Below are 57671 nucleotides of genomic sequence, written 5' to 3'. Positions count from 1 at the left end.
TGGCTGCTTCTAAGCCAACCTCCTGGTTGTCTAAGCAACTCCACATCCTTTCCCACTTAGCACGCGCTTAGGGACCTTAGATGGTGGTCTGGGTTGTTTCCCTCTCGACTATGAAGCTTATCCCCCACAGTCTCACTGCTGCGCTCTCACTTACCGGCATTCGGAGTTTGGCTGACGTCAGTAACCTTGTAGGGCCCATCGGCCATCCAGTAGCTCTACCTCCGGCAAGAAACACGCAACGCTGCACCTAAATGCATTTCGGAGAGAACCAGCTATCACGAAGTTTGATTGGCCTTTCACCCCTATCCACAGCTCATCCCCTCAGTTTTCAACCTAAGTGGGTTCGGCCCTCCACGACGTCTTACCGTCGCTTCAGCCTGGCCATGGATAGATCACTTCGCTTCGGGTCTAGGACATGCGACTGAATCGCCCTATTCAGACTCGCTTTCGCTACGGCTACCCCACCCGGGTTAACCTCGCCACATATCGCTAACTCGCAGGCTCATTCTTCAAAAGGCACGCTGTCACCCCTACCAAGGAGGCTCCAACGGTTTGTAAGCAAACGGTTTCAGGTACTATTTCACTCCCCTCCCGGGGTACTTTTCACCTTTCCCTCACGGTACTTGTCCGCTATCGGTCATCTGGGAGTATTTAGGCTTATCAGGTGGTCCTGACAGATTCACACGGGATTTCTCGGGCCCCGTGCTACTTGGGATACTCTCCACGCCAGAACACGCATTTCGACTACGGGGCTGGCACCCACTCTGGCCCGCCTTTCAAGACGGTTCGTCTATACGCTTCTGTCACGTCGACCACTCGGCAGAATGATCAAGAAAGTCCCACAACCCCCAACATGCAACGCCTGCCGGCTCTCACACACGCTAGGTTTAGCCTCATCCGATTTCGCTCGCCACTACTCACGGAATCACGGTTGTTTTCTCTTCCTGCGGGTACTGAGATGTTTCACTTCCCCGCGTTCCCTCTACCCGCCCTATATATTCAGGCGGGAGTCACTAGGTCGGCACGCCGCCCAGCGGGGTTTCCCCATTCGGACACCCTCGGATCAAAACTTGCTTATCAGTTCCCCGAGGCTTATCGCAGATTGCTACGTCCTTCTTCGGCTCCAGATGCCAAGGCATCCACCGTTTGCTCTTAAAGACTTGAAAACATGAGAATCAAAACTCGGGCCACACCAAAAAGTGCGACCAGAAATTGACTAATGATCTTTAAGATCATCAACACAAGACAACCCCGAAAGGTCATCTCGCAAAGATGCTCGCGTCCACTGTGTAGTTCTCAAAGTACGGGCGGCACCCGACCCACCCACCAACCCACGGCCGGCAGCAGATCGAGCCCAGAAGAAATCGCACACCACCCACGGCGGCGTCCGGTCCCTCAGGACCCAACAGCGTGCAGGCACCCCGCTCCCCAACCCCCACCTTCCAACCACACCCCGAAGGATCTGGCGTACTAGCAGGAATCAGCCGCGCTGATGCCATGTCAAATGTTCCACCCACGAGCCCCCGCAGAGACGTTCGCTCTGCTGAGGTTCCTACAACCCCGAAGGGCTGAGGTGCTCCTTAGAAAGGAGGTGATCCAGCCGCACCTTCCGGTACGGCTACCTTGTTACGACTTAGTCCTAATTACCGATCCCACCTTCGACGGCTCCCTCCACAAGGGTTAGGCCACCGGCTTCAGGTGTTACCGACTTTCATGACTTGACGGGCGGTGTGTACAAGACCCGGGAACGTATTCACCGCAGCGTTGCTGATCTGCGATTACTAGCGACTCCGACTTCATGAGGTCGAGTTGCAGACCTCAATCCGAACTGGGACCGGCTTTTTGGGATTCGCTCCACCTCACGGTATTGCAGCCCTTTGTACCGGCCATTGTAGCATGCGTGAAGCCCAAGACATAAGGGGCATGATGATTTGACGTCATCCCCACCTTCCTCCGAGTTGACCCCGGCAGTATCCCATGAGTTCCCACCATTACGTGCTGGCAACATAGAACGAGGGTTGCGCTCGTTGCGGGACTTAACCCAACATCTCACGACACGAGCTGACGACAACCATGCACCACCTGTTCACCAGTGTCCAAAGAGTTGACCATTTCTGGCCCGTTCTGGTGTATGTCAAGCCTTGGTAAGGTTCTTCGCGTTGCATCGAATTAATCCGCATGCTCCGCCGCTTGTGCGGGTCCCCGTCAATTCCTTTGAGTTTTAGCCTTGCGGCCGTACTCCCCAGGCGGGGAACTTAATGCGTTAGCTGCGTCACGGAATCCGTGGAAAGGACCCCACAACTAGTTCCCAACGTTTACGGGGTGGACTACCAGGGTATCTAAGCCTGTTTGCTCCCCACCCTTTCGCTCCTCAGCGTCAGTTACGGCCCAGAGATCTGCCTTCGCCATCGGTGTTCCTCCTGATATCTGCGCATTCCACCGCTACACCAGGAATTCCAATCTCCCCTACCGCACTCTAGTCTGCCCGTACCCACTGCAGGCCCGAGGTTGAGCCTCGGGATTTCACAGCAGACGCGACAAACCGCCTACGAGCTCTTTACGCCCAATAATTCCGGATAACGCTTGCGCCCTACGTATTACCGCGGCTGCTGGCACGTAGTTAGCCGGCGCTTTTTCTGCAGGTACCGTCACTCACGCTTCTTCCCTGCTAAAAGAGGTTTACAACCCGAAGGCCGTCATCCCTCACGCGGCGTTGCTGCATCAGGCTTCCGCCCATTGTGCAATATTCCCCACTGCTGCCTCCCGTAGGAGTCTGGGCCGTGTCTCAGTCCCAGTGTGGCCGGTCACCCTCTCAGGCCGGCTACCCGTCGACGCCTTGGTGAGCCATTACCTCACCAACAAGCTGATAGGCCGCGAGCCCATCCCAGACCGAAAAATCTTTCCAACCCCCACCATGCGGCAGAAGCTCATATCCAGTATTAGACACCGTTTCCAGCGCTTATCCCAGAGTCCAGGGCAGGTTGCTCACGTGTTACTCACCCGTTCGCCACTAATCCACCCCACAAGTGAGGCTTCATCGTTCGACTTGCATGTGTTAAGCACGCCGCCAGCGTTCATCCTGAGCCAGGATCAAACTCTCCATAAAAAAATGATGCCAACCAGGATCGGGAAAAACGACCACCAGCCAGCGAGTTCAACCATGACCAAAAACGAATATCAAACTGACATCCATGAATTGATCCAAAAAAGACCCCCACCAACCGGAAAACCGGTCGACAGAGAAAAAAATTGGCATTTGACAAGTGCACGCTGTTGAGTTCTCAAAGATCAGACGCACCAACCCGCAACAGACCACAAGGCCCGCTACCCCGGCTGGGCAACTTCACTATCCTACACCCTCTGTGCCCGACTGTCGCATCAGCGACTTGCGGATCAGGGAGTGAGGTTGTTCGCAACTTGAGGGGAGCCCGACCAGCTGGCCCTTCGCTCTACCCTTTGGGGCGAACAACAAGAACATTACGCCGATCCGTCCACCACGTCGAATCGACGCTGCATCCCGGGCGTGTTCGCGGCCGCCCGGGATGCAGCTACCGCCCGTCAGGCCTTCTGCGGCACGGCGTAGGCGATGTGCACGCGCGAGATCTCGCCTTCGAAGGCGAACGGCATGCGGTCCACGTATGAGCGCGAGACCGCGCCGCCGTACGCGCGCCCGATGTCGAGGCAGTCGTTCGCCGAGAACAGCAGCGGTGCGCTCACCGGGACGGTGCCCGACCCGACCTCGTCGCCGTTCACGCGGAGCGTCACCGACAGCGGCCCGCCGGGGCGCGGCTCGACGTACGACGTCTCGATCTCGATCTTCACGTCGCCCGCCGGCACCGCCGTCGCCGCGGCGATCTTGGTGCGCTGGACGAGGAACAGGTTGTACTCGTAGTTGAGGACCCCGTCGACGAAGAACGCGGTCAGTCCCCCACCCGCGCCGCCCAGTTTGTACAGCACCCCGCTCGCCTTGTCGGGCAGCGTCGCCTCGATCGTGACGACATTCGGCTTGTTGCCGAGCGCCGGCGCACAGAACTCCGGCACGCGGACGGTGTCGCCCGTCATCTCCCACTGCGTGTAGGGGACCGAGATGCGGTCCTCGGGGTGGTAGACCGGCACCCACAGGCCACCGCCGACGGGAAGCACGTCGTTGCGGGCAGCCTCGATGGCGAAGAGCTCTTTGAGCTCGGCGAGCTTCTCGGGCTGCGCGGCCGCGAGGTCGTTCGCCTGGCTCCAGTCCTCGTCGAGGTGGTACAGCTCCCATGTGTCGGCATCCGGGGTCCACGTCGCGATCCCGGGAGGTGCTCCGGGCACCCACGGCAGCCGCGGCCCGGTCGTCGAGGCCATCCAGCCGTCGGAATAGATCGAGCGGCTCGCCATGATCTCGAAGTACTGGGTGCGGTGACGCCCCTCCGCTGCGGCGTCGTCGACCGCGTAGGCGAAGCTCGTCCCGTCGATCGGATCCTGGTGGATGCCGTTGACCGACTCGGGGTGCGAGATCCCCAGAATCTCGTAGATCGTCGGCGCGAGATCGATCACGTGGTGGAACTGGGTGCGCGGCACCGGATCGTGCTCGATGCGCCCCGGCCAGCGCAGGAACATCGGGTTGCGCGTGCCCCCGAGGTGCGACGCCATCAGCTTCATGCCCTGGTAGGGGGCGGAACCCGCCCAGGCCCACGCGGCGTGGTACTGGTTGTCGGTGGCGGGCGTGCCGAGCGCATCCAGGCCGCCGAGCTCGTCCAGCGCCGCGATGTGCTGATCGATCGTCGTGGGGATCATGTTCTGCGCGAGCAGTTCGCTGATCGTGCCGTTCTGGCCCTCCCCCGATGACCCGTTGTCGCCCCAGATGTACACGACGAGGGTGTCGTCCGCGTAGCCGAGCTCTTCGAGCGCGTCGACGAGGCGTCCCGCCTGCACGTCGGCGTGCTCGCCGAACCCCGCGCACACCTCCATGAGCCGCGCCTGGAACGGCTTCTGGTGATCGGGGATGTCGTCCCAGCCCTGCAGGCTCTCCGGCCGGGGCGTCAGCTCGGCGTCCTGCGGCACCCAGCCCGCGGCCTTCGCGCCTTCGAGCGCGCGTTCGCGATAGACGTCCCAGCCGTCGTCGAACTTTCCCGCGTACTTGTCCGACCACTCCTTCATGATGTGGTGCGGCCCATGGATGGCGCCGGTGGCCCAGTACATGAAGAACGGCTTGTCGGGCGTGAGCGCCTTGTGGTTGCGCAGCCACCCGATCGCATCGTCCGCGATGTCCTCGCTCAGGTGGTAGCCCTCTTCGGGCGTCTTCGGCGGCAGCACCGAGGTGGTGTTGCGAACAAGGTTGGGCTCGTACTGCGAGGCCTCGCCGGCCAGGAACCCGTAGAAGTACTCGAAGCCGTAGCCGGTGGGCCAGCGGTCGAACGGGCCGGCGACCGTCGTCTCTTCGGCCGGCGTGTTGTGCCACTTGCCCCACGCCGCCGTCGAGTAGCCGTAGTTGCGCAGCACCTCGGCGATCGTCGCGCTGCTCTTGGGGATGTGGCCCGAGTAGCCGTCCCAGTCGTTCGCGAGCTCGGCGATCTGGCCCGACCCGATGCGGTGGTGGTTGCGCCCGGTCAGCAGCGCGCCGCGCGTCGGCGAGCACATCGCGGTCGTGTGGAACCGGTTGAACCCGATGCCCTCGTCGCGCAGCCGGCCGAGCGTCGGAGTGTTCACCGCGCCACCCAGCGGGGCCGGCAGCGCGGGACCCGCATCGTCGATGAGGATCACGAGCACGTTGGGAGCGCCGTCGTTGAGCCGCCGCACCGGTGGCAGGGGCGAGTACGTCGACTCGGCCAGAGTGCGCCCGGCGAAGCTGCCCGACGGCTTCGGCGGGAACGGCAGCGTCCGGGCCGGGGGGAGCGGCTCCCCCACGATGGATCTCCGCGTGTCGTCGGTCATGTCCGTCCTGCCCCTTTCGCGCGAGTGCACGGGAACGGCCTTCACAGCCACCCCCGGACGTCACGCTACCGACGGCGGCCTACGCGCTCCATCACGCGTTTCGCGTGAAGTGCCCCGCCGCCTCGCATCATGAGGACAGCGAGCACCCCGGCCGCGTCAGCGGCTCAGACGGCGGACGACGTCGAGGTTGCGCGCGACGGTCGCGACCACGTCGGCGGCCTTGCGGTCGGCGGGAAGCCGGCTCACCTTGACGCCCCACGCCGGGATGCCCGGCGCCGCGGCGATGGCGGCGGCGACGTGGGCGTCGTCCAGGAGCGACTTCGAGCCGGGGTCGGTCGACAGCAGCGGCGGATGCGTGTCGGTCCACGCGGTGCCATAGGGGCCGTTCTCTGCGGCGGCGCCCGAGAACGTCAGCCCGACGAGGCGGCCGGAGGCGGCGGCATCCCGGATCTGCGCGGTCACCGCGTCGGCGTCCCGCAGCTCGATCGCGGAGCGTCCCCAGTTCAGCCACAGGCCGACGTCGGTGCCCTCGAGCACTGCGAGCTCGTCGGCGAGGGCGAGGAACCCCTTCTCGAAGGGCCGGCCGGGGCGCACCGCATCGCAGTGCTCGAGGACCAGCCGCGCGCCGCCCCAGTCCCACGATCGCAGCTCGCCGAGCGAGGCCGCCAGCGCGGCAGGGTCGGCTGCCCCGCGCGGGGCGGTGTGCAGGGCGACGAACTCGACAGCGCCGGGGAGTCTGCGGACGTCGTCCCGGACGCGCCGCAGATCGTCGATCGCGGCGGCCCGGCCGCCGGCATCCTCCGACGCGATTCCGTAGGCCGGGGTCCGGGCCGTGCGCCGCATGATCCACGGCAGCGGCGTCACGGCGAGCCGCGCCGCAGGCGGCACGTGGCGGACGAACCACTCCGGATCGTGCGGATGCAGCGCGCCGAGCCACGGCACCTCGAGTCCCACCACCCCGGGGAGCGCGCACAGCGCGGGAAGCAGCTCGGCCTCGAGCACGGGATCCCACCGGCTGTGAGCGGGCGACGCCGCGTAGGCGCTGATGAAGACGGGGGTCACGACGCGGCGCCGGCCACGGCCTCCGCGAACCACGACGTGATCGTCGAGGGATGCGTGATCGCGGTGCCGACGCACACGGCGAAGGCACCGGCACGGCGGGCGGCCGTGGCGGAGCCGGTCGAGTGGATGCGCCCCTCGGCGACGACGGGCCGCTCGCACCGTGCGGCGATCAGCGCGATGAGCTCGAGGTCGGGCCCCGTCGTCTTCGGCCGCTCGGGCGTGTAGCCAGACAGCGTGGTGCCGAGCAGGTCGGCGCCGGCGGCCTCGGCCGCGACCGCGTCGTCGAGCGAGCCGCAGTCGGCCATCACGAGGACGTCGTGCTCCGCGCGCAGCCGCGCGATGGTGTCGGCGAGGCTCAGGCCGTCCGGTCGCGGACGCCGCGTGCCGTCGAGGGCGACGATGTCGGCGCCGGCGACGGCGACGGCGACGGCGTGCTCGAGCGTGGGCGTGATGAACACCTCGGACTCCCCCGCCTTGACGAGCCCGACGACGGGCACGTCGAGGTCGGCGCCCGCGCGGATGTCGTCGAGCCCCTGCAGACGGATGCCCGCAGCGCCGCCGGCGACCGCGGCGCGGGCGATCTGCGCCATCGTCCGCGGGTCTCGCATCGGCTCGCCCGGATACGCCTGGCACGACACGATCAGCCCGCCGTCGAGCCGGCTCATGGTCTGTGTCTTCGAGAACCTCACGCGTTGACCCGTGCGTCCCTCTCAGATCGGTGCCGCGGCCGCCCGGACACGAGACGAGCGGGCGCGCATCGCGCGGCACTCGTGCTGAGCGAGGAACGAGACGAAGCGCCGCTCGTCGGACAGGCTCCGCCTGCACTTCCAGGATAACGGTGGGAGGGGGCCTTGCGGCAAGGGCCCCTCCAGGGCGCATACTTGTCGGTCGCGACGCGTGCGCCGCCCGATCCTCGCCTGGAGTCGATGCCGTGAATTCCCCCTCTGCCAGCGCTTTCCACCTCTCTGAACGCCTGTCCGCCAAGTCCGACCCCGCCCTGATCGGCGCCGACGAACGCTGGTTCGCCGCGATCGCCGACACCCTCGCCCGCCAGACCGCCGGACTGGAGGCGAGGCTCGAAGAGGTTCGCCTGCGCCCGGGCGGCCACGGCCAACCGGCGCTGGAGCGCGACCTCGAGATCCACCAGCTCACGGCGCGTCTGCGCATGCTGCGCCGCTTCACGCTCGACGCGTGCCTCGGCCGCATGGTGCCCGACGACGGCTCGGACCCGGTGTACATCGGCCGGTTCGGACTCACGGATGCCGGCGGCCGGCGCCTGCTGGTCGACTGGCGCACTCCGGCGGCCGAGCCGTTCTTCGCCGCGAGCTTCGCGAGCCCGCACGGCCTCGTGAGCCGTCGCCGCTACCGCTGGACCGGCGGGCGCATCACGGACTACTGGGACGAGGTGTTCACCACGGAGGGGCTCGACGAGACGGCCGCCCTCGACGACCAGTCGGCGTTCATCGCGAGCCTCGGCGTGAGCCGGTCGCCGCACATGCGGGACGTGCTCGGCACCATCCAGGCCGACCAGGACGCCATCATCCGTGCCGGCTCGCGCGGCGCGCTCGTGGTCGACGGCGGTCCCGGGACCGGCAAGACGGTGGTGGCACTGCACCGTGCCGCGTATCTCGTGTACTCCGACCCACTGCTCGGCCCCGGCCACGGCGGCGTGCTGTTCGTCGGCCCGAGTCCCGCCTACCTCTCGTACGTCGAGGACGTGCTCCCCTCGCTCGGTGAGGAGAGCGTGCAGACGTGCACGCTGCGCGACCTCGTGAGCGAGGGCGCGGCGGCCCTGCCCGAAGACGACGCCCGTGTCGCGCGCCTCAAGGCGGACGCCCGCCTGGTCGACGCGATCGAGCCCGCCGTGGCCCTGTACGAGGAGCCGCCGACGCAGGGCATCGTCATCGGCACGCACTGGGGCGAGGTCTCGCTCACACCCGACGACTGGGCCGAGGCGTTCACCTCCGCCGAGGCCGACCTGCCGCACAACGAGGCGCGCGACCAGGTCTGGGAGACGGTCCTCGACATCCTCACCGATCAGGTCGACGGCGAGGAGGTGCCGCTGCACCTGCTGCGCCGCTCGCTCGCACGCAACGAGGCCCTCACACGCATGTTCGGCCGGGCGTGGCCGCTCGTCGAGGCATCCGTCCTCGTCGCGGATCTGTGGACGGTCCCCGCCTACCTCCGCCGCTGCGCGCCGTGGCTCACGCCTGACGAGGTCGAGCTGCTGCAGCGAAGGCATGACTCGGCCTGGACCGTCTCGGATCTGCCGCTGCTCGACGCCGCTCGCCGGCGGCTCGGCGACCCGGGCGCCTCCCGCCGGCGCCGCGAGCGCGAGGCGCGGCTCGCTCAGGAGCGCGAGTACATGGCGCAGGTCGTCGAGCGCTTCAAAGAGGCGGGCGATGAGATGATCACGTGGCTCGACGGCGACGACCTGCGCAACAGCCTCGTCGACGAGTCGGTGCTGGACGTGATCGATCCGGACCTGCTCGCCGGTCCGTTCGCGCACGTCGTCGTCGACGAGGCGCAGGAGCTCACCGACGCGGAGTGGCGCATGCTCATCGCGCGGTGCCCGTCGCGCAGCTTCACCGTGGTCGGCGACCGCGCGCAGGCTCGTCACGGCTTCCGCGAGTCGTGGCAGGAGCGCCTCGAGCGGGCGGGGCTCACCCAGGTCGAGATCGCCTCGCTCACCGTGAACTACCGCACGCCGAGCGAGGTGATGGCCGAGGCCGAGCCGGTGATCCGCGCCGCCATCCCCGATGCGAACGTGCCCACCTCGATCCGCACGAGCGGCGTCCCCGTGCTGCACGCGGCGGTGTCGCGACGCGACGCGATCGTCGACGAGTGGCTGGCGGAGCACCCCGACGGCGTCGCCTGCGTCATCGGCGATCCCGCGTTCGCGCCCCGGGAACGTGTGCGTTCGCTGACGCCCGAGCTCGCGAAGGGACTGGAGTTCGACCTCGTGGTCCTCGTCGAGCCCGCCGCGTTCGGCGACGGCATCGAAGGCGCCGTGGACCGTTACGTCGCCATGACCCGCGCGACCCAGCGGCTGGCGGTCCTGGAGGGCTGAGCGGATGCCGGCGGCCCCGGCCGCCGGCATCCACCTCACAGACTTCGCAGAAAGCGACCGATCTCGCACGGAATCGCCCCGAGCCTGCGAAGTTCGCGCGATTCTGCGCAGTCTGTGAGCCCCCGGGGAGGGGTCGCGTGCTGGCCGTTGACTTAATAACACTCTTGGTTTTATAGTCGTCGGCGTTGGCGAATCGCTCGTCCACAGCACGATCACCATCTGCAATCCCCCGAGGAGTTTCGATGAGGAAACCAGCACTTCGCGCAGCCATCGCGCTCGGCACGATCGGCGCATTGACCGCACTCGCAGCCTGCAGCGCCGGTGGAGGGAACGCCCCCGCATCCGGTGAGGCCGACCCCGACGCGGATGTCACGATCACCGTCGGCGACTATCCCACCGCCGACAAGCCGGAGGACCGCAAGGCCTTCGACAAGCAGATCGAGAAGTTCCAGTCGCAGTACCCGAACATCACCGTGAAGACCTCGACCGAGGCCTGGGACGCTCAGACGTTCCAGGCGAAGCTCGCCGGCGGCACTCTTCCGACCGTCATGAACGTCTCGCTGACGTACAGCCACGAGCTGATCGACAACGGCCAGCTGCCGAACATGACGCCGTACCTCGAAGAGCTCGACATGGTCGACGACCTGAACCCGCTGGCGCTCGCCAACGTCCAGGACGACGACGGCAACATCTACTCGGTGCCGACCGGACTGTTCTCGGTGGGCCTCGCATACAACCGCGCGATCTTCGAGCAGGCCGGACTCGACCCCGACAAGGCACCCACGACGTGGGACGAGGTGCGCGAGGACGCCAAGATCATCAGCGAGAAGGTGCCCGGCGTCGCCGGCTACGCCCAGCTGACCACCAACAACACCGGCGGCTGGATGCTGACCACCCTGACGTACAGCATGGGCGGCACGATCCAGGACGAGGGCGGCAAGAAGGCGGTCATGGGCGACGCCACCTCCGAGGCCCTCCAGCTGCTGCACGACATGCGCTGGGAGGACGACTCCATGGGCAGCCAGTTCCTGTACGACCAGGAGGCCGCCCGTCAGGACTTCGCCGCCGGCAAGATCGGCATCATCATGCAGGCCCCCGACCTCTACGGCATGGTCGTGAAGGACTTCGGCATGGACCCCGACGCCGTCGGGGTCGGCGCGCTGCCGCAGGCGAACGGCGACAACGGCACCCTCACCGGCGGCTCGCTCAAGCTCTTCAACGCGAAGGCGACGCCTGATGAGCTGCTCGCCGCCGCCCGCTGGGTGAAGTTCTACGACTTCGAGAAGTACTTCGACGAGGACAAGGCCGTCGAGCTGGCCAGCGCCGACGCCGAGGCAGGCAACCCCGTCGGCATCCCCGGACTGCCCCCCGTCTCTCCCGACATCGACGAGCGGTACCTCGGCTGGATCAAGGACTACATCAACGTGCCCCGCGAGCACTTCACGGGCTACGTGGACTCCACGCTCCCGCTGATCCCCGAGCCGCCCACCGCGACGCAGCAGACCTACGCCGCGCTCGACTCGGTCGTGCAGAAGATCCTCACCGACGAGAACGCCGACATCGCCGCCACCATCAAGGAGGCCAACGGCGTGGTCGACGGGATCATCGCGCAGGCATCGCGCTGATCTCCGAGGTGGATGCCGGCGGCCCCGGCCGCCGGCATCCATCCGGAGATTCGAGGCAATCATGACCCGAGTCCTAGAGAAGACCGCACCGTCGCGGCCGGCGGAGACTCCCCCTCCCGCCCGCCGTCCGCGCACCCTCCGAACCTGGTACCTCGGCGGCGGCCTGCACTCCGTGCTGTTCGCCATCCCCGTCGTCCTCGTGTTCGCCTACTTCAGCTGGGGCCCCATCATCCAGGGGCTGACGCTGAGCTTCCAGAAGACGAACCTGATCCTGCCCGCGCAATGGGTCGGGCTCAGCAACTTCGAGTACGTGCTGAGCGACCCCGGCCTCGCGCAGGCGGTCGGCAACACGGCGTACTTCGCGCTGCTGGCGCTCGTCTTCGGCTTCCCCATCCCGATCATCCTGGCCGTGCTCATCAACGAGCTGCGCAAGTACGACGGCGTCTACAACGCCCTCGCGTACCTGCCGGCGATCGTCCCGCCCGTCGCGGCGATCCTGCTGTGGAAGTTCTTCTACGACCCGTCCGCCAGCGGCATGTTCAACACGATGCTGGGATGGATCGGCCTCGGCCCGTTCCCGTGGCTCAACTCCGAGGCGATGGCGATGCCGTCGATCGTCCTCTACGCCACGTGGGCAGGCGCGGGGTCCACCGCGATCATCTACATCGCCGCGCTGCGCTCGGTGAGCACCGAGCTGTACGAGGCCGCCGAGATCGACGGCGCGAGCATCTGGCAGCGCATGTGGTACGTGACCGTCCCGCAGCTGCGCGGCGTGATCCTCGTCATGATGCTGCTCCAGCTCATCGGCACGTTCCAGATCTTCACCGAGCCGTTCCTGTTCACCGGAGGCGGTCCCAACAACGCGACCCAGACCGTCCTGCTCAAGATCTACAACTACGCGTTCGTCTACGGCGACTTCGGAGCGGCCACCGCATTGAGCGTCATGCTCGCGGCGTTCCTGTGCGTCCTGTCGGGCGTCTACCTGTGGGCGACCCGCAGATGGAGCACCTCATGACCTATCAGGACATGCCGCTCGACGAGGCCACGCGCACCCTCGTCGTGAACCGCCCCGGCAAGCGCCGCCGGCGCCGTGCCCCCGAGGCGCCCAAGGAACGCGGCGCGATCTCATTCGCGGACCGCAAGCGCCGCAGCGTCCGCATCTGGCTGTGGATCATCCAGGGTCTCGCACTGGTGGGGCTCGTGTTCGCCGGGCTCGGGCCGCTGCTGTGGTCCGCGAAGGCCTCCGTCAGCGACACGCAGGCGATCATCACCGACCCCATGGGCATCTGGTTCACCCCCAACGAGTGGAGCAACCTCGTCCGGGCGTGGAACGGCGCCGAGATCGGCTCGTCGCTGCGCAACACGGTGATCGTAGCGCTCGGCTCGACGCTCGCGACGCTCGTCATCAGCATCCTCGCCGCCTACATCCTGAGCGTCCTGAAGCCGAAGTGGGCGCCGGTGCTCAGCGGTGCGATCCTCGCGACGCTCTTCCTCCCCGGTGTCATCTCGCTCGTGCCGCTGTATCTCACGGTGCTCGACCTGCCGGTGTTCCACATCAGCCTGCTCAATACCTTCTGGGCGGTGTGGCTGCCGTCCGCGGCGAGCGCGTTCAACGTCGTGGTGCTCAAGAGGTTCTTCGACTCGGTGCCGCGCGAGATCCTCGAGGCCGCGAAGATCGACGGCGCGGGCCCGCTGCGGGTGCTCTGGACGATCGTGCTGCCCCTGTCGCGCCCGATCATCGGCGTCGTCGCGCTGCTGGCGGCGATCGGCTCGTGGAAGGACTACCTGTGGCCGATGCTGGTGCTGCCGAGCCCCGGCCTGCAGCCCGTGTCGGTGATGCTGCCGACGCTCGCGAGCGGGCCGACGCCGCTGGCCGTGAAGATGGCCGCCGTGTTCCTGAGCCTCATCATCCCCGTGGTGCTGTTCCTCATCTTCCAGAAGCAGTTCCTGCGCGGAGTGGGCACGGCGGGAGGGATCAAGGGATGAGCGGCATCAACGGCGCACGCGTGCTGGTGACCGGCGCGTCCGGCCGGATCGGCGTCGTCACCAGCGCACGACTGCAGCGGGCCGGGGCATCCGTCACGGCGCTCTCGCGGGAGGAGAACCCGGCGCTGGAGGCCGACCGGATCATCGTGGGCGACACCCGCTCGCAGGAGGACGTCGCACGGGCGCTGGAGGGCGCCGACCTGGTCGTGCACCTCGCGGCGCTCGCCCACCGTGACATCGCGCCGGCCTACGACGTGTACACGACCAACGTGGTGTCGACCTTCAACGTGCTGGCGCAGGCGGGGGCGCGCGGGCTGCCGCGCGCCGTCGTCGCCGGCAGCATCAACTCATACGGGCTGCCGCAGAACATCCATGAGGTGACGCCGGCGTACTTCCCGCTCGACACCGACATCCCCACCGACATCGCCGACTGGTACTCGCTGTCCAAGCGCAACGACGAGAACACCGCGCGCATGGCCTGGCGGCACTGGGGCATCGACGTCGTGACGCTGCGGTTCCCCCACGTGAACGGCGCAGACAACCTGGCCGCGATCGCGGAGGAGCTGGCGGCGGCCCCGCGCGACGGCATGCGCGAGGCGTGGTCGTATCTCGTGACGGAGGATGCCGCGCGCGCCGTCGAACTGTCGCTGACGGCATCCACCACCGGCGCCCACGCGTTCTTCCTCGCGGCGAACTCCACCCTCGCGCCGTACCGCACCGAGGACCTGCTGCAGCGGTACGCGCCCGGGGCGCCGCGTCTGCGACGGTTCGTGGAGCGCGAGGTGCCCATCGATCTGACCCCCGCCCGCGAGCTGATCGGGTTCGAGGCGCACCACGAGATCCCGCTTGAGACCCTCGACCTTCCCGACGACCTGTAGAAACGACCTGGAGCCCACCGATGCCCTTCGACACCTTCGCCAACCCGTGGCCGCCGCGGGAGGACCTGCGCATCACCTCGGTGCGCGCGATCACCACCGCCCCCGAGGGGACGCCGCTCGTGGTCGTGCGGATCGACACGAGCGAGCCCGGCCTCTACGGACTCGGGTGCGCGACCTTCACGCAGCGGTACCGCGCGGTGGTGACCTTCGTCGAGGAGCACCTGGCGCGGCTGCTGATCGGCCGCTATCCGGGTGACATCGGCGACCTCACGCGCCTCGCCGGGTTCTCGGGATACTGGCGCGGCGGCCCCGTCACCAACAACGCGATCTCGGGCATCGACCAGGCCCTGTGGGACATCGCCGGCAAGCGGGCCGGGATGCCGGTGCACGAGCTGCTCGGCGGCAAGGTGCGCGGCGCCGCCGAGACGTACCTGCACGCGTCGGGCCGGACGATCGCCGAGACGCTCGACCACGCGCAGGAGCTCATCGCGCAGGGCTGGCGCCACGTACGGCTGCAGCTGTCGACGGCGGGCGGCGGCGGGTACGGCGCGCCGTACGTCGAGAGCGAGTACCCGAACGCGCCCTACGGCAACGGCTGGAGCGCGCGCGACTACCTGCGCCGCACGCCGGCGCTGTTCGAGGCGGCCCGCGAGACGCTGCCCGAGAACACCGAGCTGTTGCACGACGTCCACTCGCGGCTGACGCCCTCCGAGGCGATGTGGCTCGCACGCACTCTGGAGCCGTACGGCCTCTTCTTCCTGGAGGACGTGCTGCCGCCGGAGCACTGGGACCGCCTGCCCGAGGTGCGCGCCGCCTCGGGCACGCCGATCGCCGTCGGTGAGCTGACGACCTCGCTCGCCGACGCCGTTCGCCTGGTGCGCGACGGCGGCGTGGACTACATCCGCAGCCACGTGTCCGACATCGGCGGGCTGACCCCTGCGCGCAAGATCGCCGACCTGGCCGAGCTCAGCGGCGTGCGCACCGCCTGGCACGGTCCCGGCGACACGTCGCCGATCGGCGCCGCGGCCAACGTCGCGCTCGATGTGACCTCTGCGGCCTTCGGGATCCAGGAGGGTCACGTCTACAACGACGCCACGCACGAGGTGTTTCCGGGTACTCTGCGCATCGAGGACGGCTGGCTTCGACCGAACGAGGCGCCGGGCTGGGGGATCGATATCGACGAGGATGCCGCCGCCCGGTACCCCGCGGAGCTGTCGGGCCATGACGCATGGGCTGCCGGTGTACGACGCCCCGATGGAGCACTGGAGGCACCGTGACCGACACCACCGATCGCAGCGGCCGTCGGACGGCGACGGCGCCGAACTCGCGCCGCAACCCGCGGGCCGTCAACGACCGCGACCGCCCCGGCGCCAACCAGCACGACCTCGGGTCGTTCAACGAGGTCGCCATCATCGAGACCATCCGTCAGGCCGGCACCATCAGCCGCACCGAGATCGCCGAGCGCACCGGCCTCACCCAGCAGTCGGTGTCGCGCATCCTGCGCGTGCTGCTGGAGCGGCAGCTGCTGGCCGAAGGAGAGCAGACCCGATCCGAGCGGCTGGGCAAGCCCCGCACCCCCGTGCGGCTGCGCGCCGAGGCGGCGCACGCCGTCGGCATCCTCGTCGATCCCGACGTGGTGTCGGTCGTGCTCGTCGACCTCGACGCCCGCGAACTGGAGCAGCGCAGCATCCATCTCGATCCGGGGGTGTCGCCCGCCGACCTCGTGGAGCTCATCGGGGTCAACGTCGAGGACGTGCTGTCGGCGTCGGGGATCGACCGCGGCACCTTCCTGGGTGTCGGCGTCGCGGTGCCGGGACCCATCACGGCAGACGGCGACCTGCTCGACCTTCCGCTGTCGCGAGCCTGGCGCAACGTGCCGCTGCACCGGATGCTCGACGAGCGCCTGCCGTATCCGGTCGTCGTCGAGAAGGACGGCACGGCCGCGGCCGTGGGCGAACGATGGGTGGGGCGCACCGCGCGTGCGCACGACTTCGTCTACCTCTACTTCGGCACCGGCATGGGCTCGGGCCTCGTCCTCAACGGCGAGGCCTACCGGGGCATCAGCAGCAACGCCGGCGAGTTCGGCCAGCTGTGCGCGATCCGGCTGGGCCGCATCGACGGCTCGGGTCGGCCGGAGCTGGTCCGGGAATGCAATCCGCCCGTCGCGATCCCCGAGATCGCCCGCGAGCTCGGCTACGCCGGCACGGCGATCACCTACCGGGAGTTCTGCGCCGAGGTGGCCGCCGGCGATGCGGCCGTCATCGCGGCGGTGCAGCAGGTGGCCGACGTGATCGCCCTCGGCGCGGCCGCCCTGGTGGACGTGCTCGACCTGTCGACGATCGTCGTCGGCGGCCCGGCGTTCGAGCCCGAGCTGCACGAGATCGTGGTGTCGACCATCGAGCGCGCCGTCAACACCATGCCGACGGCGCACCGCGCACGCACGGTCGCCGTCGAGCGCTCGGTGGTGACCGGCGAGGCCGGCGCCATCGGCGCGGCGTCGACGATCTTCCACGCCTCGTTCGCCCCGATGGTCCGGCGCACACAGCCGTACGACCTGCGATGACCGCCGGGAACCCCGGCCGCCGGCACGCGTTGCGCTCGCCCGGCGGCGGCTTCGCCGTGTCGGTCGACGAGACCGGCGCGCGCATCACGTCGGTCGTCGAGACGTCCACCGGCACCGAGTTCCTGCTGCAGCTCGCCGGCCGCGACCACGAGGAGCCCGAGGCGCCGCCCGCGGCGGATTCGAACCGCCGGTGGCACGAGCGCTACGCCGGGGGGTGGCATCCGCTCCTCCCCCACGCCGGCGACGACCGCACGGTCGACGGCGTGTCGCACCCGTTCCACGGCGAGGCCGCCTGGCGTCACTGGTGCACCGTGGCCGCGGACGAGGCGTCCTGCACGCTGGAGGTCACGCTCGACACGGTGCCGCTGGTGCTGCGCCGGCGCACCGAGGCGACCGATGCCGGCGTGCGGGTGCGGCAGTGCGTCGAGAACCCGTCCGACGCCGCCGTCGCGATCACCTGGACCGAGCACCCCGCCTTCGCGGAGGTGCTCGCAGGCCCCGGCGCAGCGCTGACGGTGGACGGCGAGCGGGTGGACGTGCACTTCCCCCGGCCGGGCGAGCGGCACGGTGCGTTCCGGTCCGTGCCGTCGGGCACGCGCGGCGTCGCCCGGCTGCGCGGCGGCGGATGGGATGCCGTCCTGCGGTGGGACCCCGCGCTCTTCCCGCAGCTGCACGTGTGGCAGGAGCATCGGTTCACGCCCGGATTCCCGTGGTGGGGGGCGACCAGCACGATCGCCCTGGAACCCGCCTCGCGCCCGTACGACGTCACCGACGAGACCCTCGGCCCCATCCTCGTCCCCGCCCGTGGCGCCGTCACGGCCGACTTCTCGCTGTCGCTCGCGCGGACCGGGCCCTGACCCGCCGCACGCCGCTCGGGGCCGGGGTGACCCACTTCCCCGGCCGCCGGCATCCAGCCGCCCTCGTTCAACAGGTCAACCGCGGTTCATCAGGACACGATCGCGGGATCCGCCCTGATGAACCGCGGTTGACCTGTTGAACGGATGCCGGGCAGCGGGCGGCCCGCCTAGAACAGGTGCTCGTACCCGAGGGCGACGAGGTTGCGGCGCGAGATCGCGAGCGACTCCCACACGGTGCGGCCGTACAGCTCGTCCTGCTCGACGAGCAGGTGCTCGGCACTGGCGCCCAGGCTGTGGGCGATGATCGCGGGCCAGTCCAGGTTGCCCTCGCCGACCTCGGCGAACTGCACGAGCCCCTTCCAGCCGTCCTGGAACGCCGTGTGGTCGCCGCGCTCGAGGGCGTCGATCGTCGATGCCTCGGGCCAGCCGATCCGGTAGTCCTTGAGGTGCACGAGCTTCACGCGGCCGGCGTACTGGTCGATGACCCGGACGGGGTCGAGGCCGCCGCGCTGGATCCAGTGGACGTCGAGCTCGATGCCGACGTGGGGTGAGGCATCCGCGATGACGTCGAGGAGGAAGCGGCCGTCCTGCTTCGCGAACTCGACGTGGTGGTTGTGGTAGTACAGCGCGATGCCCTCGTCGGCCAGGCGCACGGCGGCGGCGTCCGCGATGCGGCAGAACTCCAGGACGCCGTCGAGCGACCGCAGCATCGGGATGGGCAGCATGCCGATGCGCACCATCGTCGCGCCGAGAGCACGGGTGTCTGACACGACCTTGTCGAACTCGGTCTCCAGTGAGGGGTTGGCCGCTCCCTCGGGACCGACCCCCGCCGACGTCGAGCACACCTGGAACCCGAAGTCGTCCTGTGCCCGCCGCAGGTCGGCGAGCACCTCGGGCGTCAGCCGGGTGGCCGACAGCTCCGCGACGCGGTAGCCCACGTCGGCCGTCCGCCGGATCGCCTCGTACGCGCCGAGCTCTTCGATCGCGCCCCGCAGCATCATCGCCTGTACGCCGATGCGTGCCATGTCGTCTCCTACCAGTCGTGGACGGTGCCGTCGGACAGCCGGTTGTACGGCAGATAGGCCTGCTCGTACGGGTACTTCCCGGCCTCGTCGAGGTCGAGTTCGACGCCGAGTCCCGGCTGATCGCCCGGGTGCAGCAGGCCGTCCTGCCACGTGAAGGACTGCTGGAACACCTCGTCGGTGCGCGCGCCGTGCTTCATGTACTCCTGGATGCCGAAGTTGTGGATCGCCAGGCCCAGGTGCATCGCGGCCGCCATGCCGACCGGAGAGATGTCGGTCGGCCCGTGCATGCCCGACTTGATCTGGTACAGCGCCGCGTAGTCGAGCGTCTTCTTGAGCGCCGTGATGCCGCCCATGTGGGTGACGGCGCCGCGCACGTAGTCGATCAGCTGGTCGCGGATGATGTCCTTGAAGTCCCACACCGTGTTGAAGATCTCGCCGATGGCGAGGGGCGTCGTGGTGTGCTGGCGGACGAGCCGCAGCGCCTCCTGGTTCTCGGCCGGCGTGCAGTCCTCGAGCCAGAACAGGTCGTACGGCTCGAGGTCCTTGCCCAGGCGCGCGGCCTGGATCGGCGTCATGCGGTGGTGACCGTCGTGCAGCAGCGGGATCTCGGGCCCGAACTCGTTGCGCACGGCTTCGAACACCTTCGGCAGGTGCAGCAGGTAGGGCCGGGTCTCCCAGTCCTCCTCGACGGGCTTCGCGCCGCGGCGGGCGGGCTCGTGGTCGTACCGCTCTTCGCCGCCGCCGGTGAACGCGGCCTGCGCGGCGATGCCGTAGATCGCCTTCAGCCCGGGCACGGCCGTCTGGATGCGGATGGCCTTGAATCCCTGCTCGAGGTGGTCGCGCACCGAGTCGAACAGCGAAGGCAGGTCGGTCCCCGACGCGTGGCCGTAGGCGAGCAGCCCGTTGCGTGAGGCACCGCCGAGCAGCTGGTACACGGGCATGCCCGCGGCCTTGCCCTTGATGTCCCACAGCGCCATGTCGACCGCGGCGATCGCGGCCATCGTAACCGGTCCCCGCCGCCAGTACGCCGACCGGTACAGGAACTGCCACGTGTCTTCGATGCGGTGCGCGTCGCGGCCGAGCAGCAGCGGCACCACATGTTCGGTGAGGTACGCCACGACCGCGAGCTCCCGGCCGTTGAGCGTCGCATCGCCCAGTCCCGTGAGGCCGTCGTCGGTCGTGAGCTTGAGCGTGACGAAGTTGCGGTTGGGGCTGGTGACGATCACCTCAGCCTTGTCGATGATCACGATGCGGTCCCTTCGAGTGTGCGGATGAGCAGAGCCGTGGATGCCGTCACTCCGGCGCCGTGCGGCCCTGCGGCAAGGTCGGGGGCGAGGCTGTGCACGATCGCAGCGGCGGCGGCATCCTCCCCCACGCCGGGCTCGCCGAGGTCGGGGCCCTCGAGCACGCCGGCGCGGACTGCGGCGCCCCAGGCGGCGAGCGCGGTCAGCTCTCCGTCACCCGCCGCGAGTCCGCGCCGCAGGCGCTCGGCCACGACCGGGACGACGCGCTCGCGCAGCTTGAGCTCGCTGTCGCGCGCGATCTGGCGCAGCTCGTGACGGATGCGCGGGTTCTCGAAGCGCTCGGCGATCGCCGCGCGCACCAGGGCGAGCTCGCCGGGCGGGAAGGGCAGGACGTCGCCGGCGTCGGTCCACAGCTCGTCGAGCGCCGTGCGGCAGGCCCGGTCGCCCATCGCCTCGGCGACGGTGCTGTGACCGCGCAGCAGGCCCAGCGACGCCAGGAGGGTGTGGCCGGCGTTGAGCAGCCAGAGCTTGCGCAGCTCGTACGGCGCGATGTCGTCGACGAACTGCGCGCCGGCTGCCTCCCATGACGGGCGCCCTGCCGGAAACGCGCCCGCGAGGATCCACGAGCCGTACTCCTCCGCGACGAGCGCGGTCGGGTCGTCGCGCAGCTGCACGGGCAGCATCTCGGGATCCGGTGCCGGCGTGATGCGGTCGACCGCGGTCGACACGAACGACACGTTCGCGTCGATCCAGTCGGCCAGCGGCGGGTCGACGTCCCGGGCGACACCGCCCACCGCCCGCGCGAGGACTCCCCCGTTGTCGCGCAGGTTGTCGCAGCTGACGACCGCCACGGGTCCGCCTGCCGCGGCGCGGCGCGCGCGCAGCCCGTCTACGAGGCGTGCGGGAGCCGTGGCCGGCAGCACTCCGGCCCGCAGGGCCGCGCGGTCGGCGGCGGCCTGCTCGTCGCTCGGGTGATAGCCGGCCTCTGTGATGGTGACCGTGATGACGGCGACGGATGCCGCCGCCTCGCGCCATCGTTCCGCGTCGGCGCCGTCGTGGGCCTCGACGATCGCCTCGATCGTCTCGACGCGCTCGGAGTCCCGCCCGAGCAGCACGAGCGGATAGCGGCAGTCCCGTGCGGCGAGCACCTCGGCCGCGCGTGGTGAGCGCACCGTGAACGCCGCGATGCCCCATACCTCGCCGCCGTCCGCCGCGGCGGCGCGGTTGGCGAGCTCGGTGTACCAGGCCTGATGCGAGCGGACGAAGGCGCCGAGACCGACGTGCGCGATCCGCACCGGCGGGGCGCTCATGCGAACTGGGGCGCCGGGACGACGAGCTCGACGTCGTCGTACGCGCCGGCGAGCACGTCGTCGATGCGAACCTTCGAGCCGGTCGCCGCCGACGCGTAGACCGCGCGCACGGTCGCAAGGGTGAACAGCGCCTCGTCGACGGTGACGATCGGGTCGCGGCCGTCCGCCACCGCGTCGAGCAGGTCGCGGTACTGCCGCTCATGACCGGTCGCCGACTGCGTGGCGTCGACCGGCGCATCGCCGTTCGCGGCGTCGAGGCCGTAGCGGTCGCGCTGGTTTCCGCCGCCCTGCAGCCCCATGTCGTTGCCGCCGGTGGCGTCGGCGACGTGGATGTACTCCAGCTCGTCGGAGTCGATGACGGCGGATCCTGCCGAGCCCTGCACCTGCAGGCGCACCGCGAGTCCGGGGTATCCGGCGGTCGTCGCGTGCAGCACGGCGAGCGCGCCCGAGGCGAACGTGATGGTGGCCACGACGGTGTCTTCGACCTCGACGCCGTCGTGGGCGAGCAGCGCGAACTCGGCGCTCACCGACACCGGCCGGCCGAGGAACCACAGCAGCAGGTCGAGCGTGTGCACGCCCTGGTTCATGAGCGCGCCGCCGCCGTCGAGCGCCCACGTCCCGCGCCAATCGCCCGAGTCGTAGTAGCCCTGCGAGCGCCACCACGGCACGGTCGCCACGGCAGAGGTCAGCCGGCCGAAGCCGCCCGCCTCGATCGCGGCGTGCACGACCTGGCTCGCCGGGTCGAAGCGGTGCTGGCTGATGATCGTGCACACCTGGCCGGCGTGCGCGCGTGCCGCGTCGGCGAGACGCCGCGCCCGCACCAGATCCACGTCGAGCGGCTTCTCGATGATCACGTGCGCCCCGGCTTCGAGGGCGGCGATGCCCTGCTCGACGTGCAGGCCGCTCGGCGTGCCGATCACGACGAGCCCGACCTGCACCCCGGCACGCACCAGGTCCTCGATCGAGGCGAACACGCGCGGCCGCGCGCCGGTGCGCGCCTCGACCTCATCGGCGAGGGCGTCGGCGCGCTCGCGGACGGGGTCGATCAGGGCGACCAGCTCGAGCTCGGCGAAGGCGAGCACGGACTCCACGTGGGTGCGGCCGATGACGCCGCAGCCGACGATCGCGGTGGCAAGGGGGGCGGTGGCGGTGGTCATGCGAGTGTCACTCCTGCGTGGTCGGTGAGGGAACGGAACGCCCGGGCAGCGCGACCGAAGGCGGCGGCGCCCGAGAAGCCGCCGGTGGCGGTGAAATCGGTGAGATGGGGTTCGAGTGACGCGAAGCCCGAGAATCCGGCATCCCGCAGGTTAGCGATCGTCTCGCGCAGCTCGCCGTCGCCCTCGCCTGCGGGCACGACCTCGCCGTCCGCGAGACGGGCGTCCTTGACCTGCAGGTACTCGACGTACGGGGCGAGCTGCGCCCACCCGTCGGCGACCGGACGCACGCCGACCTGCACGAAGTTGGCGTTGTCCCAGGCGAGGCGGAGGGACGGCGAGCCGACCGTCCGCACGATGTCGAGCACACGCTCGGGCACGTCGCCGTAGATGTGCTTCTCGTTCTCGTGCACGAGGGTCACGCCCGCGGCGGCCGCACGCTCGGCCCACGTGCCCATGCGGCGGAGGATCTCGTCGCGTCCGCGCGCAGCGGCACTTGTGCTGAGCGAGGAACGAGACGAAGCATCCGGCTCATGGCACCAGAACGAGAAGAGCCGGATGTAGCGCGACCCGAGGACGTCGGCGGCGCGCAGCGCGCGATCGAGGCGTCCGAGCTCGTACTCCGCGGGCTCGCTCAGCTCGCTCTTGCCGATCGGCGAGGCGATCGCCGAGACCCCCATGCCCGCGTCGCGGATCGTCGCGGCGAGCGCATCGAGTCCGTCGTCGTCGAGGTCGACGATGTTGGTGCCCCACGCCGAGCGCACCTCGACGTGCCGCGCACCGAGCGCCGACAGCACGGCGCACTGGATGCGAGGGTCGGGGTCGATCTCGTCGCCGAAACCGGACAGCTGCCAGGTCGTGTCGTTCGTCATCGCGATTCTCGTTCGGGGACGGGGGCGCGATCAGGCTAGCCCGGCCGCCCTCATCCGTGCAATCGTTTGCCAAAAGTTGCCATGGTGGTTAGGCTCGCACCGACCGCCGGCATCCACTTCTCCAGAACAGGAGATCTCGCCTACGCAGGACGATTGCGCGACGATCGTCCTGTCTTCGCCGGATCTCCTGATCTCGCAACGGTGTGACGGCGGCTCTGAGAGGTGGGACGACGCCCCGGATGGACGCAGCGATGAGCGAAGAAGTGGATGCCGCAAGCCGGCGACCCGCCACCATCGGCGACGTGGCGCGCCTGGCAGGCGTCGCGACCTCCACGGTCTCGCGCGCGCTCAGCATGCCCGGCCGGGTGAGCGAGGCGACACGCCAGCGCGTCGTCGCGGCCGCCGCCGAGCTGTCGTACGTGCCGAGCTCGCACGCGCGCTCGCTGGTGTCGGGAGCGACGAGGACCGTGGCGCTGCTCGTGCCCGACATCGCCAACCCCTTCTACTTCGGTCTCATCCGCGGTGCCCAGCGCCAGCTCCGCGCGGCCGGCTATGCGCAGCTGCTCGTCGACACCGAGGAGTCCGGCGAGATCGAGGCCGAGACCATCGATCTGATGCGCAAGTCGGCCGACGGCGTGATCCTGGCCGCATCCCGCCTGGACGAGCGCCAGCTCGCGGCCCTCGCCCAGCGGCAGCCGATCGTGACCGTCAACCGCGACGTCCCCGGGGTGCCGAGCGTCATCCTCGACACTCCCGACGGCGCCCGGCAGGCGCTGCTGCATCTGCGTTCGCTCGGCCATCGCCGCATCGCGTACGTGGCCGGGCCGGCCGACTCGTGGTCGAACGCCCGGCGGTGGCAGGCGCTGCAGGAGGCCGCCCCCGGGCTCGGCGTCGAGCTGCAGCACAGCGGACCGTGGATGCCGCACGCCGAGGCCGGCGCGACGGCCGCGGACGCCGTCGTCGGAACGGCGACCGCGTGCATCGTGTTCAACGACGTGATCGCCTTCGGCATGCTGCGCCGCCTGCGCGAACGCGGCGTGCGCGTACCCGACGACCTGTCGATCGTGGGCTGCGACGACGTCTTCGGTGCCGACTTCTGCGACCCGCCGCTCACCACGATCGCCGCCCCGATCGAGGAGGCCGGCCGGGTGGCGGTCACGATGCTCCTCGACACGATCGCCGGCACCGGGTCAGGCCGCACGCGCGCGGTCCTGCCCACCTACCTGCGCGCACGCCGCAGCAGCGGGCCGGCGACCGACGCACAGCCCGCTCCCGTGTCACAGTCCGCGCCGTCGGGCAGCGGTTCGTGACCCGGGAGCACCCTCACCGACCCGCACCGATCGAGAACGGAAGCCCGTGGAGCTGAAAGCCGCCGCCGACCGCCTGTTCCCCGCCGACGCCGGGGTCCGGCGCCTCGCAGCCGAGCTGTACGCCGCGGTGGCCGACGCGCCCATCGTGTCGCCGCACGGTCACGTGGACCCTCGGCTGCTGCTCGACGACGACCCGTTCGCCGACCCGGCCGCGCTGCTGGTGACGCCCGATCACTACGTGCTGCGCCTGCTGCACGCCCACGGGGTGCCGCTCGACGCTCTCGGCCGCGGTCCCGCCGGCTCGTCCGCACCCCGCGACGTGTGGCGGGCCTTCGCGTCGCACTGGCACGCGTTCGCCGCGACCCCGGTACGGGTCTGGCTCGAAGACACGCTGCAGAACGTGGTCGGGCTCGATCGGCATCCTTCCGCGGGCAACGCCGACGAGCAGTTCGACGCGATCGCCGCATGGATCGCCGACCCGGCGTCGCGGCCGCGCCGGCTGTACGAGCGCTTCCGCATCGAGGTGCTCGCCACCACCGACGACCCGGCCGACGACCTCGCGGCGCACCGCGCGCTGGCCGCCGATCCCTCCTGGCACGGGCGCGTCATCCCGACTTTCCGCCCCGACCGGTACCTCGACCCGTCGGCTCCGGGCTGGCGTCAGGCGCTCGACGACCTCACCGCCGCGAGCGGCATCGAGACCGGAACCCACGCCGGGCTCATCGCCGCTCTCGAGGACCGCCGCGCGTTCTTCCGCGCCTGCGGTGCCACCTCGACCGACACGGGCGTGGTCGAGGCGTGGGCGGTGCGGGCCGAGCCCGCCGAGCTCGAGCGCATCCACGCCGCGGCACGCGCGGGAGACGTGCCGGCATCCGACGCCGCCGCCTACCGTGCGCACATGCTGTGGGAGCTGGCGCGGATGTCGAGCGAGGACGGCCTCGTCATGCAGCTGCACCCGGGCGTGCTGCGCAACCACCACGCGCCGACGCTGCAGCGCTTCGGCCCCGACACGGGTCACGACCTGCCCCTGCCGACCGCGTACTCGGTGCCGCTGCGCGAGCTGCTGCGCGACTTCGGCACGCACCCCAGCTTCCGCATGGTGCTGTTCACCGTGGACGAGACCGCGTTCAGCCGCGAGATCGCGCCGCTGGCCGGGTTCTATCCCTCGGTCTTCGCCGGGGCGCCGTGGTGGTTCCTGGACTCGCCCGACGGCATCCGCCGCTACCGCGAGGCCGTCACCGACTCCGCGGGCTTCGGCAAGACGAGCGGCTTCATCGACGACACCCGCGCCTTCCTCTCGATCCCGGCCCGTCACGACGTCGCGAGGAGGATGGATGCCGGCTGGCTCGCCACCCTCGTCGCCACTGGCCGACTCCCCGAGGCCGAGGCGCACGCGATCGCCGCCGATCTCGTCGGCCCGCTCCCCCGCCGCGTCTTCCGCCTGGACGCCTGAGCGCGCGGCCGGGCGCACGGCCCGTGCGTCCCCGCCGCCCGCATCCCGAGACCGGGGATTCCGTCGTCGAGACCGGGGTCTGCCGCCGAGGCCGAGGACGCAGGCCCCGGTCTCCGGCGCAAACCCCGGTCTCGACGAGACACGGACCCTAGCGCCGAGCGTGAGGTGCCCGGCGGGGTGGGTCGTCAGGAGACACGGAGCTCCTGGGGTTCGACGACGACGTCGACCAGCGCGCCGCCGCGCCACAGGGTCATCTCCAGGCGGCGGCCGATCGCGCCCTCGACCATGCGTCGCTGCAGGGCCGTGGGGTTCAGGATCGGCACGCCGTCGAGCGACAGCACGATGTCGCCGACACGGGCGCCGGCGACAGCGGCAGGACTGTCGGGCACGATCGAGACGACCTGCATGCCGACCTTCGATCCGGCCTTGGCCGCGACGTCGGGAGCGAGCGGGACGGTCGAGCCGGCGATGCCGAGCCAGGCCCGCCGCACACGCCCCGTCGTGCGCAGAGCCTCGATGATCTCGCGCGTGGTGGCGTTGATCGGCACCGCGAGGCCGAGTCCGATGCCGGCCACGGCCGTGTTCACGCCCACCATCCGGCCGGCGCTGTCGGCGAGCACGCCGCCGCTGTTGCCGGGGTTGAGCGCGGCGTCGGTCTGGATGACCTCGTCGATGACGCGACCCGACCGGGTCGGCAGCGAGCGCCCGAGTGCCGAGACGATGCCGGCGGTCACGCTGCCGGACAGGCCGCGCGGGTTGCCGAGAGCCACGACGAGCTGGCCGACGCCGAGGCCGGCGGCATCCCCCATCCGAACGGGCGGAGGCGTCTCGCCGTGCGCGCGCAGGACGGCGAGGTCCGAGAGCGGGTCGGCGCCGACGACGGATGCCTCGGCACCGGTGCCGTCGGGGAACGCGAGCTCGACACCCACGGCTCCCTCTACGACATGCGCGCTCGTGAGCAGATGGCCGTCCGCCGTGATGACCGAGGCACTGCCCGCGCCCGCTCCCTGCCGGGTGCGCACGGCGACCGCGGCCACCGACGGCAGCACCGCCTGGGCGACGCGCATCACCGTCGAGGAGTAGGCGTCGAGCGCCTCGTGATCGTCCACGCACCCAGTGTCGCGCCGCCCCGGCGGGCGGGGCCCGAGTTCGCGCACGGCGGACGCGCGGTCGAGCCGGGACGGCGGAGGGATCCGCCGCCCCGGCCCCCGGTTCAGCCCGTCACGTACGACACGGCGTCGACGCGGAGCACCTCACCCGCCGTCTTGACCAGCCGGAGCGTGTGCTGGCCCTTCTTGAGGCCGCTCTTCTCGAACAGCTTCTGCTGCGTGAGCCGCGCGTCGCCCTGCACGTCGACGGTGTCGACGAGCTTGCCGTCCAGGTACACCTCCATCGCGCCCTGGTCGGGCGCGACCGGACCGCGCACCGTGACGGCCGTGCCCGAGAACGTCAGCGACACGGCCGCGCCGTCGTCCTTCGTCCAGTGCACGTCGCCCTGGACGTCGCCGCGGAAGCGGAACTCCAGCGCGGTGTCGCCGTCGGCGAGCGACGCGAGGAACCCTGAGCCGAAGACGACGGCATCGCCGTCCACCGTGTAGTCGGTGCCGCTCCCCAGCGCCGCTCCGTCGCGGAACACGCCGAGCAGCTCGCCGGGATCGCGCAGCACGTGGACGGTGGCGTCCGTCGGCGCGGCGCGGTCGAAGGCGACGTGGTCGATGTCGAGCAGGCTCTCCTGCACGACGTCGAGCCGGTCGAGCAGCATGAACTGGCCCGACTTCTTCACGACGCGGATCGTGTGGCTGCCGTTCGGCAGGTCGCGCTTGCTGAAGACCACCTGCTGCGCCCCGCGGCCCTCCGCCTGATACGTGCTCACCGTGGCGGCGAGCACGCCGTCGATGTACACCTCGGCGTCGCCCTGCGACTGGTGCGTCTCGGTGATCCAGTCGATGCCGGTGCCGACGAACGAGTACTGGAACGCGCTGCCGTCGGCCTCGCCGTAGTGCACGTCGTCCTGGTAATCGCCGAGTCCGCGGCCGGTGCTGTGGCCCCAGGTGCCGCTGTAGGCGATGGCCGGGTCGGTGTCGTTGACCGCGATGACCCGCGACGAGCCGGTGGCCGGGGCGGTGCCGCCCTTCGACGAATCGAACACCGAGACGGTCAGCGACTGCGAGGCCGCGACCTGCTCCTCGCCGCCGTTGCGCGACCACGCGCCCTCGTACGTCAGCTGCGCGTCATCGTCGTTCAGCGCGACGGTCGTCCCCTTGGCGGGACTGAAGGTGAACAGCCGCGTGCCGTGGACGGGCACGTCGGTCGCGACGAACGTCCCCTCCGCCTTGCCGAGGTCCTTCTTGGCCCACAGGTCGCGCACCTTCACGGATCCCGTCAGGCCCACGTCTGCCAGCGACACCGTCATGTCGGCATCCGTCTGCCCGAGGTTGAACACCGCGACCGTGACCGACCCGTCGGGGTTGGCGGTGTACCAGGTCTGCTGCGGGGATGCCGTCGAGACGGGGTGTGCCGGGCGTCCGGCCTGGTTCACCGCGATGACCTCGGGGTTGGTCAGCAGCTGGATGCCGTAGTCGTCGAGCTGCGTCAGGTCGTTGCCGACGTACATCGGCGCGGCGGACACCGCCCACAGGGTCGCCGCGGTGCGGCGCTCGTCCTTGGTCAGGCCGTCCATCTTGCCGTTGCCGACGTTGAGCGAGTCGAAGTCGTTCCAGCCGCGGTCGGGCCCTGCGTAGCGCCACCAGTCGGCGGCACGCGGGAAGAGGCGCGCGATGTTGCTCCAGTTGGTGAGGGCCGTCTTCTCGCAGTAGCACTCGACGTCCCACTCGACGCGCCAGCCGTTCGCGTACTGCGCCCAGTAGTCGGCGTAGCGGATGTCGAGCGCCCACGACAGCTCGAACCAGATGCCGTTGCGCTCCAGCGCCTGCGACCACGCCTTGACGTCGTCGCGGGCATCGAGCGACAGGTCGCTGATCCCCGACCCCGGCGTGACGCTGTCGAACTTCAGGAAGTCGATGCCCCACTCGCCGAACATGTCGGCGATCGAGTCGACGTACTTCTGGGCGCACGGGTTCGAGAAGTCGATCCGGTAGCCGATGCCCCAGTAGTCCGCCTGCTGGACCGGCTGCTTCACGATGTCGCCGGTCGAGCAGTCGGGGGCGCCGAAGATGGGCAGATCGGCCTCGTACACCTGCGGCGAGATCCCCGGGATCGCGTACAGGCCGACCTTCTGCCCGTTGGCGTGGATGTGGTCGATCACGGCCTGCAGGCCGTCGGGGTAGAGCTTCGCGCTCGGCGTGGGCCGGCCGTACTCGTCGACGCCGTCGTTCCAGGCGGCGTCGATGTTGATGTACTCGTAGCCCGCCGACTGCAGCTTCTCATGCATGGCATCGGACTGCGCGATGATCTGGTCCGCGGTGATCCACGTGGAGCCGTTGCCCGCGTAGACCTGCATGCTGTAGCTGCTCCACCCCATGTACGGCCGCGCGCCGAGCGCGTCGTCGGGCGTCGTCGCCGCGGGAGCGACGGCGGGAGCGGGAGCGGATGCCTCGGCCCGGGGCTCCGCGGCGGCCGCGGCTCCTCCGATCCCGATGGTCGTGCCGACGGCAGCGACAGCGAGCGCCGCGAGCCACCGTCGCCCGAGGGCGTGGCGGTTCCTGGTGTTCATGGTTTCCTCTCTGCGGTGGGTTCATCGGCGAACCCCGCGCCCCATCGCGCGGTTCCCAGAAGATGTCGGAGACGTCGGTGGGCGCTATGCCACCCTCACGACGTCGAAGAGCAGCGCCTGCTGCGGGTTGAGGGTCGGCAGCGGCACGCCCGCCACCGCCAGCACGGACCCCGGCAGCTCGATGCCGCCGTCGACGGCGGGACGCATCCACTCCGGATCGGCGACCTCGTGGCGGCTCGTCGCCCCGAGTTCGGGCCGCACGCGCACGCGATAGCGGGCGGCCGGCTCGAGGCCGGGGAAGCGCACCCTGCCGCTCTGCCCGTCGGGCGACGTCGCCAGTCGTGCCCACGTGAACAGCGCACGCCCGCCGTCGGACGCCACGATGCCGGTGAGCATCGTGGCGTCGTCCGCCACATCGGCGTTGACGATGCGACCGGTGTGGATCAGCTCGCGCAGCTCGCGGTACAGCTGCGCCCACGCGGTGATCGTCTGCAGGTCGTCGGCGCCCGCGACGGTGAGGTCGGACTCGATGCCGGCGTGCGCAGTGAGGGCGACGGCGAGCCGGAACGACAGGTCGGTCTCGCGCGATGTGGTGTGCGATCGGTGGGCGCCGAGGTGCGAGCCGATGAGCTCGGGCGGCACGAGCATCCGGGTCCAGCGCTCGATGCGGGCGCGCTCGACGGGGTCGTTGCAATCCGATGCCCACACGCGGTCGGTGCGCTCGAGGATGCCGAGGTCGACGCGACCGCCGCCGCCCGAGCACGTCTCGATCTCCAGGCGGCGGTGGCGCGCGCGCAGCTCGTCGAGCAGCCGGTAGAGCGCGACCGTCTGGTCGTGCACGAGGGGCCGGTCGCCTTCGGCGCGACGGGCGACGGGTTCGACGAGATCGCGGTTGTGGTCCCACTTGAGGTAGTCGATGTCGTATTCGGCGACGAGCGCACTGATGCGCTCGAGCACGAGCGCGTACGCCTCGGGGTTGGCGATGTCGAGCACGTGCTGACTGCGCGCGGTAGGTCCGACGCCCTCGCGCGGCGCGAGCACCCACTCGGGGTGGGCGCGGGCGAGGTCGGAGTCGGGGCTGATCATCTCGGGCTCGAACCACAGCCCGAACTGCATTCCCCGGGCGCGGACGGCGTCGACGAACGGACCGAGGCCGTCGGGCCACACCTGCTCGTCGACCAGCCAGTCGCCGAGGCCCGCGTTCGCGTCGCGGCGCCCCTGGAACCAGCCGTCGTCCAGCACGATGCGCTCGACGCCCACCTGCGCGGCGCGATCGGCGATCTCGACGAGTCGATCCAGGTCGTGGTCGAAGTACACCGCCTCCCAGGTGTTGAGCACGAGGGGGCGCGGCGCCGACGGGTGGCCGGGCCGCGCGCGCAGCCTGCGGTGGAACCGGGCGGACAGCCCGTCCAAGCCCTCGTCCGACCACGTGAACAGCACGGTCGGAGCCTCGTACCGTTCGCCGGGCCGCAGCACGATCTCGCCCGAGCGCAGGAGCTCCCCCGCGCCGATGACCCGTGACAGCGCGCCTGCGCCCTCGGGCAGCCGCTCGGCGAGGTATTCGCCGTCGCCGCTCCACGCCAGATGCACGCCCCACACCTCGCCGTGCCCGAAGCCGAACGCCGGCGTGCCGGCGACGAGGAGGAACGGGGTGTCGTGCCCGGGCTTGCCCCGCCGTGCCCGGCGTGAGTGGGTGCCGAAGGCGAACGGCAGACGCTGCGGCGAGCGTTCACGGCACCATTTGCCCGTGAAGTCGAGCAGTTCGCCCGCACGGTCGGGCAGGGGGACGAGGGCGCGCAGCCCGTCGACCAGGTACGCGGATGCGGCCTCCGCGGGATTCTCGATCGACAGGTCGACCGACAGCACGCCGGCGGAGTCCATCCCGTACTCCAGGCGCGCCCGCGTGCCGGCGACGGCGTCGTCGAAGCGGAGCGTGATGCGACCGCCGCCGTCACTGCCGTGGAGGACGTCGGCCTCCACGAGGCACGGACGCGGAGTCGTCGCGGTGCCGCCGCGGTGACCGGCCTGCGCGGGGGTGCCCGCCCAGCCGTCCTGCTCGGTGGGCCACACCGAGAAGACCCGCGGCACGTCCGGCGAGTTGTTGAGCACCGCCGGCACCGCGGTCGCGCGCAGCGCCTCGGCCGTGTCGACGCCGACATCTCCCAGGTCCGCGCCCCAATGCAGGATGCGCGGATGCGCTCCCGCCAGGTCGACGACCAGCGCGACGCCCGCGGCCCGCAAGGTATGGACGGCACCCTCACCGTTGACCATTCGAACTCCTCCGACGAGTTTCTTGACATCGGTAATTAATCATGTTTACGCTGGCGTCGCAAGCAAAGATCCGAGGTCTGCGGGCGAAGACGCCCGGCACCCGCGATCTCCGGGGCCGAGACCTTGAGGACCGAGATGAGCGACACCCTGCGACTGTCGTGGACCGCCCCCGCCGATCGGTGGGAGGCCGCAGCCCCGCTGGGCAACGGGCGGATCGGCGCGATGGCGTTCGGCGGTGCGACGGGGCGCTACGCGCTCAACGACGCCACCGTGTGGTCGGGCACGCCCGACGGGCCCGCGGCGGCCCTGCGCGACGTGATCGCCGGTGGCGCCGGACCCGAGCGGCTGGCCGAGGTGCGCTCCGCCCTCGCCGCCGGCGACGTCCGCCGAGCCGAGCACCTGCTGATGTCGTTCGAGGGGCCGTACTCCCAGGAGTACCTGCCGCTGGGCGACCTCGCGGTCGAGATCGAGGGCGCCCGCCCCTTCGGCCCGGCACGCGTGCTCGACCTCGACGAGGCGGTCCTCACCGAGACGCTGGTCGTCGACGGCGGCACCGTCGTCCGCCGCTCGTGGGTGTCGGCGCCCGCCCAGGCGCTGATCGTCGAGGTGACCGCCGATGTCGCGTTCACGGCATCCCTCTCCCTCTCTTCCCCGCTTCGCGCCGCGCCGCACGGTCTGGGTCTCGACGTCGAGATCCCCGTCGACGGCGCACCGCTGCACGAGACCTCCGTCGAACCGCCGCTGCGGTACGCCGGGGCCGGTGACGACGTCGACGCCTTCGCAGCCGTCGCCGTCGCGCTGGACACCGACGGTTCCGTGGACGCTGCGCCTGCACGCGCGACCGTCCACGGGGCTCACCGGCTGCTGGTCGCCCTCTCCACTTCGTCCCGCGCCGAGTTTTGGTGGGCCGACGCGGACGGGGAGTGGCGGATCGCCTCCCGTGAGGCGATCCGGGACCGCGCCAGGCAGCGCGTGGATGCCGCGGCTCGCCGCGCTCCGTCCGCGCTGTTCGACGAGCATGTCGCCGATCGCCGGCGGCACGCTCGGGCGCGGTTCGCGATCGGCGGTCGCCGGGAAGGCGTCTGGGACGTCGACCGCGACATCCTGCACGGCGCCGACGCGCAGCTGCGGGCGACGGTGATCGCCGAGTACGGCGCGTACCTGCTCGCGTCGTCGTCCCGTGCCGGCGGCCCGCCGGCGAACCTGCAGGGGATCTGGAACGACCAGCTGCGTCCTGCCTGGTCGTCGAACTACACGATCAACATCAACACCCAGATGAACTACTGGGCGGCACCCGTCCTGGGCCTCGACGATGCGTTCGAGCCCCTGCTCGCGCTCGTCGAGCGCCTGTCGCGCACCGGCGCCGCCGTCGCCCGCGAGCTGTACGGCGCGCGGGGGTGGGTGGCGCACCACAACTCCGACCTCTGGGGCTGGAGCCTTCCCGTCGGCGGCGGCCACGGCGCCCCGAGCTGGGCCATCTGGATGATGGGCGGCGTGTGGCTGACGCACAACCTGTGGGACGCGTACGAGTTCGGCGGCGACGTCGACCTGCTCCGCTCGCGCATCTGGCCGGTCATGCGCGGCGCCGTCGAGTTCTGCCTCGACTGGCTCGTCCCGGGTCCGGACGGCACCCTGCAGACGTCGCCATCCACCTCTCCCGAGAACTCGTTCGTGGCCGCCGACGGCCAGAACACGGCACTCGGCCTGACGGCGGCATCCGATCTCTTCCTCATCCGCGCCCTGTTCGAGCGGGCATCGGCCGCGATCGCGGTGCTCGGCGCCGACGACCCGCTGACCGACGAGATCGATCGCGCGCTCGCGGCCCTCGCACCGGTCGGCATCGGCGCCGACGGACGGCTCATGGAGTGGTCGGCCGAGGTCGTCGAGGCCGAGCCGCTGCACCGTCACCTGTCGCCGCTCATCGGCATCCACCCGCTCGACGTGCTCACGCGCGAGCGCGACCCTGAGCTGTTCGAGGCCGGAGTGCGGCTGCTCGACGCCCGGGGCCCGGGTGCGATGGGCTGGTCGTGGGCGTGGAAGATCGCCATGCGGGCACGCATCCGGGACGGCGAGGCCGCCGCGGCGCTGCTCGACGAGGCGCTCACACCGTTCGAGGGCGACGCGACCCGCCACGGCCCCGTCGACGGGTCGGAGTGGGGCGGACTGCTGCCCAACCTCTTCAGCACCCACCCGCCGTTCCAGATCGACGGCAACCTGGGCTTCCCCGCCGGCATCGCCGAGCTGCTCGTGCAGAGCCACGGCGGCCTCGTCCGGCTTCTGCCCGCGCTGCCGACCGCCTGGACGGACGGCGACGCGCAGGGTCTGGGCGCGCGCACGGGCCTCACGGTCGACCTCACGTGGCGCGGCGGCGCACTCACGTCCGCGACGGTGCGCAGCATCCGCGGCGACGAGCGCGACGTCACCGTCGCCTACCGCGATCGGCGCGTCGAGCTGCGCGTCCCGGCGGGCGGCGCCGTCGAGGTGCCCCTGGACCGACTCGTGGATGCCGCCGCCCTGGCGATCGGAGCACGCGATGCGCGGTGAGCTCACGCTCGTCGACGAGCCGACCACGCAGTCCGACCCCTCCGACTTCGACGCGTTCTGGGCAGAGACCCTCGCCGAGACCCGACGGCACCCCCTCGACGTCACGATCGCGCCGAGGCCGACGCGCCTGGCAGTGATCGACGTGTTCGATGTGACCTTCCGCGGCTTCGGCGGCACTCCGATCCACGCATGGCTGCGGGTTCCGCGCGGCGCAGGCGGTCCCCTGCCGGGGCTCGTCCAGTTCTTCGGATACGGCAACGGGCGCGGCCACGCGCTGCGCGACCTGCGGTGGGCCGCCGCCGGCTACGCCCATCTGGTGGTGGATGCCCGCGGCCAGGGACACGGCGACACCGACGACGACCATGCCGACGGCGGCCCGTCGGCCGGGGGCTTCCTCACCCGCGGCATCCGCTCACCGCACGAGTACTACTACCGGCGCGTGTACGCCGACGCCGTGCGCGCGGTGGACGCGCTGCGCTCGATCGACCTGGTCGACCCCGCGCGCGTCGGGGCCGTCGGCGCGAGCCAGGGCGGCGGGATCGCGCTGGCGCTCGCCGGGCTCGTGCCCGATCTCGCCGTCGCGATCGTGCAGGCGCCGTTCCTGTGCGAGCTCGACCGCGCGGCCGACCTGAGCGACGAGCATCCCTACGCGCTGCTCACCCAGTACTTCGCCGACCGCCGGCTCGACACCGCCGCGGCGCTCGACACGCTCCGCTACTTCGACGGGGTCAACCACGCCAAGCGCGCGAACGCACCGGCGCTGCTGAGCACGGGACTGCGGGACGGCATCGCCCCGCCCGGGACGGTCCTCCCCGCCTTCACCGCCTACGCCGGGCCGAAGCAGATCGTGCTGTGGCCCTACAACGGCCATGAGGCGGGCGGCGATCTGGATGAAGAGAACGCGCTCGAGTTCGCCGCCACGCACCTGGCCGCGCCCTGACGCCCGCCGTCCGCGCAGATTCGCTACCGTAACCACAACGACCGAGGGAACCGATGGACCACGACACCGCCGCGCGCACGACGCTCATCCGCACGGCGTCCGAGGCCGGATCGAGGGTGTTCGCCACGATCCTGACGCGCAGCCCGATCAGCCGCATCGACATCGCCCGCCAGACCGGCCTGTCGCAGGCGGCCGTCACCAAGGCCGTCTCGCCCCTCGTGGCCGCCGGCCTCGTCGACGCCCCGCCCGCCACGCAGCGCGACGGCAATCCGGGGCGCCCCGCCGCGCCCGTGTCGATCGTGCCCGACGCCATGGTCATGCTCGGCGTCAAGGTCAACGTCGACGAGGTGATCGGCGTGGCGACCGACCTCGCCACCAACGTGCTCGTGAGCGAGAGCCGGCCGCTCGCGGCGCACGACCCGGGCGCCGCCACGGACGCGATCGCCGCCGTCGTCTCGGCGCTCGAAGAGGCGCTGGGCGACAAGACCGACGCCATCGCCGGCATCGGGGTCTCGGTGTCGGGCGACGTCGACACGTCCTCGGGCGTCGTGCGCGAGTCCGCCATCATGGGCTGGAGCGACGAGCCGTTCGGCGCCGACCTGCAGGAGCGGCTCGGCCGGCCGGTGACGCTCGAGAACGACGTGCACGCGCTGACGGTCGGCGAGCACTGGTTCGGCGTGGGGCTCGGCACGGAATCGTTCGCCATCGTCACGATCGGCCGCGGCATCGGCAGCGGGCTGCACCTCAACGGCCAGGTGGTCACGGGCGCGTACGGGGTCTCGGGCGAGATCGGCCACCTCCCTCTGGCCGACCCTTCGCGCATCTGCCCGTGCGGACGCCGGGGCTGCGTCGAGGCCGTCGCGTCGACGCCCGCCATCGAGGCGTCGCTGTCGGCGGCGCTCGGACGCGATGTCGGCATCGACGAGGCCGTGCAGCTCGCCCACGCCGGCGACGCGGCCGCCGACGCCGCCTTCCGGGAGGCCGCCGCGCTGGTGGGGACCGCGATCGCGACCCTGGTCAACCTGACCGGTCCGGAACTCGTCATCATCGGCGGTGAGGGCGTCGCGGACTTCGACCTCTACGACGCGACGCTGCGGGACGCGTTCGCCGCCCACGCCTTCGGGGCCGCCGCCCGATGCCGCATCGTGGTGCGGCCGCACACCTTCCAGGACTGGGCACGCGGCGCCGCCGCGGCCGCCATCCAGTCGCTCGTCCGCTGACGCCGCGCCGCGGCATCCATTCCGGTTCCGGAGGAGCCATGTCCGTCATCACGCACGCCCGAGCCATGCTCGTCGACATCCCCGTCGAGACCGTCCGCACCGACGCTGTGCAGTCGTTCGTGAAGCAGGAGACGATCGTCGTCGACCTCGAGACCTCCGACGGCACACCCGGCCGCGGGTACGCGTACACGATCGGCACGGGCGGGAGGGCGGTGCTGTCCATGCTGCGGGACCACCTGCTCCCCGCGGTCGTCGGGCAGGATGTGCGGCGTCCCGAGGCGGTGTGGCGCCACTTGTTCACCCAGACGCGCGCGACCACCGTCGGCGCGATCACGTCGCTGGCGCTCGCGGCGATCGACACGGCCGTATGGGACGCCCGCTGCCGTCGCGACGCCGAGCCGCTGTGGCGCGCCGCCGGCGGCGCGAAGCCGGAGGTGCCCCTGTACGACACCGAGGGCGGCTGGCTGCACATCGACACCGAGACCCTCGTCGCCAACACGCTGGCGGCGCGCGACGGCGGCTGGCACGGGTCGAAGCTCAAGGTGGGCTCGCCCGACCCGCGGCGGGACGTCGACCGCCTCGCCGCCGTGCGTGAGGCCGTCGGCCCCGGGTACCGGCTCATGGTCGACGCCAATCAGGGCCTCACCCTCGCCGACGCCCGCGCGCTGGCCCGGGCGATCGAGCCGTCGGGCATCTCGTGGCTCGAGGAGCCCCTGCCCGCCGACGACGTCTCGGCGCACGCGAAGCTCGTCGAATCGACGTCCATCCCCATCGCGGTGGGGGAGTCGCTGTACTCCGTCGGCCAGTTCAAGGAGTACCTCGCGAGGGATGCCGCCACCATCGTGCAGCCCGACGTCGCACGCGTCGGCGGCATCACGCCGTGGCTGAAGATCGCGCACCTGGCCGAGGCGTTCAACGTCCCCGTATGCCCGCACTTCCTCATGGAGCTGCACGTGAGCCTCGTCGCCGCCGTGCCCAACGGCCGCATCGTCGAGTACATCCCGCAGCTGCGCGCGGTCACGACCGCCGACCTGCTCGTCACCGAGGGTCGCGTCACCGCCCCGGACGCCCCCGGACTCGGCATCGCGTGGGACGACGACGCGCTGGAGAACCTGCGGGTGAGCTGACGCGTGGATGCCGTCGGCCCGGGGCGCGGCATCCACCTCACGCATAGGCGGCGCTCCGTGAGCGTTCAGGGCGCCTCCCTACCCTCGGGACCATGCCTGATTCGTCGCGCCCGAAAAGAGGGATCCTCACCGGACTCGCCGGATTGGTGGGACTCAGCGCCGTCACCGGCGTGCTGATCGCCGCGACGGTCACGCCGGCCGTCGCCCTCACCAGCAGCGCGGCCGGCGGCGCGCTCACGCTGTTCGACGACCTGCCGAGCACGCTCGAGATCGACCAGCCCATGCTGCCGAGCAACTTCTACGCCAACGATCCCGACACCGGGCAGCCGGTGCTGCTCGCGAAGTTCCTCGAGCAGGATCGCACGCCCGTCGCGTACGACCAGGTCGCCTCGGTGATGTACGACGCGATCCTCTCCAGCGAGGACCCTCGGTACTACGACCACGGCGGCGTCGACGTCATCGGCACCACCCGCGCGGTGCTCTCGAACCTGGCGGGCGGGGGCGAGACGCAGGGCGGCTCGACCATCAGCCAGCAGTACGTCAAGAACGTCCTGGTGCAGCAGTGCGAGGCCACCGCCAAGACCTCCGACGAGAAGTACGCGTGCTGGTCGGAGGCGACGACCTCCAGTGGCGCCGAGGGCGTCGAGCGCAAGCTGCAGGAGATGCGGTACGCGATCGCGCTGGAGCAGAAGTACTCGAAGGACGAGATCCTCCTCGGCTACCTCAACATCGCGAACTTCGGCGGCACCACCTACGGCATCGAGTCGGCCGCCCGCTACTACTTCGGCACGTCGGCGGCGAACCTCACGCTCGGCCAGGCGGCGACGCTCGCCGGCATGGTGCAGAACCCCAACAGCTACCGCATCGACCGCACCGACGGCTCGATCACCGCCTCCGACGGGACGAAGCTGAACAAGGCGCCCGACGGCTCCGTCGGCGACGTGCAGGGCAACGAACTGGCGGCGCTCGACTCGCTGCTGAAGGACGGCACGATCACGCAGGAGCAGTACCTCGCCGCCGCGGACGGCTACACGGCCACCAAGGGCCGCCAGCTGTATGTGCTCAGCCGCCTGCTCGACGACGAGAAGATCACGCGCGACCAGTACGTCGCGGCCGCGATCGAGCCGATCACGCCGACGATCACGCCCACCGTGACCGGTTGCGCCGCCGCCGGCGGCGCCGCCTACTTCTGCCAGTACGTCAAGGACACGATCCTGGGCGACCCGGCGTTCGGCGACACCCGCGAGGAGCGGCTGCTGACCCTCCAGCGGGGCGGCCTGAACGTGTACACGACGCTCGACTCGCGTGTGCAGTCCGCCGCCGAGCAGGCGATGACGACGTACGCGCCGGCCTCGGCCGACATGCCGACGGCGAAGGATGCCGCGACCGGCCGGTTCGGATCGACCACGGTGAGCATCGAGGCATCGACCGGCCGCATCCTGGCGATCGCGCAGAACACGACGTTCAGCGAGGACGCCGCGCACGACGGAGACCCCGCGTACTCGTCGCTGGTGTTCGCCGGCGACCTGGCGACCGGCGGATCGACCGGCTTCAACGCGGGGTCGACGTTCAAGCTGTTCACGCTGCTCGACTGGCTCGAGCAGGGCCACTCCGTCAACGAGTCGCTCGACGGACGGCTGCGGGTCTTCGACCACCTCACCAACTCGTGCGAGGGCGATTGGACGAACACGTCGAACACGCTCGTCAACAACTTCGGCAAGGCCGCGGGCAAGGTCGGCACCCCGCTGCAGTTCACCGCGAGCTCGCTCAACACCGGCTACTTCGCCATGGCGGAGAAGCTCGATCTGTGCGACATCGAGAAGGTCGCGAGCCGCCTCGGCGTCACGCAGGCGAACGGCGATGCCATCACGATGAAGAACCTCAACTCGATCATCGGCACCGCCGCCGTCTCGCCCATCGCCATGGCCGCCGCGTACGCGACGGTCGCGAACGGGGGGACGTATTGCGAGCCGACGCCGATCGACCGCGTGACGGACGCCGACGGCAACGAGGTCGAGGGGCTGAAGAACGCCTGCACCGCGGCCCTCGACCCCGGGATCGCGGCGACGGCCGCCTACGCGCTCCAGGGCGTGATGGCCTCGGGCGGCAGCGGCTCGCAGGGGAACGCCTGGGACGGCACGCCCGTGCTCGGAAAGACCGGCACCCACGAGGCGTGGCAGACGTGGCTCATCGAGTCGAGCACCAAGGTGACGACGGCCACGTGGGCGGGCAACGCCGAAGGGTCCGGCGACCTGTTCAACACCTGGCACGACGGCACGCGGCTGTCCGACATCCGCTACCGCATCGGAAAGGCCGTGCAGACGGCGGCGAACGCCGCGTACGGCGGCGACGCGTTCCCCACGCCCGACCCGGGCCTCGTCAAGACGGCACAGGTCACCCTTCCCGACGTCACCGGTCTCAGCGTCGCCGTCGCCCAGAGCAAGCTCGAGGCCGCGGGCTTCATCGTGAAGGTCGGAGACGCCGTCGACGCGGACGTCGCCGCAGGGCTCGTCGCGACGCAGGACCCGGGTGCGGGCCGCGTGGCCGCGGGCGCGACGATCACGCTCCGCCCGAGCACCGGCACGTCGCCCTCGACGCCGGGTGAAGACAAGGGCGACGGCAACGGCGGCGCAGGCGACACCGGTGGCGTCGGTGGCGGCGACGGCAACGGCAATGGGGCGGGCACCGGGGGGAACGGCGGAACCGGCGGCTGACAACGCAGGACGAGTGGATGCCGCGGGCTGCGGCATCCACTCGTCCCGGGTTGTGGCGACTACTTCAGGGCGTCGTAGAGGTCCTGCTCCATCTGCAGGTACTGGGACAGCCCCAGACCCTCGAGGTCGCTCAGGTACGCCTGCCAGGCGCCGTCGTCGTCGATGTCGCGCTGACCGGTGACGAACTCGGCCTGCGCCTGCGTGACGTAGTTCGCGATGTTCGTCTGCAGGTCGGCGAGGTCTGCGGACGTCTCGTCGTTCGGCCACAGCTTCTCGGCCGGGAACAGGATGCTCTCGTCGGGCTGGTACGGGTCGTACTCCTGCGTCGCGATCAGCAGACGCCGCTCGTACCCGTCGGGCGAGTAGACGTCCTCGGGGACGACCTGCGAGTTGCGGTACTCCAGCGAGTCCCAGTACTGCGCCATCGAGCGCCAGGCCGCGTTGGACGTCTCGTCGTACGTGAGCGGCTTGAACGTCGGGTCGAGCTCCGGGTCGAGGGCGACGTCGCCCGGCTCCGCCGGCACCCACGCCTCACCTTCGGGCCCCATCGCGCCGCGCTTGTCGCCGTCGTCGGTGACGAGATAGTCGATGAGCTTGATCGCCTTGATGCGCTCGTCCTCGGTCGACTTGTTGGTGAGCGCGAACATGCCCAGCGGGTTCACCGGCGAGCGCCACGTGGCCGTCTGCGTGCCGTCCGGGCCGGCGACCGGCGCGACCGCGTCGTAGTTCTTGTCGCGGCCGTCCGGCGAGTCCGCCGTGACGAAGTCGTACGGGTGCAGGTCGACGGCCGATCCGAGGATCTCGGTCCCGGCGTTGTCGCCCAGCGCCTTGAGGGCGTCACCGTTCTGCGTGAACGCCGCGGTGTCGAGCAGCCCCTCCTCGGCGAGCGAGTTGATGTACTGCAGGCCGGCGCGCCACTTGTCAGACGCCGCAGCCATGGTGACCTCGCCGTCCTCCATCACCATCGGCGGCGGGGTCCCCGGCGCCGTGTACGGCGCGTACGTGAACGCCCCCATGAGGTAGTTGACGATCGGCTGCGTGGCCGAGCCGCTCAGCGGCACCTCGTCGGCGATCCCGTTGCCGTTGGGGTCGTCGTCCTTGAACGCGCGCAGCACGGCGCGCAGCTCCTCGGTCGTGGTGGGCTGCTCCAGGCCGAGGTTCTTCAGCCACGTCGTGTTCATCCACAGCTTCGACGGGAAGCTGCAGTGGTAGCACTCGCTCCACTGCGTGATCGCGTAGATGTGCCCGTCGGGAGCCGTGACCGACTCCTTCCAGTCCGGCTTCTCTTCGAAGCGCTCCTTGAGCGTGGGCGCGTATTCGTCGATCAGGTCCTCCAACGGCACGAGCACGCCCTGCTTGCCGTACTTGAGGATCTCGCTGCGCGAGAAGGCGTCGACCCACGGCACGAGGAAGTAGGCGTCGGGGTAGTCGCCGCTCGCCAGCGACACCTGCCGCTTCTCGCCCGCGACGCTGCCGTCGTAGGTCGTGGTCTGCCAGTCGAAGTCGATGTCGAACTTCTTCTCGACCTCTTCGGTGAACGAGTTGTCCTTCAAGGTGCCGTTGTCGCCCTGCGGGCCGAACGCGACGAGCTTGCCGTTGTCGTCGTCGCCCGCGGGGGCGCACGCCGCCATCGCGATCGTCATCGCCACGACAGCACCGACGGCGGCGACGCCTCGGATCATGCTGTGTTTCATTGCCGGAATCTCCTTTGCCCGGGTCATTGGTGTGGTGGTGGGTCTGTGGGTGGGACGGGTCAGCCCTTGACGGCGCCGACCATGATCCCCTTGTTGAAGTACTTCGCGACGAACGGGTAGACGACGAGCATCGGCACGGTGGCGATGACCACGGTCGAGTACCGCAGCAGGTCGGCGAGCTCGCGCCGGCGCAGCTGCTCGGCGACGTTCCCGCCCCCGCCGCTGTCGTTGAGGACGAGCAGGCCGCGCAGCACGAGCTGGAGGGGCTGCAGGTCGGCGTTGCGCAGGTAGAGCAGGGCGTCGAAGTACGAGTTCCACTGCATGATCGCGTACATCAGCGCGATCACGGCGATCAGCGGCTTGGCCAGCGGCAGCACGATGGTCCACAGGATCCGCAGCTCGCTCGCGCCGTCCAGCTGCGCCGCCTCGTAGACCTCGTCGGGAATCGACGAGCGGAAGAACACCATCGCGATGATGACCTGCCACACGCCGATCGCGTTGGGCAGCAGCATCGACCAGCGGGTGTCGAGCAGACCGAGGGACTGCACCACGAGGTACATGGGGATCACGCCGCCGCTGAAGAGCATCGTGAACACGACGGCGCCGGTGAGCACCTTGCGGCCGAAGAGGTTCTGCCGCGACAGGGGGTAGGCGATGGCGACGGTGCCGGCGACGCTGATCACCGTGCCGACGACGGTGTAGAAGACCGAGTTGGCGAAGCCCCGGACGATCGCCGGATTGCCGAGGGCCTCGGTGTATCCGCGGAACGTGATGTCGATGGGCCAGAAGAGAACCTGACCGGACGACACCGCGTGCGGGCTCGACAGCGAGCTCGCGACGATGTTGAGCAGCGGAAGCAGCACGACCAGCAGGAACACGGTCAGCAGCACGTAGGCCACCGTCACGAAGGCGCGGTCGGCGCGGGTCTCTTTGATCTTCACGCCTCGCGGGGCGCGTCGGCCGCGGCCGCGCGCACCGGACAGCGAGGACGCGGCGGCGGCACCGACGGCCGCCTCTTCGACGAGCTCGGCCTGCTTGCTGATGACGCTGCTCACCACAGCCCGCTTCCTGTGACCCGCTTGGACACGGTGTTGACGACGAGCAGCAGCACGAGGCTGATCACGGCGTTGAAGAGCCCGATCGTCGCCCCGAGGCTGAAGTTGGCGTTGAGGATGCCCGTCTTGTAGACGTACGTGGGGATGATCTCGGACGTCGAGAGGTTGAGGGCGTTCTGGAACAGGAACGCCTTCTCGAAGCCGATGGCCATGATGTTGCCGACGCCGAGGATGAGGATGATCGTCGCCGTCGGCATGAGCGCCGGCAGGTCGACGTGGCGGATCTTCTGCAGGCGCGATGCCCCGTCGATCTTCGCCGCCTCGTACAGCGACACGTCGACCGACGCGAGCGCCGCGAGGTAGATCACCGCCGAGTAGCCGGTGGTCGTCCACAGGTCGGTCGCGACGTAGATGTGCCGGAAGAAGTCGGCGTCGGCCAGCAGGTCCACCTGTCCGGCGCCGAAGAAGCTGAAGGTGCGGCCGAGCAGTCCCACGCGGGGCGAGAGCAGCAGGATCGTCATCGACACGATCACGACGGTCGAGATGAAGTAGGGCGCGTACGTCACCAGCTGCACGGTGCGCGTGAAGAATCGCAGCCGCACCTCGTTGAGCGCGAGGGCCAGCACGATGGGCAGCGGCAGGCTCGCGATCAGCGTGTACGCGGCGAGGATGAACGTGTTGGCGACCAGGCGAGGGAACACCGGGTTGCGGAACAGCCGCTCGAAGTTGTCGAACCCGACCCACGGGCTCCCCCACACTCCGTCGATCGGGTTGTAGTTCTTGAACGCGATCACCGCGTTGGCCATCGGCACGTACCGGAACACGATGAACCACACGATGGGCAGCAGCAGGAGCAGGTACAGCTGCCAGTAGCGCCGCAGGCTGCGGGTGAATCTGCTGCGATTCGTCACGCGCCTCGGCTGCTCGATCACCGCCTCGACGGGCGGCGCCGGCTCGACACTGAGCGTCATCTCGATCCTCCGGGAGTTACTTTACGCCGTAATATTATGTTGTCGATCTCGATTCCGCTACCGAATGATCCGATGTTTTTTGCGGACACCGTTCCCGGACGCCGGTGAGGAGGCGCAGCGTGACCGCTCTCATCGACGTGCGCGATCTCGGCTGGCGGCCGGGCGCGCCCGACGCAGGTGAAGCCCTCCAGGGCGCGATCGGCGCCGCGCGCACAGCGGGCCCCGGCGCCCGATTGCTGCTGCCGCCGGGGGATTTCCACGTGTGGCCCGAGACGTCGATCCACCGTGAGCTGTTCGTCTCGAACACCGTCGGCATCGATCCCCGCTACACGACGAAGTCGATCGGGATGCTGCTCGACGACGTGCGGGATCTCACCGTCATCGCCGCCGGCGCACGGCTCGTCGTGCACGGCCGGCAGACCGCACTGGCCGTCGTGGACGGCCGCGGCGTCACGGTGGAGGGGCTCGAGGTGGACTGGGCGGTGCCCACCGTGATCGATGTGACGGTCGCCGACACCGGTGTCGACGCGGACGGCGCCTGGCGCGTGCTCACCGTGCCGCAGCAGAACGACTTCACGATCGACGGCACCGACGTCGTGTGGCTCTCCGAACTCTCGCCCTACGCGGGGGTGCGGTACTGGTCCGGCCGCAACGCACTCGCCTACAGCCAGGTCTGCGATCCGGCCACGGGCCGCGTGCGGCGCGAGCCGTGCCCGCTCTTCGACGAGGTCGTCGACGTGGTGCGCCTGGATGCCTGGACCCTGCGGATCTCGTACGCGACGGCATCCTCCCCCGGCGACCGCGGCCTGGTCTACCAGCTGCGCGAGACCGATCGGGACCACCCCGGCATGCTCGTGCTCGACTCCGCCGACGTGGCGCTGCGCCGCCTGCGGGTGGACTTCCTGCACGGATTCGGGCTGCTGGCGCAGAACAGCGCGGACGTCACGCTGGACGGCGTGGTCTTCCGCGCGCCCGAAGGCACCGGCCGCGTGACCGCCGGGTTCGCGGACTTCGTGCAGTGCTCAGGCGTGCGTGGACGCGTCGACATCCGCGGCTGCGAGTTCGACGGACCGCACGACGATCCCGTCAACGTGCACGGAACCTACCTCGCGGTCACCGAGGCGGAGCCCACGCGCCTGACGCTGGAGTACCGCCACAGTGAGACCGCGGGATTCGCCGCTTTCGGCGACGGCGATGTGATCGAGCTCGTCGACCGGCGCACGCTGCAGCCGGTGCACACCACGTCCGTCCACGACGTCACCGGCCCCACCGGGCGCGACCTCGCGTCGGCCTCTGCGCCGACCCGCGTGGGCCTCGCCGATCCGCTGCCGCCCGAGGTGCACGCGGCTGCGCGCGAGGGCATGCTCGCCGCCGAGAACGTCACGCGCACGCCCGAGGTGTCGATCACCGGGTGCACGTTCCGGCGCGTCCCGACGCGCGCGATCCTGGTCACCACACGGCGGCCGGTGCGCATCGAGGGGTGCCGTTTCGAGAGCATCGCGATGCCCTGCATCCAGATCGCCGCCGACGCGTCGGACTGGTGGGAGTCCGGTCCGGTGACCGACGTGACGATCGTCGGCAACACGTTCCGCGACGTCACGGCGGGCGTGCTCGAGGTGGCTCCCGGCATCGCGGCGGGCAGCGCCCCGGTCCACGGCACGGTGCGGTTCGAAGACAACGACGTCGAGCTCACCGACCCGCTCCTGGCCGACCTGCGCGGCCTGCGCACGTTCGTCGCGCGCGCCAACCATGTGCACGGCCCCGGCGGCGACCGGCCCGTCATCCGCGTGGATGCCGCCGTCCGAGACCGGGGATCCTGTCGCTGAGCCCCAGGATCCTGGCCGAGACCGAGAGCGTCACCCTCGGTCTCGGCCGGAATCCCCGGTCTCGGCGAAGCGGCAGCCGACGCGGAACGGCGTCAGCGGGTCAGCAGGTACACGTCGCTGCGGTGCAGGTCCACATGCTCTGTCACGCGGAAGCCCAGAGCCTCCAGCTCCGCGACGCCCCAGGTGTCGGGCGCCGGGCCGCTCTCGTACTCGACCAGCCACACGCGCGTGACGCCGGCGAAGCGGCCGCGCAGTGCGGCATCGGGGATGTCGTACGTCGTCGCGTCCCACAGGGGGCTCTCGGTGTACGGCGTCTCCAAGAGCACGTCGCGGAGCCCCGCGAACGCCGCGGGGTTGGTGTCGAGCGCGAGCCGCGGCCGGCGAGACGGTCGCACCGAGGCGTCGAACACGATGGCGTCACCCGCCCGGGCATGCTCCTGCACGGTCGCGGCGATGTCGTTCCAGTCCGACTGGTTCTTCGCGTGGGGGGTGCGCTGCCCGACGTAGACGGGTGCCGCGGCGGCGAGCACCGCGACCAGGGCGATCGTGGCGAGGAGGGGCCCCGGCATCCGGTTCGAGAAGGGGCTGCCGCCGACCCGTCGTATGCCCAGAGCCACGAGGATCGCGGCGGCCGGCGCCACGAAGGTGCCGTAGCGCGGGGTGTAGCCGGGGATGAGGGCGTTGACCACCAGCAGCGTGCCGCTCGGGATCACGAGCCATGCGACGGCGAGAGTCTCGAGGTCGAGGCTCTCGGCCGTCGACCGCCGGCGGATCAGGTCGCGTACCCACAGCACCACCGCCGTGAGGATCAGTGCCCATGCGATCAGCGCGAACGGCCAGGCTCCGAACCACATCTTGACGAGCACCATGTCGACCGAGACCCGGTCGCGCTCGGCGAGGAACGCGATCTGCTTGTGCTCGATGGCGGCCAGCACCAGGAGCGGAGTCGTCGCGAGGAGCCCCACGCCGGACGCGATCGCCCAGTGGCGAAGATGCCTCCGGCGCGCCGCCGACACGGCGAGCACGACGCCCACCACGGCCGCGAGCAGGACCGTGTACAGGAAGACATAGATGCCGACGGCCAGTACGACCGCGTACACCGCCCAGCCGCGGCGTGACGGCATCCCTCGACGCAGCGTCTCGACGACCACGACCCACAGCAGCGTCGCGAGCATCGCCGAGAACGCGTAGCTGCGGGCCTCTTCGCCGGCGTAGGTGAGCCGCGGCAGGATCGCCGTGACGAGGCCGGCGAGGACGGCGAAGCGGGCCGACGGCTCCCGACCGCCACCGGCGAGCCGCCCGCAGAGCCAGGTGACGGCCGCGGCGCATACGCCGATCGCGAGCGCCGACGGCAGGCGCACCGCGAAGGGGCTGGAGCCGAACAGCTGCACCCACTCGTGCAGGCCCAGGTAGTACGCGCCGTGGACGGCGTCGACGTGGAGGAACATCGCGAACAGGCTGCCGACCGGCCGCGTCGCCGACAGCACGCTGGCCGCCTCGTCGCCCCACAGAGACGGGATCCACGACCCCGCCAGGCTCACGAGCGCGGCGACGACCCCGACGATCGCGGCGGCGCGTCCCAGCCGGAGGGGGTCGACGCCGGGCGCTTCATGCGGCGCCGCCGCGCGCTCCCGCGCGGAGTTCGCCGCCGGCGTCCGGTCCGCCGTCGGCGAATCGGTGGCGGTGACCGGGCCCCGCTCGAACCTCTCCGGTGAGACGCTCACTCATCCAGGTTGCCCCCGAACCACTGTGAACGGGCAGAGAATCCGGGATCGGCCACTCACGCCGGTGCGGCCGCAGTCGGTTCGTCGCGGCGGCCGAGACGCGCCGCGGCGATGAGGCTCTGCGTGTACGGATGGCGTGCGCCGCCGAAGATCTCGGCGGCGGACGCCGTCTCGACCAGCCGGCCGCGCTGCATCACGGCGACCCGGTGCGAGACCCGGCGCACCACGGCCAGGTCGTGAGAGATGAACAGGTACGACACGCCGGTGCGCTCCTGCAGGTCGATCAGCAGATCGATGACGGTCGCCTGAACCGTCACGTCCAGTGCCGACGTCGGCTCGTCGCACACGATCAGCGGCGAGCGGCCGGCGAACGCACGCGCGATCGCGACGCGCTGCTTCTGCCCGCCCGACAGCTGATGGGGGAGCTTGTCGAGGACCTCGGCCGGAAGACCGGTCTGCGCGGCCAGTCGCTCGGGACTCTCGTCGCCGTGCAGCAGCTCGATCGCCCGTCTGAGCGTCTGGCGCACCGTGCGGCGCGGGTTGAGCGACGCATCGGGGCTCTGGAACACGATCTGCACCGGCGGCGGGGTGGTCGGGGCGTCCAGCGCGAGCTCGCCGTCGAAGGCGGTGACGCCGGCCACGACGCGCCCGAGCGTGGTCTTGCCGCTGCCCGACTCGCCGACGATCCCCAGCGTCTCGCCGCGGCCGATGCGCAGATCGACGCCGTCGAGCGCCGCGTGGCCTCCGTAGTGCTTGCGCAGGCCCGAGGCGACGAGCAGGGGCGGGGAGGCGGCATCCACTGCCTCTCTCACGGGCCCGTCCAGCGCGGGGATCGCGGCGACCAGACGTCGCGTGTAGTCGTGTGCGGGCGCCGCGACGAGGCCGGATGACGTGGTGGTCTCGAGGAGACGACCGCGCTCGAGGACGCCGACGCGGTCGCTGTGCGCGGCGACGAGCGGCAGGTCGTGGCTGATCAGCAGGCTCGCGAACCCGAGCTGGTGCTGCAGGCGTGTGATGAGCGCCAGCACCTCGGCCTGCACCTGGCTGTCGAGCCCCGTCGTCGGCTCGTCGAGGATCAGCAGACGCGGCCGGGCGGCGAGCGCCATCGCGATCATGACGCGTTGCTGCTGCCCTCCCGACAGCTCGTGCGGGTACCGCGCGGTCAGACGCTCGGGGTCGGGCAGGCCCACCTCGGCCAGCGACGCCACCGTCGCGTCGCGGGTCGCCGTCGCCGACAGCCCACGCAGGCGGTGCGCCTCGGCGACCTGCGAGCCGATGGATGCCGTCGGATTGAGCGCACGCGACGGCTCCTGGAAGACCACGCCGATGTCGTCGCGGCGGTACTGCCTGAGGCCGGCGGCATCCAGCGACAGCACATCGCGACCGGCGACCCGCAGCTGGTCGGCACGCACGCGGGCGCCCTTGGGCAGATACCTCGTGAGGGCCAGCGCGATCGTGCTCTTGCCCGATCCCGACTCCCCCACCAGTCCGTGCGCCTCGCCCTCGGCGATGTCGAGGTCGACGCCGTCCACGGCGGTGCGCCGCCCGCCGGCGACGCGATGCTCGACCGTGAGTCCGCGCACCGAGACGAGTCCGCTCATCCGCGCAGCACCTCCTTGAGGTTGTCGGCCACGAGGTTGACCGAGACGACGAGCGACGCGATCGCGAGGGTGGGGAACACGAGGGTCCACCACGCGCCCTGCAGGTACGCGCGGTTCTCGTTGACCGCGAGCCCCCAGTCCGGCGACGGCGGGGCTGCGGCGAGCCCCAGGAACGACAGCGACGAGGCCACGAACACCGCACCGCCGATGCTCAACGCCGCCTGCACGGCGACCTGCGGCCAGACGTTGGGCAGCAGCTCCCTCGCGAGGATGCGGCCCGTGCGCTCGCCCTGCACCTGCGCACTCGTGACGTAGTCCTTGCCCATCTCGACCAGCACCTCGGCCCGGATGATGCGGGCGATGCCGGGGGCGAACAGCACACCGATCGCGGCGGCCAGGACGAGCGGGCTGCTGCCGAACGCCCCCACGATCACCAGGAGGAAGATCAGCGTCGGCAGCGCGAGGAACACATCGAACGTGCGCATGAACAGCTGGTCCACCCACCCGCGCCGGTAGCCGGCGACGAGCCCGAGAGCCGTGCCGAGCACCGTCGCGATGAGAGTCCCCAGCGGGCCGATCAGGAGTGCGGACTCGGCGCCCGCCAGGACGCGCGCGAAGACGTCCCGCCCGATCCGGTCCGTGCCGAACCAGTGCTCGGGGCTGGGCGGCGCGAGCTTCACCCCGGTGTCCCCGAACGGATCGAGCCCGAACCAGCGCCACGCGATCGCCACGAACAGCCACCACACGATCACGACGGCCGACAGTGTGAACGTGGGACGCCGCAGCAGCACCGCCCAGACGCCGCGGGAACGCGGGGGCGCGGCATCCACCGGCCTCGCGAGGTCGATGCGGTCGGCCAGCAGCACGTCGGCGGCCATGTCAGTCCCCTCCTGTGAACCGCACGCGCGGGTCGACGACCATGAACGCGATGTCGGTCAGCAGCAGCGCGCACAGCGAGATGAGGCCGGTCACCATGACGCCGGCGGCGAGGATGAAGACGTCCTTCTTCTGGGTGGCCGTCACGAGCAGCTCACCGAGGCCCGGGTAGCCGAAGAGCGTCTCGACCACGGCGCTGCCGCCCAGCAGCGCTCCGAGGTAGACCCCGATGAGCGAGAGGGTCGGGATGAGCGCGTTGCGCGCCACGTGCCGATGGAACAGGGCACCGCCGTGGGCACCCTTGATGACGGCGGTGCGGTAGAACTGCGAGCCGGTCGCCTCGACTACACCGGCGCGGGTCATGCGCGCGAGCACCGACACGTACCCGAGCGCGAGCGTCACGGCAGGAAGGGTCATCGCCCTCAGCTGAGGCAGGAATCCGGCGCCGACGGCGTCGCCGGACTGGATCGGCAGCACCGGGATCACCAGGGCGAACACGATGAGCAGCAGCACGCCGACCACGAACTCCGGCACCGAGGCCAGCGACATCAGCCCGACGGTGGCAGCGCGGTCCGTCCGGGACCCCTCGCGACGGGCCTGCCACGCGCCGATCCCGATCGCCAGCGGAACGAGGATCGCGAAGGCGTACAGCCCGAGCAGCACCGAGTTGCCGAGACGACCGAGCACGAGCGTCGCGACCGGCTCGCCGTAGACGAGACTCGTTCCCCAGTTCCCCGTGACGAAGCCGCCCAGCCACGACAGGTAGCGCTGGACGAGGCTCCCGTCCAGGCCGTGGGCGGCGTTCCACTCCTGCACCTGCGCCGCGGTCGCGTACTGCCCCAGCGCGTTGCGTCCGGGGTCTCCCGGCACCACCTGGATGAGCCAGAACAGCAGCACCGACACGACGAGCAGCACCGCGGGGATCTGGATCGCCCGCTGCCCGACGAGGCGTCCGATCCCGCGGCGACGGACGCGCGGCACCGCCGGCCCCCGCGCGAGGCGGGGACCGCTCTCGAGGCGGGGGTCGGCGGTCATGCGTCAGTCCTCGATCGAGATGCCGGAGAAGTCGTAGCCGGTGTAGAAGTCCAGCGCGCCGGCGAACTCGCCCTGGACCCGCTTGTCCTGCAGCGACTGCGCCTTCGAGAAGGCCGGGACGATGACGGGCAGGTCGGTCCACTGGATCTCGGCGATCCGGTCTGCCAGCTGCTGGCGCTCATCCGCATCGGTGGTCGCGTCGAACTGCGCGGTCAGCTGCTCCAGCTCGGGGTTGGAGTAGTGCGACGCGTTCCACGCGGAGTCCGCCGCGTAGATGAGCGACACGTACTGCGACGGCACGCGCTTGGCCCAGTTGGTGACCGTCACGCCGGCCGTCAGCCACGGGGTGTCGTCTCCCTCGGCGTAGTACTGCTCGCCGGTCAGCACGTCGAGGTCGACGTCGAAGCCCGGCACGGCGTTGAGCTGCTGCTGCAGGACCTCGCCGAACAGCTGGTTGTCGGTCGTGATCGTGAACGACAGGGTGCGCCCGTCGAGCAGGTCGGCGACCTTGTCGAGGTCCTGCTCGCGCTGCTCGAGACCGGCCGGCTGCGGCTCGTAGTCCGGGAAGAAGGTGACGTCGTCGGCGATGTCGGCGTTGCCCTGGTACACGTCGTCGACGAGGCCCTGCCGGTCGACCGCCCACGCGAACGCCTCGCGCGCCGTCGGGTCGTCGAAGGGCGCGGCGGTCACGTCGAGGAAGATGCCGTCGATCTTGTTGTAGCCCGACGAGATGGTGTCGTACTTCGACGCGTCGACGGTGGCCGCGACGTCGGAGGTCAGGGCGATGCGGTCGATCTCGCCCGCCTGGAAGGCCAGCAGGGTCGCCTGCGTGTCGCCGTAGACCTTGAGCTCGACGCCGTCCAGTTCGATCGCGGCGGCGTTCCAATACTGCGGGTTCTTGACGTAGGTCGCCCCCTTCCCGACGGTGTAGTCCTTCAGCAGGAACTGGCCCGCCCCGACAGGATTGTCGAGCCATGTCCCGGGCTCGTAGTCGGCGGGCAGGATGCCGGTGTTCGTGCCGGTCAGCAGCAGCGGGAAGTCCGAGAACGGACGCACGAGGGTGAACAGGACCGCCTCGTCGCCGTCCGGGGCGACCGTGTCGAGGATCCCGTCGAACGCGCTGCGCCCCGGCGACTGGCTGTCTTCGGCGGTGATGGACTGGAAGGTCGCGACCACGTCGGCCGACGTGACGGGCGTGCCGTCGTTGAACACCGCGGCGTCGCGCAGCGTCACGGTCCACGTGAGGCCGTCGTCCGAGGCCGACCAGTCCGTCGCCAGGCGCGGATTCAGGTCGCCGGCGGCGTCGAGGCTGATGAGCGGCTCGGTGACCAGGCCCGAGATGATCTGCGCGTTGTAGTCGGCGACCGTCAACGGGTCGATCTCGCTGCCCGGGTCGGTGATCGGCAGACGGTAGACGTCGTCGGATGCCGCATCCGACGCGGTGCCGCCGGCGGCGCCGGTCGCGCAGGCGGTGAGGCTCAGGGCGAGCGCGCCCGCGGCGAGCGCGGCGAGCGCCGCACGCAGCGGACGTCGGGGGTGGAGCGAAGGGGCCATGGTGTTCCTCTCGGCGGGGCGGGTGCGTCACGACACGTGACGCAGGCTGTGGTGAGCGATCGTGGACCGGGGGCCGCGGCGCCGCCAAGCGGGGCGTGACGCGCCGCGACACCGCCGGTCACGATCTGTCACGCGGCGTCATGCAGAGCCGACGGGGATGCCGTCGACCTCGACCGTGACGCGCTCGGAGTAGAACGCGACGCGGCCGGCGATGGCCGCCACGGCGGGCAGCGGCTCGGGGTACGACCAGGCGATCTCGCGCTCGGGGCGATCCGCGGCCGCCCAGTACTCGGTCGCCTCGCCCTTGTACGGGCATTCGCTCCACCTGCTGATCTCGCGCAGGGCCGACCAGTCGACGTCCTCCCGGGGAAGGTAGTAGCGGGGCACGAGCCCGGTCTCGTAGACGATGACGGATGCCGTCGAGTCGGCGATCACCCGGTCACCGTCGGACACCACGATCCGGCGCGTGGACGGCAGCGTGTCGACGCGGTTGCGCGGGTCGCGGGGATGCGCGAACACGCGCTCCTCCTCCTCGGTCCAGCGGTCGAGCACGCCGGGGTACCACGTGAAGGCGATGAAGCCGTCGAGCGCGTCGACGTCCCACGTCCAGGCGGCCGCCTCGATGCGCCGGTCGCCGACGACGAGGTCGAACCACTGACGCGCGGGAGTCCGCGGCCGGTAGTACGACGCGGCGGGCGCCTCACCCGGCACGAGCAGCTCGCGCCGGACGTCGTCGAGCGGGAATCCGTACTCGGGAACCTTCGCCCCCGGCTCCCACACCAGGACGGGACGCCGGGAGTCCACGACGGCGAGGTCGCCGACCCACCCGCGCACCCAGCGCTCGCTGGGCTCCCACGTCCACGTGGCGGCGTGCACCGGCTCACGCCGGGCGAGCGTCGGACCCGTGCGGGGCTCGACGCGCTCGACAGGGACGACGGTGGTGTGGTTCGGGCTGGTCACGGACACGGTTCCTCCTGGAGGCGGGGGTCGGCAGCGGTTCGACGCCACCATGAAAGCCCCGGAGCCCCTCCGCCGACCGAAGGGTTGCCGTCGATGAACGCACATGACCCCGTATGACGACGCATGCCGTCGCGTGACACGCGCCCCGCGACGGGCTCCTGCGCCGCGTCCTAGCCTGACCGCCATGCCTCAGCCCGACACCGCACCCGTTGTGCGTCCTCCGCTGCCCACGCGTCCTCCGCTGCAGGTGGGCCTGTTCGCGCATCTCGCCGAGCACCGCGGCACCGTCGAGCAGACCTACCTCGACTACCTCGACCTCTTCGAGTACGCGGAGTCCGTCGGGGTCGAGTCGGCGTGGGTGCGGCAGTTCCACCTGGCCAAGCCCGACGCCGGCCGGCTGGGCGGTCTGCCGTCGCCGTTCGTGTTCCTGGGCGTTCTCGCCGCACGCACGACGGCCCTGCGGCTCGGCACCGCGGCCATCACGCTCCCGCTGGAGCGCGAGCTGCGCGTGGCCGAAGACGCCGCGGTGCTCGACGTCCTGAGCGGCGGACGGGTCGAGCTCGGCCTCGCGAACGGCGGGCAGCCGCAGGTGGCGGCCGCTCTCGGCGTCACCCGCATCGAGGACCGCGAGCACAGCCGCCGGGCGTACCTCGCCTCGGTGGACCGGCTCGCCGCCGCGTTGTGGGGCGACCCCGTCTCACCCGACGGCGAGGTGCTCGCGCCGGCCCGGCCGGCTCTCGCGGAGCGCATCTGGCACGCGACCCTCACCGAGCACAGCGCGTTCGAGACCGGCCGGCGCGGCGAAGGCGTGCTGATCGGCACCACCCAGGTCGTGCCGGGCGAGGTGTCGGCCGCCGCGTATCACCGCGGACTCCGCGAAGGAGCGACCCCGCGCCTGGGCCTTTCGACCTGGATCTTCCCGGGTCGCTCGCGCGAGGACGCGCTGCGCCGGGCCGAGGCAGGCCTCCTCGCCAAGTGGGAGTGGGCCAAGGACTTCCTCCCGGCCGCAGGCACGCCCGCCGACGTGGCCGAGCGGCTCAACCTGCACTACGGCACGGCCGCCGACATCGCGGCATCCATCGCCCAGCACCCCGCCTTCGCGTACACCACCCACGTGCAGCTGCAGCTCGACGGGCTGTACCGCGACGTGGAGGAGCAGAAGGAGGCGCTCGCCCTCTTCACCGGCGAGGTCGCCCCGGAGCTGGCGGCCGCCGACCGGACGGCGGTGGCCGCATGAGCCGCACACCGCTCGTCCTCGCGGCCGGCATCTTCTACCCCGGCGGCGAGCACATCACCGGCTGGCGGGCCGCCGGCTCGGAGCCGCACGCGTACCTCGACCTCGACTACTACACGCGCTTCGCGCAGACGGCGGAGGCCGGGCGGTTCGCCACGCTGTTCCTCGCCGACGAGCTGTACGTGTGGGACCGCTTCCGCTCCGGCATCGACCACGGCGTCAACGTGCGGCTGGAGCCCTTCACGCTGCTGAGCGCACTGTCGCAGGTGACCAGCCGGATCGGTCTCGCCGCCACCGTGTCGACCACCTACAACGAGCCGTACCACGTGGCCCGCAAGCTCGCCTCGCTCGATCACATCAGCGGCGGCCGGGCCGCCTGGAACCTCGTCACGAGCGCGAGCGACGAAGAGGCGCGCAACTTCGGCCGCGACGCCCACCTCGAGCACGGCCTGCGCTACCGCCGCGGCGCCGAGTTCGTCGATGTGGTCAACGGACTGTGGGACGGGTGGGAGGACGACGCGTTCCTCTTCGACAAGGAGTCCGGCCATTACGCCGACCGCGCCAAGCTGCACGTGCTCGACCACCGCGGCGACCACTTCGCCGTACGCGGGCCGCTGAGCATCCCGCGCCCCGTGCAGGGGCATCCACCCCTCTTCCAGGCGGGCGCCTCCGAGGCCGGACGCGAGCTCGCCGGCCGCACCGCCGACGCCGTCTTCACGCTCGGCGGCGGATCGCTCGACGCGTCGCAGAGCCTGTACGACGACTACAAGCGCCGCGCGGTCGCCGCCGGCCGCGGTGCCGACGACCTGAAGGTGCTGCCCTGGTTCTCGCCGATCATCGGCGACACGCAGTCCGATGCCGAGGAACGGTTCCGCGCGCTCGCCGCCCTCACGCCGGACCGCGTGCAGATCGACCTGCTGTCGCACTACCTCGGCGCCGACCTCGGCGAGCGCGACCTCGACGAGCCGTTCACGTTCGAGTTCGACCTCGACGGCTTCAACCAGTCGAAGTCCGGCTACCAGTCGATCGCGGCGCTGCTCGCCCAGCGGCCCTACACGATCCGCGAACTGGCGTGGGAGGTGCTGCGCCGCCGCTTCACCGTCGGCACGCCCGACACGCTCGCGGCCCACCTGGTCGAGCGGTACGAGAAGGGCGCCGCCGACGGGTTCATCCTCATGGCGCCGACGCTCCCCGACACCCTCGTGCGGTTCGTCGACGACATCGTCCCGCGCCTCACCGACGCCGGGGTCTATCCGCGCGAGTACGCCGGAGACACGCTCCGCGACAACCTCGGGCTCGCCCGCCCCGCTGGAAGGAACGCCGCATGACCCGCCGACTGCTCCTCGGAGCGTTCCTCTTCCACCCCGGAGGCTCGCATGTGTCGGGCTGGCGCCACGCGTCGGCCGAGCCCCACCGGCACGTCGACATCGAGTACTACACCCGCTTCGCGCAGACCGCCGAGCGCGGGGTGTTCGACACCATCTTCCTCGCCGACGGCCTGTACTTCTGGGATCGCTTCCCCTCCGGTGTCGACCACTACGGCCAGACCCGCCTGGAGCCGCTCACGCTGCTGTCGGCCCTCGCCGTCCGCACCAGTCGCATCGGCCTGGCCGCGACCGTGTCGACGACCTACAACGAGCCGTACCACGTGGCCCGTGCCATCGCCTCGCTCGACCACATCAGCCGAGGCCGCGCAGCGTGGAACCTCGTCACCTCGCGCTACGACGAGGAGGCCCGCAACTTCGGCGGCGACGACCACCTCGACCACTCGCTGCGGTACGAGCGCGGGGCGGAGTTCGTCGATGTCGTCCACAAGCTGTGGGACAGCTGGGCCGACGACGCGATCCTCGCCGACCGCGAGAGCGGACTGTTCGCGGATGCCGCCGGCCTGGCCGTCGCCGACCACCGTGGTCGGCACTTCACGGTGCGGGGGCCGCTCAACGTGTCGCGCCCGCCGCAGGGGTATCCGGTGCTGTTCCAGGCCGGCGGCTCGGACGCGGGGCAGGAGCTCGCGGCGGCCACCGCCGACGCCGTGTTCGCCCGGTCCCTTCCGGTCGGCGAGGCGCAGAGGTTCTACGCGGCACTTAAGGCGCGGGTCGTCGCGCACGGCCGCCAGCCCGACGAGGTCGCGATCCTGCCGCAGCTGCGGCCGGTGGTCGCCGAGACCGAGGCGGACGCGCGCGCACTCGCCGCGGAGCTCCTCGCGTCGACGCCCGACGCGATCATCGTCGAGGACGTCGCGCACTCCATCGGGCAGACCCTCCCCGCCGACCCCGATGCGCCCATCACCCCGGCGCCCGACACCGACATCGCGAACGAGTCGAAGTCGC

At 70.5% G+C, this 57671-nt stretch carries 39 protein-coding genes and 2 rRNA genes (2 of these 41 cut by a window edge); 19 read left to right on the top strand and 22 right to left on the bottom strand.

Annotation, left to right across the window (positions count from 1 at the left end; translation table 11 throughout):
• The 5 genes from FB391_RS00750 to FB391_RS00730 form a co-directional block, all read right to left on the bottom strand.
• Window positions 1-1166, bottom strand: a 23S ribosomal RNA gene (locus FB391_RS00750) (it extends 1939 nt beyond the left edge of the window).
• A gap of 418 nt (window positions 1167-1584) precedes the next feature.
• Window positions 1585-3106, bottom strand: a 16S ribosomal RNA gene (locus FB391_RS00745).
• Together the 16S and 23S rRNA genes form the textbook arrangement of a ribosomal RNA operon.
• A gap of 452 nt (window positions 3107-3558) precedes the next feature.
• Window positions 3559-5913, bottom strand: a complete 2355-nt coding sequence (locus FB391_RS00740) for an arylsulfatase (protein WP_141892405.1) — start codon at window positions 5911-5913, stop codon at window positions 3559-3561.
• A gap of 156 nt (window positions 5914-6069) precedes the next feature.
• Complete coding sequence (locus FB391_RS00735) at window positions 6070-6975, bottom strand: DUF4862 family protein (protein ID WP_185842875.1); 906 nt, start codon at window positions 6973-6975, stop codon at window positions 6070-6072.
• Window positions 6972-7664 carry an N-acetylmannosamine-6-phosphate 2-epimerase gene (locus FB391_RS00730; RefSeq protein ID WP_281286385.1) on the bottom strand — a complete coding sequence of 231 codons (693 nt, stop codon included), beginning with the start codon at window positions 7662-7664 and terminating at the stop codon, window positions 6972-6974. Before FB391_RS00730 ends, FB391_RS00735 begins: the two co-directional genes overlap by 4 nt.
• Window positions 7665-7906: 242 nt before the next feature.
• Between FB391_RS00730 and helR the strand changes: the two genes are divergently transcribed.
• The 8 genes from helR (at window position 7907) to FB391_RS00690 (ending at window position 17954) form a co-directional block, all read left to right on the top strand.
• A complete protein-coding gene (gene helR, locus FB391_RS00725) occupies window positions 7907-10045 on the top strand; it encodes an RNA polymerase recycling motor ATPase HelR (RefSeq protein WP_141892402.1) in 2139 nt (712 codons plus the stop codon).
• A 242-nt stretch (window positions 10046-10287) separates the two neighbouring features.
• On the top strand, window positions 10288-11670 hold the full coding sequence (locus FB391_RS00720) for an extracellular solute-binding protein (protein ID WP_141892401.1): 1383 nt from the start codon (window positions 10288-10290) through the stop codon (window positions 11668-11670).
• Between the two features lie 61 nt (window positions 11671-11731).
• Entirely contained in the window at window positions 11732-12685 is a 954-nt protein-coding gene (locus tag FB391_RS00715; protein WP_141892400.1) for a carbohydrate ABC transporter permease, read from the top strand.
• Window positions 12682-13656 (top strand): carbohydrate ABC transporter permease, encoded by a 975-nt coding sequence (locus tag FB391_RS00710; protein WP_141892399.1) that lies wholly within the window; start codon window positions 12682-12684, stop codon window positions 13654-13656. The genes FB391_RS00715 and FB391_RS00710 overlap by 4 nt, the downstream gene beginning before the upstream one ends.
• Window positions 13653-14534 carry an NAD-dependent epimerase/dehydratase family protein gene (locus FB391_RS00705; RefSeq protein ID WP_141892398.1) on the top strand — a complete coding sequence of 294 codons (882 nt, stop codon included), beginning with the start codon at window positions 13653-13655 and terminating at the stop codon, window positions 14532-14534. The genes FB391_RS00710 and FB391_RS00705 overlap by 4 nt, the downstream gene beginning before the upstream one ends.
• A 20-nt stretch (window positions 14535-14554) precedes the next feature.
• Entirely contained in the window at window positions 14555-15811 is a 1257-nt protein-coding gene (locus FB391_RS00700; RefSeq protein ID WP_141892397.1) for an enolase C-terminal domain-like protein, read from the top strand.
• Window positions 15808-17097 (top strand): ROK family transcriptional regulator, encoded by a 1290-nt coding sequence (locus FB391_RS00695; protein WP_141892396.1) that lies wholly within the window; start codon window positions 15808-15810, stop codon window positions 17095-17097. The genes FB391_RS00700 and FB391_RS00695 overlap by 4 nt, the downstream gene beginning before the upstream one ends.
• Window positions 17094-17954, top strand: coding sequence for an aldose epimerase family protein (locus tag FB391_RS00690; RefSeq protein ID WP_141892395.1), 861 nt, complete (start codon window positions 17094-17096; stop codon window positions 17952-17954). Before FB391_RS00695 ends, FB391_RS00690 begins: the two co-directional genes overlap by 4 nt.
• A gap of 167 nt (window positions 17955-18121) precedes the next feature.
• On the opposite strand, the gene FB391_RS00685 is transcribed toward FB391_RS00690, so the two are convergent.
• The 5 genes from FB391_RS00685 to FB391_RS00665 are packed head-to-tail and all read right to left on the bottom strand — an operon-like array spanning window position 18122 to window position 23559.
• Complete coding sequence (locus tag FB391_RS00685) at window positions 18122-18979, bottom strand: sugar phosphate isomerase/epimerase family protein (RefSeq protein WP_141892394.1); 858 nt, start codon at window positions 18977-18979, stop codon at window positions 18122-18124.
• A gap of 8 nt (window positions 18980-18987) precedes the next feature.
• Complete coding sequence (manD, locus tag FB391_RS00680; RefSeq protein WP_141892393.1) at window positions 18988-20226, bottom strand: D-mannonate dehydratase ManD; 1239 nt, start codon at window positions 20224-20226, stop codon at window positions 18988-18990.
• Window positions 20223-21533 (bottom strand): mannitol dehydrogenase family protein, encoded by a 1311-nt coding sequence (locus FB391_RS00675; protein WP_141892392.1) that lies wholly within the window; start codon window positions 21531-21533, stop codon window positions 20223-20225. The genes manD and FB391_RS00675 overlap by 4 nt, the downstream gene beginning before the upstream one ends.
• Entirely contained in the window at window positions 21530-22690 is a 1161-nt protein-coding gene (locus FB391_RS00670) for a Gfo/Idh/MocA family protein (RefSeq protein WP_141892391.1), read from the bottom strand. Before FB391_RS00670 ends, FB391_RS00675 begins: the two co-directional genes overlap by 4 nt.
• Complete coding sequence (locus FB391_RS00665) at window positions 22687-23559, bottom strand: sugar phosphate isomerase/epimerase family protein (RefSeq protein ID WP_141892390.1); 873 nt, start codon at window positions 23557-23559, stop codon at window positions 22687-22689. Before FB391_RS00665 ends, FB391_RS00670 begins: the two co-directional genes overlap by 4 nt.
• A gap of 251 nt (window positions 23560-23810) precedes the next feature.
• On the opposite strand from FB391_RS00665, the gene FB391_RS00660 reads away from it, so the two are divergent.
• Window positions 23811-24869, top strand: a complete 1059-nt coding sequence (locus tag FB391_RS00660) for a LacI family DNA-binding transcriptional regulator (RefSeq protein ID WP_141892389.1) — start codon at window positions 23811-23813, stop codon at window positions 24867-24869.
• A 46-nt stretch (window positions 24870-24915) separates the two neighbouring features.
• Entirely contained in the window at window positions 24916-26322 is a 1407-nt protein-coding gene (uxaC, locus tag FB391_RS00655) for a glucuronate isomerase (RefSeq protein WP_141892388.1), read from the top strand.
• Between the two features lie 185 nt (window positions 26323-26507).
• On the opposite strand, the gene FB391_RS00650 is transcribed toward uxaC, so the two are convergent.
• The 3 genes from FB391_RS00650 to FB391_RS00640 all read right to left on the bottom strand — a co-directional run bounded on the left by FB391_RS00650 (window position 26508) and on the right by FB391_RS00640 (window position 32266).
• On the bottom strand, window positions 26508-27431 hold the full coding sequence (locus FB391_RS00650) for a S1C family serine protease (protein ID WP_185842874.1): 924 nt from the start codon (window positions 27429-27431) through the stop codon (window positions 26508-26510).
• 104 nt (window positions 27432-27535) lie between these two features.
• Window positions 27536-29995, bottom strand: coding sequence for a X2-like carbohydrate binding domain-containing protein (locus FB391_RS00645; RefSeq protein WP_141892387.1), 2460 nt, complete (start codon window positions 29993-29995; stop codon window positions 27536-27538).
• An 84-nt stretch (window positions 29996-30079) separates the two neighbouring features.
• Entirely contained in the window at window positions 30080-32266 is a 2187-nt protein-coding gene (locus FB391_RS00640) for an alpha-galactosidase (protein ID WP_141892386.1), read from the bottom strand.
• Between the two features lie 135 nt (window positions 32267-32401).
• Here FB391_RS00640 and FB391_RS00635 point away from each other — a divergent pair, with 135 nt between their 5' ends.
• The 5 genes from FB391_RS00635 (at window position 32402) to FB391_RS00615 (ending at window position 40811) form a co-directional block, all read left to right on the top strand.
• Window positions 32402-34810 (top strand): glycosyl hydrolase family 95 catalytic domain-containing protein, encoded by a 2409-nt coding sequence (locus FB391_RS00635; RefSeq protein ID WP_141892385.1) that lies wholly within the window; start codon window positions 32402-32404, stop codon window positions 34808-34810.
• A complete protein-coding gene (locus FB391_RS00630) occupies window positions 34800-35750 on the top strand; it encodes an acetylxylan esterase (protein ID WP_141892384.1) in 951 nt (316 codons plus the stop codon). Before FB391_RS00635 ends, FB391_RS00630 begins: the two co-directional genes overlap by 11 nt.
• A 53-nt stretch (window positions 35751-35803) precedes the next feature.
• Window positions 35804-36970, top strand: a complete 1167-nt coding sequence (locus FB391_RS00625) for an ROK family transcriptional regulator (protein WP_141892383.1) — start codon at window positions 35804-35806, stop codon at window positions 36968-36970.
• A 38-nt stretch (window positions 36971-37008) separates the two neighbouring features.
• The gene (locus FB391_RS00620) at window positions 37009-38097 is read left to right on the top strand and encodes a mandelate racemase/muconate lactonizing enzyme family protein (protein ID WP_141892382.1); all 1089 of its coding nucleotides are present in this window, start codon (window positions 37009-37011) and stop codon (window positions 38095-38097) included.
• A 92-nt stretch (window positions 38098-38189) separates the two neighbouring features.
• Window positions 38190-40811, top strand: a complete 2622-nt coding sequence (locus FB391_RS00615) for a penicillin-binding protein (RefSeq protein ID WP_141892381.1) — start codon at window positions 38190-38192, stop codon at window positions 40809-40811.
• 59 nt (window positions 40812-40870) lie between these two features.
• Here FB391_RS00615 and FB391_RS00610 read toward each other — a convergent pair whose 3' ends face one another.
• The 3 genes from FB391_RS00610 to FB391_RS00600 all read right to left on the bottom strand — a co-directional run bounded on the left by FB391_RS00610 (window position 40871) and on the right by FB391_RS00600 (window position 44531).
• Window positions 40871-42493 carry a type 2 periplasmic-binding domain-containing protein gene (locus FB391_RS00610; protein WP_185842873.1) on the bottom strand — a complete coding sequence of 541 codons (1623 nt, stop codon included), beginning with the start codon at window positions 42491-42493 and terminating at the stop codon, window positions 40871-40873.
• Between the two features lie 71 nt (window positions 42494-42564).
• Entirely contained in the window at window positions 42565-43560 is a 996-nt protein-coding gene (locus FB391_RS00605; protein ID WP_246093303.1) for a carbohydrate ABC transporter permease, read from the bottom strand.
• Window positions 43557-44531, bottom strand: a complete 975-nt coding sequence (locus FB391_RS00600; RefSeq protein WP_185842872.1) for an ABC transporter permease — start codon at window positions 44529-44531, stop codon at window positions 43557-43559. Before FB391_RS00600 ends, FB391_RS00605 begins: the two co-directional genes overlap by 4 nt.
• A gap of 119 nt (window positions 44532-44650) precedes the next feature.
• Here FB391_RS00600 and FB391_RS00595 point away from each other — a divergent pair, with 119 nt between their 5' ends.
• Entirely contained in the window at window positions 44651-46357 is a 1707-nt protein-coding gene (locus FB391_RS00595) for a right-handed parallel beta-helix repeat-containing protein (RefSeq protein ID WP_141892379.1), read from the top strand.
• Window positions 46358-46449: 92 nt separating this feature from the next.
• On the opposite strand, the gene FB391_RS00590 is transcribed toward FB391_RS00595, so the two are convergent.
• From FB391_RS00590 to FB391_RS00565, 6 genes are all read right to left on the bottom strand, one after another.
• The gene (locus tag FB391_RS00590) at window positions 46450-48081 is read right to left on the bottom strand and encodes a glycosyltransferase family 39 protein (RefSeq protein ID WP_141892378.1); all 1632 of its coding nucleotides are present in this window, start codon (window positions 48079-48081) and stop codon (window positions 46450-46452) included.
• A 56-nt stretch (window positions 48082-48137) separates the two neighbouring features.
• Entirely contained in the window at window positions 48138-49682 is a 1545-nt protein-coding gene (locus tag FB391_RS00585) for an ATP-binding cassette domain-containing protein (RefSeq protein ID WP_141892377.1), read from the bottom strand.
• The gene (locus tag FB391_RS00580) at window positions 49679-50560 is read right to left on the bottom strand and encodes an ABC transporter permease (protein ID WP_141892376.1); all 882 of its coding nucleotides are present in this window, start codon (window positions 50558-50560) and stop codon (window positions 49679-49681) included. The genes FB391_RS00585 and FB391_RS00580 overlap by 4 nt, the downstream gene beginning before the upstream one ends.
• Window position 50561: 1 nt before the next feature.
• The gene (locus FB391_RS00575) at window positions 50562-51593 is read right to left on the bottom strand and encodes an ABC transporter permease (protein ID WP_141892375.1); all 1032 of its coding nucleotides are present in this window, start codon (window positions 51591-51593) and stop codon (window positions 50562-50564) included.
• A gap of 3 nt (window positions 51594-51596) precedes the next feature.
• Window positions 51597-53147, bottom strand: a complete 1551-nt coding sequence (locus tag FB391_RS00570) for an ABC transporter substrate-binding protein (protein ID WP_141892374.1) — start codon at window positions 53145-53147, stop codon at window positions 51597-51599.
• Between the two features lie 138 nt (window positions 53148-53285).
• A complete protein-coding gene (locus FB391_RS00565) occupies window positions 53286-54107 on the bottom strand; it encodes a DUF427 domain-containing protein (protein WP_185842871.1) in 822 nt (273 codons plus the stop codon).
• Between the two features lie 184 nt (window positions 54108-54291).
• Between FB391_RS00565 and FB391_RS00560 the strand changes: the two genes are divergently transcribed.
• The 3 genes in view from FB391_RS00560 to FB391_RS00550 are tightly spaced (each overlapping or abutting the next) and all read left to right on the top strand, a layout consistent with a single transcriptional unit that may run on beyond the window.
• A complete protein-coding gene (locus FB391_RS00560) occupies window positions 54292-55344 on the top strand; it encodes an LLM class flavin-dependent oxidoreductase (RefSeq protein WP_185842870.1) in 1053 nt (350 codons plus the stop codon).
• Entirely contained in the window at window positions 55341-56669 is a 1329-nt protein-coding gene (locus FB391_RS00555; RefSeq protein WP_141892371.1) for an LLM class flavin-dependent oxidoreductase, read from the top strand. The genes FB391_RS00560 and FB391_RS00555 overlap by 4 nt, the downstream gene beginning before the upstream one ends.
• On the top strand, window positions 56666-57671 hold the 5' portion of the coding sequence (locus FB391_RS00550; RefSeq protein WP_141892370.1) for an NtaA/DmoA family FMN-dependent monooxygenase. Its footprint extends 326 nt past the window's final position; 1006 of the gene's 1332 nt are visible here — the first part of the coding sequence; its start codon is at window positions 56666-56668; its stop codon lies off the right edge, out of view. The genes FB391_RS00555 and FB391_RS00550 overlap by 4 nt, the downstream gene beginning before the upstream one ends.

The organism is Microbacterium kyungheense, assembly GCF_006783905.1.
Taxonomy (GTDB): domain Bacteria; phylum Actinomycetota; class Actinomycetes; order Actinomycetales; family Microbacteriaceae; genus Microbacterium; species Microbacterium kyungheense.
Note: the sequence above shows the minus strand (reverse complement) of the source record. Positions and strands in the feature narration are given on the sequence as shown.

Coding starts and splice junctions, on each gene's coding strand:
- FB391_RS00740 (WP_141892405.1), bottom strand. CDS start 5,913: ATGACCGACGACACGCGGAGATCCATCGTGGGGGAGCCGCTCCCCCCG.
- FB391_RS00720 (WP_141892401.1), top strand. CDS start 10,288: ATGAGGAAACCAGCACTTCGCGCAGCCATCGCGCTCGGCACGATCGGC.
- FB391_RS00715 (WP_141892400.1), top strand. CDS start 11,732: ATGACCCGAGTCCTAGAGAAGACCGCACCGTCGCGGCCGGCGGAGACT.
- FB391_RS00710 (WP_141892399.1), top strand. CDS start 12,682: ATGACCTATCAGGACATGCCGCTCGACGAGGCCACGCGCACCCTCGTC.
- FB391_RS00705 (WP_141892398.1), top strand. CDS start 13,653: ATGAGCGGCATCAACGGCGCACGCGTGCTGGTGACCGGCGCGTCCGGC.
- FB391_RS00700 (WP_141892397.1), top strand. CDS start 14,555: ATGCCCTTCGACACCTTCGCCAACCCGTGGCCGCCGCGGGAGGACCTG.
- FB391_RS00690 (WP_141892395.1), top strand. CDS start 17,094: ATGACCGCCGGGAACCCCGGCCGCCGGCACGCGTTGCGCTCGCCCGGC.
- FB391_RS00685 (WP_141892394.1), bottom strand. CDS start 18,979: ATGGCACGCATCGGCGTACAGGCGATGATGCTGCGGGGCGCGATCGAA.
- FB391_RS00675 (WP_141892392.1), bottom strand. CDS start 21,533: ATGAGCGCCCCGCCGGTGCGGATCGCGCACGTCGGTCTCGGCGCCTTC.
- FB391_RS00670 (WP_141892391.1), bottom strand. CDS start 22,690: ATGACCACCGCCACCGCCCCCCTTGCCACCGCGATCGTCGGCTGCGGC.
- FB391_RS00665 (WP_141892390.1), bottom strand. CDS start 23,559: ATGACGAACGACACGACCTGGCAGCTGTCCGGTTTCGGCGACGAGATC.
- FB391_RS00660 (WP_141892389.1), top strand. CDS start 23,811: ATGAGCGAAGAAGTGGATGCCGCAAGCCGGCGACCCGCCACCATCGGC.
- FB391_RS00645 (WP_141892387.1), bottom strand. CDS start 29,995: ATGAACACCAGGAACCGCCACGCCCTCGGGCGACGGTGGCTCGCGGCG.
- FB391_RS00640 (WP_141892386.1), bottom strand. CDS start 32,266: ATGGTCAACGGTGAGGGTGCCGTCCATACCTTGCGGGCCGCGGGCGTC.
- FB391_RS00635 (WP_141892385.1), top strand. CDS start 32,402: ATGAGCGACACCCTGCGACTGTCGTGGACCGCCCCCGCCGATCGGTGG.
- FB391_RS00630 (WP_141892384.1), top strand. CDS start 34,800: ATGCGCGGTGAGCTCACGCTCGTCGACGAGCCGACCACGCAGTCCGAC.
- FB391_RS00625 (WP_141892383.1), top strand. CDS start 35,804: ATGGACCACGACACCGCCGCGCGCACGACGCTCATCCGCACGGCGTCC.
- FB391_RS00620 (WP_141892382.1), top strand. CDS start 37,009: ATGTCCGTCATCACGCACGCCCGAGCCATGCTCGTCGACATCCCCGTC.
- FB391_RS00615 (WP_141892381.1), top strand. CDS start 38,190: ATGCCTGATTCGTCGCGCCCGAAAAGAGGGATCCTCACCGGACTCGCC.
- FB391_RS00610 (WP_185842873.1), bottom strand. CDS start 42,493: ATGATCCGAGGCGTCGCCGCCGTCGGTGCTGTCGTGGCGATGACGATC.
- FB391_RS00600 (WP_185842872.1), bottom strand. CDS start 44,531: ATGACGCTCAGTGTCGAGCCGGCGCCGCCCGTCGAGGCGGTGATCGAG.
- FB391_RS00585 (WP_141892377.1), bottom strand. CDS start 49,682: ATGAGCGGACTCGTCTCGGTGCGCGGACTCACGGTCGAGCATCGCGTC.
- FB391_RS00580 (WP_141892376.1), bottom strand. CDS start 50,560: ATGGCCGCCGACGTGCTGCTGGCCGACCGCATCGACCTCGCGAGGCCG.
- FB391_RS00575 (WP_141892375.1), bottom strand. CDS start 51,593: ATGACCGCCGACCCCCGCCTCGAGAGCGGTCCCCGCCTCGCGCGGGGG.
- FB391_RS00570 (WP_141892374.1), bottom strand. CDS start 53,147: ATGGCCCCTTCGCTCCACCCCCGACGTCCGCTGCGTGCGGCGCTCGCC.
- FB391_RS00560 (WP_185842870.1), top strand. CDS start 54,292: ATGCCTCAGCCCGACACCGCACCCGTTGTGCGTCCTCCGCTGCCCACG.
- FB391_RS00555 (WP_141892371.1), top strand. CDS start 55,341: ATGAGCCGCACACCGCTCGTCCTCGCGGCCGGCATCTTCTACCCCGGC.